The sequence below is a fragment of the Nocardia puris genome (genome assembly GCF_003315035.1).
GTDB lineage: Bacteria > Actinomycetota > Actinomycetes > Mycobacteriales > Mycobacteriaceae > Nocardia > Nocardia puris.
In genome coordinates, this window is record NZ_QNRE01000006.1 from 1 (window position 1) to 57,671 (window position 57,671).

46 protein-coding genes and 1 pseudogene (1 of these 47 running past the window's edge) are annotated in these 57,671 nt (G+C 70.2%); 16 read left to right on the forward strand and 31 right to left on the reverse strand.

Going from position 1 to position 57,671, the window contains the following annotated elements; all coding sequences use genetic code 11:
• From DFR74_RS17310 to DFR74_RS17325, 4 genes are all read left to right on the forward strand, one after another.
• Nucleotides 1–186 (forward strand): AMP-binding enzyme (locus DFR74_RS17310; RefSeq protein ID WP_147265845.1); only part of this gene is annotated, 186 nt, incomplete at its 5' end.
• A gap of 174 nt (nt 187–360) precedes the next feature.
• Complete coding sequence (locus tag DFR74_RS17315) at nt 361–1,017, forward strand: hypothetical protein (protein WP_067510768.1); 657 nt, start codon at nt 361–363, stop codon at nt 1,015–1,017.
• Nucleotides 1,007–1,579 (forward strand): DUF6529 family protein, encoded by a 573-nt coding sequence (locus DFR74_RS17320; RefSeq protein ID WP_067510820.1) that lies wholly within the window; start codon nt 1,007–1,009, stop codon nt 1,577–1,579. The genes DFR74_RS17315 and DFR74_RS17320 overlap by 11 nt, the downstream gene beginning before the upstream one ends.
• A 21-nt stretch (nt 1,580–1,600) precedes the next feature.
• On the forward strand, nt 1,601–2,035 hold the full coding sequence (locus tag DFR74_RS17325) for a QcrA and Rieske domain-containing protein (protein ID WP_084537815.1): 435 nt from the start codon (nt 1,601–1,603) through the stop codon (nt 2,033–2,035).
• A gap of 12 nt (nt 2,036–2,047) precedes the next feature.
• Here the strand turns inward: DFR74_RS17325 and DFR74_RS17330 are convergent, their stop codons facing one another.
• The 3 genes from DFR74_RS17330 to DFR74_RS17340 all read right to left on the reverse strand — a co-directional run bounded on the left by DFR74_RS17330 (nt 2,048) and on the right by DFR74_RS17340 (nt 4,255).
• Nucleotides 2,048–2,515, reverse strand: coding sequence for a VOC family protein (locus DFR74_RS17330; RefSeq protein WP_067510769.1), 468 nt, complete (start codon nt 2,513–2,515; stop codon nt 2,048–2,050).
• A gap of 79 nt (nt 2,516–2,594) precedes the next feature.
• Nucleotides 2,595–3,317 (reverse strand): hypothetical protein, encoded by a 723-nt coding sequence (locus DFR74_RS17335; protein ID WP_067510770.1) that lies wholly within the window; start codon nt 3,315–3,317, stop codon nt 2,595–2,597.
• A complete protein-coding gene (locus tag DFR74_RS17340) occupies nt 3,314–4,255 on the reverse strand; it encodes a hypothetical protein (RefSeq protein ID WP_113975178.1) in 942 nt (313 codons plus the stop codon). The genes DFR74_RS17335 and DFR74_RS17340 overlap by 4 nt, the downstream gene beginning before the upstream one ends.
• 112 nt (nt 4,256–4,367) lie before the next feature.
• Here DFR74_RS17340 and lspA point away from each other — a divergent pair, with 112 nt between their 5' ends.
• The 3 genes from lspA to DFR74_RS17355 are packed head-to-tail and all read left to right on the forward strand — an operon-like array spanning nt 4,368 to nt 6,797.
• Nucleotides 4,368–5,075, forward strand: a complete 708-nt coding sequence (lspA, locus tag DFR74_RS17345; protein ID WP_067510771.1) for a signal peptidase II — start codon at nt 4,368–4,370, stop codon at nt 5,073–5,075.
• Complete coding sequence (locus tag DFR74_RS17350) at nt 5,072–5,998, forward strand: RluA family pseudouridine synthase (protein WP_067510772.1); 927 nt, start codon at nt 5,072–5,074, stop codon at nt 5,996–5,998. Before lspA ends, DFR74_RS17350 begins: the two co-directional genes overlap by 4 nt.
• Nucleotides 5,991–6,797, forward strand: a complete 807-nt coding sequence (locus tag DFR74_RS17355; protein ID WP_324192105.1) for a hypothetical protein — start codon at nt 5,991–5,993, stop codon at nt 6,795–6,797. The genes DFR74_RS17350 and DFR74_RS17355 overlap by 8 nt, the downstream gene beginning before the upstream one ends.
• An 11-nt stretch (nt 6,798–6,808) precedes the next feature.
• Here DFR74_RS17355 and DFR74_RS17360 read toward each other — a convergent pair whose 3' ends face one another.
• A complete protein-coding gene (locus DFR74_RS17360) occupies nt 6,809–7,183 on the reverse strand; it encodes an SHOCT domain-containing protein (protein WP_067510773.1) in 375 nt (124 codons plus the stop codon).
• Nucleotides 7,184–7,422: 239 nt separating this feature from the next.
• Between DFR74_RS17360 and DFR74_RS17365 the strand changes: the two genes are divergently transcribed.
• Nucleotides 7,423–7,779: a hypothetical protein gene (locus tag DFR74_RS17365; protein ID WP_067510774.1), complete on the forward strand. Its 357-nt coding sequence runs from the start codon at nt 7,423–7,425 to the stop codon at nt 7,777–7,779.
• Between the two features lie 6 nt (nt 7,780–7,785).
• On the opposite strand, the gene DFR74_RS17370 is transcribed toward DFR74_RS17365, so the two are convergent.
• The 6 genes from DFR74_RS17370 to DFR74_RS17395 are packed head-to-tail and all read right to left on the reverse strand — an operon-like array spanning nt 7,786 to nt 21,569.
• Entirely contained in the window at nt 7,786–8,238 is a 453-nt protein-coding gene (locus tag DFR74_RS17370) for a nuclear transport factor 2 family protein (RefSeq protein ID WP_067510775.1), read from the reverse strand.
• Nucleotides 8,239–8,248: 10 nt separating this feature from the next.
• The gene (locus tag DFR74_RS17375; RefSeq protein WP_067510776.1) at nt 8,249–9,646 is read right to left on the reverse strand and encodes a flavin-containing monooxygenase; all 1,398 of its coding nucleotides are present in this window, start codon (nt 9,644–9,646) and stop codon (nt 8,249–8,251) included.
• Between the two features lie 2 nt (nt 9,647–9,648).
• The gene (locus DFR74_RS17380; protein ID WP_067510777.1) at nt 9,649–12,105 is read right to left on the reverse strand and encodes an SDR family NAD(P)-dependent oxidoreductase; all 2,457 of its coding nucleotides are present in this window, start codon (nt 12,103–12,105) and stop codon (nt 9,649–9,651) included.
• Nucleotides 12,106–12,136: 31 nt separating this feature from the next.
• Nucleotides 12,137–13,528 (reverse strand): cytochrome P450, encoded by a 1,392-nt coding sequence (locus DFR74_RS17385; protein WP_067510778.1) that lies wholly within the window; start codon nt 13,526–13,528, stop codon nt 12,137–12,139.
• The gene (locus DFR74_RS17390) at nt 13,525–19,950 is read right to left on the reverse strand and encodes an SDR family oxidoreductase (RefSeq protein WP_067510779.1); all 6,426 of its coding nucleotides are present in this window, start codon (nt 19,948–19,950) and stop codon (nt 13,525–13,527) included. The genes DFR74_RS17385 and DFR74_RS17390 overlap by 4 nt, the downstream gene beginning before the upstream one ends.
• A gap of 14 nt (nt 19,951–19,964) precedes the next feature.
• On the reverse strand, nt 19,965–21,569 hold the full coding sequence (locus DFR74_RS17395; protein WP_067510780.1) for an acyltransferase domain-containing protein: 1,605 nt from the start codon (nt 21,567–21,569) through the stop codon (nt 19,965–19,967).
• Nucleotides 21,570–22,003: 434 nt separating this feature from the next.
• On the opposite strand from DFR74_RS17395, the gene DFR74_RS17400 reads away from it, so the two are divergent.
• Nucleotides 22,004–22,357, forward strand: a complete 354-nt coding sequence (locus tag DFR74_RS17400) for a hypothetical protein (RefSeq protein WP_067510781.1) — start codon at nt 22,004–22,006, stop codon at nt 22,355–22,357.
• 61 nt (nt 22,358–22,418) lie between these two features.
• Here DFR74_RS17400 and DFR74_RS17405 read toward each other — a convergent pair whose 3' ends face one another.
• Nucleotides 22,419–23,339 (reverse strand): ADP-ribosylglycohydrolase family protein, encoded by a 921-nt coding sequence (locus DFR74_RS17405; protein WP_067510782.1) that lies wholly within the window; start codon nt 23,337–23,339, stop codon nt 22,419–22,421.
• A gap of 276 nt (nt 23,340–23,615) precedes the next feature.
• Here DFR74_RS17405 and DFR74_RS17410 point away from each other — a divergent pair, with 276 nt between their 5' ends.
• Complete coding sequence (locus DFR74_RS17410) at nt 23,616–24,821, forward strand: MFS transporter (protein ID WP_067510783.1); 1,206 nt, start codon at nt 23,616–23,618, stop codon at nt 24,819–24,821.
• A 13-nt stretch (nt 24,822–24,834) separates the two neighbouring features.
• Here DFR74_RS17410 and rarD read toward each other — a convergent pair whose 3' ends face one another.
• The gene (rarD, locus tag DFR74_RS17415) at nt 24,835–25,752 is read right to left on the reverse strand and encodes an EamA family transporter RarD (RefSeq protein ID WP_067510784.1); all 918 of its coding nucleotides are present in this window, start codon (nt 25,750–25,752) and stop codon (nt 24,835–24,837) included.
• A 125-nt stretch (nt 25,753–25,877) separates the two neighbouring features.
• On the opposite strand from rarD, the gene DFR74_RS17420 reads away from it, so the two are divergent.
• The 4 genes from DFR74_RS17420 to DFR74_RS17435 all read left to right on the forward strand — a co-directional run bounded on the left by DFR74_RS17420 (nt 25,878) and on the right by DFR74_RS17435 (nt 30,575).
• A complete protein-coding gene (locus tag DFR74_RS17420; RefSeq protein WP_067510785.1) occupies nt 25,878–28,301 on the forward strand; it encodes a cation-translocating P-type ATPase in 2,424 nt (807 codons plus the stop codon).
• A gap of 91 nt (nt 28,302–28,392) precedes the next feature.
• The gene (locus DFR74_RS17425; protein WP_067510786.1) at nt 28,393–29,211 is read left to right on the forward strand and encodes a PhzF family phenazine biosynthesis protein; all 819 of its coding nucleotides are present in this window, start codon (nt 28,393–28,395) and stop codon (nt 29,209–29,211) included.
• Between the two features lie 119 nt (nt 29,212–29,330).
• Nucleotides 29,331–30,278, forward strand: a complete 948-nt coding sequence (locus tag DFR74_RS17430; protein WP_067510787.1) for an Rpn family recombination-promoting nuclease/putative transposase — start codon at nt 29,331–29,333, stop codon at nt 30,276–30,278.
• A 51-nt stretch (nt 30,279–30,329) separates the two neighbouring features.
• Nucleotides 30,330–30,575, forward strand: coding sequence for a hypothetical protein (locus DFR74_RS17435; protein WP_067510788.1), 246 nt, complete (start codon nt 30,330–30,332; stop codon nt 30,573–30,575).
• 177 nt (nt 30,576–30,752) lie between these two features.
• On the opposite strand, the gene DFR74_RS17440 is transcribed toward DFR74_RS17435, so the two are convergent.
• The 3 genes from DFR74_RS17440 to DFR74_RS17450 form a co-directional block, all read right to left on the reverse strand.
• Nucleotides 30,753–34,022 (reverse strand): arabinosyltransferase domain-containing protein, encoded by a 3,270-nt coding sequence (locus DFR74_RS17440; protein WP_067510789.1) that lies wholly within the window; start codon nt 34,020–34,022, stop codon nt 30,753–30,755.
• A gap of 121 nt (nt 34,023–34,143) precedes the next feature.
• Entirely contained in the window at nt 34,144–34,662 is a 519-nt protein-coding gene (locus tag DFR74_RS17445) for a hypothetical protein (RefSeq protein WP_067510790.1), read from the reverse strand.
• Nucleotides 34,663–34,754: 92 nt separating this feature from the next.
• A complete protein-coding gene (locus DFR74_RS17450; RefSeq protein ID WP_067510791.1) occupies nt 34,755–36,095 on the reverse strand; it encodes a DNA polymerase IV in 1,341 nt (446 codons plus the stop codon).
• Nucleotides 36,096–36,331: 236 nt separating this feature from the next.
• Between DFR74_RS17450 and DFR74_RS17460 the strand changes: the two genes are divergently transcribed.
• Entirely contained in the window at nt 36,332–37,264 is a 933-nt protein-coding gene (locus DFR74_RS17460; protein ID WP_113975160.1) for a UTP--glucose-1-phosphate uridylyltransferase, read from the forward strand.
• Here the strand turns inward: DFR74_RS17460 and DFR74_RS17465 are convergent.
• The 9 genes from DFR74_RS17465 to DFR74_RS17505 form a co-directional block, all read right to left on the reverse strand.
• Nucleotides 37,236–37,799 carry an NlpC/P60 family protein gene (locus DFR74_RS17465; protein ID WP_407675009.1) on the reverse strand — a complete coding sequence of 188 codons (564 nt, stop codon included), beginning with the start codon at nt 37,797–37,799 and terminating at the stop codon, nt 37,236–37,238. The two genes, DFR74_RS17460 and DFR74_RS17465, sit on opposite strands and share 29 nt — an antisense overlap.
• 344 nt (nt 37,800–38,143) lie before the next feature.
• Nucleotides 38,144–41,269, reverse strand: a complete 3,126-nt coding sequence (gene ileS / locus DFR74_RS17470; protein ID WP_067510792.1) for an isoleucine--tRNA ligase — start codon at nt 41,267–41,269, stop codon at nt 38,144–38,146.
• A 288-nt stretch (nt 41,270–41,557) separates the two neighbouring features.
• Nucleotides 41,558–41,755 carry a hypothetical protein gene (locus DFR74_RS17475; RefSeq protein WP_067510793.1) on the reverse strand — a complete coding sequence of 66 codons (198 nt, stop codon included), beginning with the start codon at nt 41,753–41,755 and terminating at the stop codon, nt 41,558–41,560.
• 159 nt (nt 41,756–41,914) lie between these two features.
• The gene (gene wag31 / locus DFR74_RS17480; protein ID WP_067510794.1) at nt 41,915–42,772 is read right to left on the reverse strand and encodes a DivIVA-like cell division protein Wag31; all 858 of its coding nucleotides are present in this window, start codon (nt 42,770–42,772) and stop codon (nt 41,915–41,917) included.
• A 66-nt stretch (nt 42,773–42,838) separates the two neighbouring features.
• The gene (locus DFR74_RS17485) at nt 42,839–43,141 is read right to left on the reverse strand and encodes a YggT family protein (protein ID WP_067510795.1); all 303 of its coding nucleotides are present in this window, start codon (nt 43,139–43,141) and stop codon (nt 42,839–42,841) included.
• Nucleotides 43,142–43,230: 89 nt separating this feature from the next.
• Nucleotides 43,231–44,013, reverse strand: a complete 783-nt coding sequence (locus DFR74_RS17490; RefSeq protein ID WP_067510796.1) for a cell division protein SepF — start codon at nt 44,011–44,013, stop codon at nt 43,231–43,233.
• A gap of 189 nt (nt 44,014–44,202) precedes the next feature.
• Nucleotides 44,203–44,940: a YggS family pyridoxal phosphate-dependent enzyme gene (locus tag DFR74_RS17495; RefSeq protein WP_067510797.1), complete on the reverse strand. Its 738-nt coding sequence runs from the start codon at nt 44,938–44,940 to the stop codon at nt 44,203–44,205.
• 58 nt (nt 44,941–44,998) lie between these two features.
• The gene (gene pgeF / locus DFR74_RS17500) at nt 44,999–45,736 is read right to left on the reverse strand and encodes a peptidoglycan editing factor PgeF (RefSeq protein ID WP_067510798.1); all 738 of its coding nucleotides are present in this window, start codon (nt 45,734–45,736) and stop codon (nt 44,999–45,001) included.
• A complete protein-coding gene (locus DFR74_RS17505; protein WP_067510799.1) occupies nt 45,733–46,248 on the reverse strand; it encodes a GtrA family protein in 516 nt (171 codons plus the stop codon). Before DFR74_RS17505 ends, pgeF begins: the two co-directional genes overlap by 4 nt.
• A gap of 161 nt (nt 46,249–46,409) precedes the next feature.
• Between DFR74_RS17505 and DFR74_RS17510 the strand changes: the two genes are divergently transcribed.
• Nucleotides 46,410–48,887, forward strand: coding sequence for a beta-ketoacyl synthase N-terminal-like domain-containing protein (locus DFR74_RS17510; protein WP_067510800.1), 2,478 nt, complete (start codon nt 46,410–46,412; stop codon nt 48,885–48,887).
• A 27-nt stretch (nt 48,888–48,914) separates the two neighbouring features.
• On the opposite strand, the gene DFR74_RS17515 is transcribed toward DFR74_RS17510, so the two are convergent.
• The 7 genes and pseudogenes from DFR74_RS17515 to DFR74_RS17545 all read right to left on the reverse strand — a co-directional run.
• Nucleotides 48,915–50,261, reverse strand: coding sequence for a cytochrome P450 (locus tag DFR74_RS17515; RefSeq protein ID WP_067510801.1), 1,347 nt, complete (start codon nt 50,259–50,261; stop codon nt 48,915–48,917).
• Nucleotides 50,258–51,559: a flavin-containing monooxygenase gene (locus DFR74_RS17520; protein ID WP_147265846.1), complete on the reverse strand. Its 1,302-nt coding sequence runs from the start codon at nt 51,557–51,559 to the stop codon at nt 50,258–50,260. Before DFR74_RS17520 ends, DFR74_RS17515 begins: the two co-directional genes overlap by 4 nt.
• Nucleotides 51,556–53,121 (reverse strand): glycosyltransferase family 87 protein, encoded by a 1,566-nt coding sequence (locus DFR74_RS17525; protein ID WP_067510803.1) that lies wholly within the window; start codon nt 53,119–53,121, stop codon nt 51,556–51,558. The genes DFR74_RS17520 and DFR74_RS17525 overlap by 4 nt, the downstream gene beginning before the upstream one ends.
• A gap of 45 nt (nt 53,122–53,166) precedes the next feature.
• Entirely contained in the window at nt 53,167–54,336 is a 1,170-nt protein-coding gene (locus tag DFR74_RS17530) for a glycosyltransferase (protein WP_067510804.1), read from the reverse strand.
• A gap of 9 nt (nt 54,337–54,345) precedes the next feature.
• Nucleotides 54,346–55,464: pseudogene (locus DFR74_RS38000) on the reverse strand (class I SAM-dependent methyltransferase); the annotation flags it as partial.
• 55 nt (nt 55,465–55,519) lie between these two features.
• Nucleotides 55,520–56,509, reverse strand: coding sequence for a GDP-mannose 4,6-dehydratase (locus tag DFR74_RS17540; RefSeq protein ID WP_067510806.1), 990 nt, complete (start codon nt 56,507–56,509; stop codon nt 55,520–55,522).
• On the reverse strand, nt 56,510–57,671 hold the 3' portion of the coding sequence (locus DFR74_RS17545; RefSeq protein WP_067510807.1) for a class I SAM-dependent methyltransferase. Its footprint extends 101 nt past the window's final position; 1,162 of the gene's 1,263 nt are visible here — the last part of the coding sequence; its start codon lies beyond the right edge, outside the window; its stop codon occupies nt 56,510–56,512.

Consider the following 57,671-nt stretch of genomic DNA (forward strand, 5'->3'; position numbering starts at 1 on the left):
CACGTCGCCCACACCATCAGCCCCATCGCCAAACCCAAAACCATCCACATCGTCCCCGAACTCCCCAAAACCCGCTCCGGCAAAATCATGCGCCGGCTCCTGCGCGACACCGCCGAAGGACGCCCCCTCGGCGACACCTCCACCCTCGTCGACCCCACAGTCTTCGAGGCGATAGCGCGCGGCTGACCCACCCCGAGGCGGTGTACTCGATCCATGAGGGGGATCGAGTACACCGCCTTTCCCCTCTCCGCACCGGGCCGATTGAACCGCCGCCCGCGTCCGCTCGTAATACCCACGGAGGCGACCCCCAGCCCGGGTCGCCGGTCGTGGCCGTGCGCGGCCGGATAACGAGGAGATCCCATGAAACGTCTCGGGCCGTGGCTCACCCTGGTGGCGGTGGCCGTGCTCGGTCTCGTGCTGGTGGCGGTCAATATGTCCCAGGAACCCGAGCCGGCGACGGCGAGCACGAATTCCCCTGCCGCGCCGGCGACTTCGGCACCGCCCAGCACCTCGGCGCCGCCGGAAGCGCCCACCGCGCGCTTCCCCGACTCCGCCGACTACGTGGGGCCGGTGCCGTTGGCGTCGGGCGGCACGCTCACGCTGGCCATCACCGTGGCGGGCCCGCGGGCCATCGCCTACGCCTGCGACGGCGCCACCGTCGAGTCCTGGTTGCAGGGTGAGGCCACCGACGGCGCGCTGACCCTCACCGGCCGCAACGGCGCGACCCTCACCGGCCGGCTCGCGGAGGGAGACGTACGCGGTGAGCTGGTCGTGGACGGCAAGCGGTGGGCGTTCACCGTGGCTCCCGTCGCGCCGCCCGCCGGGCTCTACGTCTACTCCGCGAGCGGTTCGCGGCAGAGCTGGATCGTGGACGGCGCGGGCGGCGTCACCGGCGTTCGCCGCGGCCCCGACGGCGGCACGTCCCCCGCGCCCGCGCTGGCCGCCGACGGGTCGGCCGTCATCGACGGCGTCCGGGTGGCGGCCACCAGGGTGAGCGGTGGCGACGATGTCAACTGACGGTCACCCCGCTGCCGCGCGCCCGAACGCGGCGTCCACCCTGGCCGTGGTCGTACCGGTGCTGATCGGCGCGGCCGTCGCCCTGCTGCTCGGTGTGTACGCGAAAGTCCATGAGCCGCGGTTCTTCTCGGTGAACGTGGCCGGGTTCTCCAGTCCGACCGCGGTCAAGGCCTGGCTCGGCACGGTGGCGGCGGCGCTGGCGCTGGGCCAGGTGTTCTCGGCGTTCGCCCTCTACGGGCGCATCCCCGCGCTGCGCGGCGCGGCCTGGCTCGGCACCGCACATGTCTGGTCGGGCCGGCTGGCGGTGCTGGTGAGCGTGCCGGTGGCCGTGCACTGCCTGTACGCCCTGGGCTTCGGGGACTACGACACCCGCGTGCTCGCGCACTCGACACTCGGCTGCTTCTTCTATGGCGCGTTCGTCGCCAAGATGCTGCTGCTGACACGAAAAGGGCTGCCCGGCTGGGTGATTCCCGTCGCCGGCGGCCTGGTGTTCACCGGTCTGATCGGCATCTGGCTCACCTCCTCGCTCTGGTTCTTCCAGAACAACGGCCTCGTCTTCTGAATCCCCCGAACGGAGTTCGTCATGAACCCTCGCAATCCGATACTCGACCGCCGCACCGTCGTGGCGGGGGCGGGCGCGCTCGCGACCGCCGCCGCGCTGGCGGCCTGCACCACCTACGGGGAGGGCGGTTCGGCCGAACCACCCGCTCCCGCACCGGCTCCCGGCCCCGGGGGCGGGCCGCCGGTGCTCGCGAAGACCGCCGACGTGCCGGTGGGCGGCGGGGTCGTCGTGGGCGACACCGTGGTCACCCAGCCGACGGCGGGCACGTTCGTCGGTCTGGACAGCCGCTGCACGCACGCGGGCTGCCGGGTGCGGGAGGTGTCGGGCGGCACCGTCAACTGCGCGTGCCACGGCAGCGCGTTCGCCCTCGACGGGGCGGTCGTCACCGGCCCGGCGACGCAGCCGCTGGCGACGAAAGCGGTACGCGTGGAAGGTGACTCGATCGTCGCCGGGTGATCCGGGGCCGCATCAGGATTCGCCGGAGAACGCGGTCATCCTGCGGTCCATCTCTTCCGGGTCGACGTCCTCGATGTGGGTGGCCACCGTCCACCGGTGGCCCCACGGATCGAGGAAGGTGCCGCTGCGGTCGCCGTAGAACTGCGTGGTGACGGGCTCGACCTCGGTCGCACCGTCGGCCAGGGCCGCGGCGAAGGCGGCGTCCGCGTCGGGCACGTACACGTTCAGCTTGACCGGCGTGCCGCCTACGGTCTTCGGGTCGAAGAACGTCGCACCCTCGTAGGGGTCGCCGAGCATGACGACCGAATTGCCGAACAGCAGTTCCGCGTGCGCGATCTTGCCGTCGGGCCCCGGCATGCGCATGCGCTCGGTGGCGCCGAACACTTTCTTGTAGAACTCGATGGCCTCGGCCGCGCCGTCGATCGCCAAGCCGGGCGACACGACCGGATAGCCTTCCGGAACCGGTGACACATCGGACATCGGAGACCTCCCATCGGTGGTGGGTCGGATACCCCGAGCCTAGGCCCGCCGCGTCCCCGGCACCGGCGGTTCGGCGCGATCAGGGGCCGAGGATGCCCTGGAGGCGCCGCACCTGCGCGTCGGTGAGATCGCTCAGCAATCCGGGGTCGACGGTCTCGGGCGCGGACACCGCGATCTGCGCCAGCGTGGGCCCCACCTGCACCACCGTCACCAGCGAAACCAGGGTCAGGCCCTCGCTGGTGGTGCGGACCTGATAGGAGGCCGACGCGTCCCCGGACTTCGGCTGGTCGAGGGCGCCCACCCGGTACTCGATGGCGATCTCGTCGGCATCGGTGCCCCGGTAGGAAGTGCACCGGCGCAGTTGCTCCTGCACAGCGGTGAACGCGGGGGCGACGCGGTCGGGGGCGAAGGTCGCGGCGTCGATGTCGATGCTGGAGAAGTCCGGGCCGCTGTAGGCGATCCCGGTCGCCGTGACGGGATCGGGCGTCTGCGCCGCGATCGAGGACATCACCCGCCCGCATTCGGCGGGTTCGGTGTCCGCGACCGTGGTCAAGGCGGCTTGCCCGGGATTCACCCGCCGGTCGTGGACGGCGGTCATACCGTCGGGGAAATCGCTGATCGAGAGCAGGTGGGAGATCAGCACGTTCTCGTCGGTGATCGGCCGCGTGTGCGCCGGCGCGGCCGCGACGACCGGCCCGAACTCCGGCAGGCCGGGCGCGGCCGCGCTCTGATCCTCGTCCGGGGAGCCGCATCCGGCCAGCAGCACCGCGCCCGCCGCCGCAAGCAGAGCCCCGCGCCTCACTCCGCCCACGACACCTGCGTGGTGATGGACTGGCGCAGCTTGCTGACGGCGCTGCGGTCGCTGTAGGACTGGTGGCCGCCGACCGTGATCGACCCGGCCACCGGCAGCGGCAGGCCCAGGTCGACGGTGATGGTGCCGGTGCCCTCCATCACGTAGTCCTCGATGTGCAGGGTGCCGGTGTCGTTGGGCAGCGTCCACACCGACGAGCGCGGCGTCTGCGTGACGTGCAGTTCGATGGTGAGGCGGTCGCCCTCGCGCCGGGTGAGCGTCGCGGTGGTGATCTGGTCGAGCATGACGCCGCCGGTCACCTGCTGGTGCACCGTCCACACCGCGCCCTCGCCGACCGGCTCCACCGGGAACATGATCGACCGGTAGACCGCCTGGTAGAACGCCTGCTCGAGGGCGGCGCGGGCGGAGTTGGAGGTGTCGGGCGAAGGCGCCAGGCGCAGCGCGGTGATCGCGCCGTCGTCGCTGAGATCGAAACCGGCGTGCGAACCGTCGGCGGCGGTGAGCGCCTTGTTCAGCAGCGGGTCGGGGGTCGTGACGGCACCCAGTACCAAGTCCACGCCCTCGGCGCTGGCCCGCGCCGTCATCGGGATGGTGAGCGCGGGCGTGGAGAAATCGCGCGCGGGCTCGTCGTTGATCCGCTGTTCGATGCGGTGTTCGGTGCGCAGCGTCACCTGCTGGGTCACGCCCGCCGTGAACGTGGGGCGCAGCACGGCCAGCGGCTCGTCGCCCGGCGTCACCAAGGTGGCGGCGGCAGCCGAGATCGGCACGGTCACTTCCTTGCCGAGGCCCAGCGGCTCGGTGCTGTCGGTCGTGGCAGGGGCCTCCGCGTCTTCCGAGCAGCCGACGCCGAAGGCCGAGAGCCCGAGTGCGAGCACCACGAGCAGCGCACCCGGGCGGACGAACCGGGGCAGGTGGGTAGAAGACAACACCGTCACGAGCAACAGAGTACGACCGCTTCCTGAGCGGAGGCTGGGACCTTCCTTACGCGCGCCGCGGGACACGCACCAGGAGGCGCGGCGCGGCGCGGCGGGCCCTCGAGAGATGATGATCGGCGTGAGTGACGACCGGCCGCCCGAGGAAACCACCCCCGCCCCCGCGCAGGCGCAGCCCCCGCTGCGGCTGCGCACCCTGCTGATCATCGCCGCGGTGGTGCTCGCCTTCGACCTGCTCACCAAGATCGCCGCGGTGGCCTGGCTCACCCCTGGCGACCCGGTGTACCTGATCGGCGACTGGGCACGGCTGAGCCTGGTGCGCAATCCGGGCGCGGCGTTCTCCATGGCCACGGGCATGACGTGGCTGCTCACGCTGATCGCGGCCGCCGTGGTGATCGGCGTGATCCGCATCGGCCGCACGCTGCGTTCGCTGTGGTGGGCGATCGGCCTCGGCCTGATCCTGGGCGGCGCGTTCGGCAACCTCATCGACCGGCTGTTCCGCGCCCCCGGCCCGTTCCAGGGTCACGTGGTGGACTTCGTCGCGATCGGCTGGTACCCGGTGTTCAACGTCGCCGACTCCGGCGTGGTGTGCGGCGCGATCCTGTTGGTCGTGCTCACGCTCTTCGGTTTCGAGCCGAACGGCACGCGCACCGGTCGCGACACCGAGCCCGAAGACCAGGTCCGTACCCAGGACCGAGGTCCCGAACCGGAGCGGGAGAACCCCGACACCGATGGCGGCGATCCCCCGCCCGGCCTGACGAAGAACTCCGACGACTCCACCGCGCGGTCGCGCACCGGGGAGGGGAACGCGGCGTGAGGGAGACCAGGACCATGCCCGTCCCCGACGGGCTCGACGGCATGCGGGTGGACGCGGGACTCTCCCGGCTGCTCGGACTCTCCCGCACTGCCGTCGCGGCGCTGACCGCCGAGGGTTCGGTGCAGTTGGACGGCGTGCCCGCGGGCAAATCGGACCGGCTCACGGCGGGCGCGTGGCTGGAGGTGGAGTTCCCGGAGCCCGAGCGGGAGCTGACCATCGAGGCCGCGCCGGTCGAGGGCATGAAGATCCTCTACGCCGACGACGACATCGTCGCCGTCGACAAGCCGGTCGGCGTCGCCGCCCACACCGGCGTGGGCTGGACCGGGCCGACCGTCGTGGGCGGGCTGGCCGCCGCCGGCTATCGCATCTCCACGTCGGGGGCGCACGAGCGGCAGGGCATCGTGCACCGGCTCGACGTCGGCACCTCGGGGGTGATGGTGGTGGCGCAGTCCGAGCACGCCTACACGGTGCTCAAGCGCGCCTTCAAGCAGCGCACCGTCGACAAGCGGTATCACGCGCTGGTGCAAGGACATCCGGACCCGAGCAGCGGCACCATCGACGCGCCGATCGGCCGCGCGCGCGGCAACGACTGGAAGTTCGCCGTCACCGCCGACGGGCGGCCCAGCATCACGCACTACGACACGGTGGAGGCGTTCCAGTCGGCGAGCCTGCTCGACATCCACCTGGAAACCGGCCGCACCCACCAGATCCGGGTGCACTTCTCCGCCATCCGCCACCCGTGCTGCGGCGACCTCACCTACGGCGCCGATCCCAAGCTGGCGCAGCGGCTGGGGCTGGAAAGGCAATGGCTGCACGCCCGTGCGCTCGGATTCCATCATCCGGCCGACGGACGGTGGCTCGAGATCACCAGCGAGTACCCCGACGATCTGAAGCACGCGCTGGACGTCCTGCGGGATGCGTGAGGACGCGTCCGGCGGTCCCGAGGCGAGCGGTGCCGGGCATGGACCGAGCAATTCGGTGCGGGCGGAGGACGTAACACCGATCGGCGACGGTGAATCCGGACCCATCGACGCGGAGTCGTGGGGTCCTTCCGCGCGCGCTCGGGTGCTGCGTGGTGCGCCGGCGGGTGTCGCGGTGGTGGCGCTGATCGGACTTCTCGTCGCGCTGGGCGTCGCGATTCCGCCGCGCGAACTCGGCGTCGGCACCGACCGCCTCGGCCCGGACCATGGCGAACGAGTCGGCGACTATCTCGACCGAGCCCGCGCCTCCCTGTCCGGCGACCACACCGAAACCCGGTGGGCCCTGATCACTTTCGGCGAACCCCTCGCCTCGCACCAGATCCCCGACCACACCGCGGGTCTCCGCGTCGCCCAGGTTCTCTATCGAGTTCCGTTGCCCCGCGTGCAGACTCCGCTCGTCACCGTCGCGGTCCCCTCCACCGACGTGGCCGCGACGAACTCGTCCCGCTGGGCGGCGGGCGCCCTCCAGGCCGAACTGGATCTCGGCACAGACCCCGAATCCCGCTACACCGCAACTCTTTCGGCATCCGCAGCCCGCCTGCGCGCCGACTGCGCCTGCGTCGTCGGGGTGATCGTCCGAGGCCCCCTCCCGCCCTTGCGCACCCTGCTGGACGACCCGACCGTCCGCGCGGTCGAAGCTCTCCCCGCCGACGCCACCACCTTCGCCGTGACGCCGCTACTGCCCGACCACACGGACGTGGTCGGCCCCGGCCCCGACGACGGGCCGGTTCCGGTGCCCTGAGCGCTCGCGGGTCAGCCGAGCGCCTTGGCCTTCAGCCTGTCGAACTCATCCGCCGAGATCGTCCCCTCGTCGAGGAGCTTCTTGGCGGCGGCGATCTGCGAGGCGGGGTTGGTACCCGCCGTGGTGCGGATGTAGTCCTCCTCGGCGGCCTGGACCTGCTTCGCGGCCGCCATCGACCGCTCGGCCATGCCTTTACCGCGCGTGATCAAGTAGACCAGCGAGGTGATCAGCGGGAAGAGGAACAGGCACACGACCCAGAGCGCCTTCACCCACCCCGAGGTCTCGTGATCGCGAAAAAGGTCGCTGAGGATATAGAACAACAGTAACAAGTAGGCGACGAACGCGAACGACACCACGATCAGCCACAGCACTTCCCATACCGACATCGATCCACCTCGATCATCTCGGTTCGAAATCACCGCCCGGGCGCGGGCGACCCGCCGAACGTAACCCGGTCCGCGCCCGGCGGGAATCATCCGATTCGGGTGATTGACGCACCGGAATCGCGCTCCCCCGGGCAGGCGCCTCGGGCGGATTCCCCCGAACGGGTGACGGTGGAAAGCCCCGGCCGCCCTCGAGTAGTTCTGCGCAGCCGCCGGGCCGCCCGCTCGGCCAAGCTGGACCCATGACGAACACACCGGCCACCAAGCCTCCGATCCGCACCTGGGATGTCGTGTCCGCCATCGTGCTGTACTCCGTCGCCGCCACGCTCGGCCTGTTCGCCGCCTACATCACCGCGTTCTTCGCCATGGCCACGGATTCGTGCTTCGCCGAGAGCGGCTGCCGCGAGGACCTGGTCCTGCCCGCGATGTTCGTCTCCTGGGGCGGCATCGCCCTGGCCGTCTTCGGCATCCCGATCGTGATGCTCGTCGCGGCCACCAAACGGTGGCCGCTGTGGGGTTGGGGCGTGCTGGCGATCGCCCTGGTCCTGGCCTCGTTCTTCAGCGGCCTCGCCATCGTCGAACGGGCCACCCCGGCCTAGCCGGCGTCAGGTCGTGATGGGCGGGGCGGTGGCGTCCTCCACGCCCTGTTTCGCGAGGGTTTCCAGGATCGCGGAGAGTTTCACCGTGTCGCAGTAGATCCACAGGCCGTGGACCTTTCCCCAGCGCAGCTCGATGATGTGGACACCTTCGTTGGTGTAGCGGGTGCCCTCGCGGTCGGTGAGGGAGTCGGTCCAGCGGACGGTGGCGAAGGTCTTCCACGGGCCGCCGGCGACGGCGAGGTCGGTGATGGTGAACGCCAGGTCGGGGAGGAGGGTGGCGAGGCGGTCGTACCAGCGGGTGATGTCGGCGGTGCCGCGGCGGCCACCGCCGAGCGCGTGGTCGCCGGAGAACCAGTGCTCGGCGGTGGGGGCGAACTGCGCCACGACGGCCGGATAGTTCCCCCGATTCACCTGTTCGAACGTGTCGCGCAGGCGCTGTTTCACAATGTAGTGATACATGATCCGAATTCTAGTGGGAGTGCACCTCTTCCGCGCGGCGAGCCGACGCCGGCGCGGGCACGAACAGGCGTTTGGCCAATTTCCGCATACGACGGCGGAAGCTCACGTGTTCGACCTGGATCCAGTGCCGTTCGGAGTCGTAGAAATCGATGCCGCCATTGAGTTTCGCGCCGAGCATCGGATCGGCCTTCTCGCGCCGGAACTTCGCGATGCGCTGGGGTGCGGTGCGCGACAGGTAGAGGTAGCGCGCCATGACCTGTGCCTGGTTCTCCATGATCGGCCAGGTGCCGGTGGAGGTCTGGAAGTACCCGATGACGTAGAGGTTGTCGTAGTCGGGGTGGTAGGCGTGCAGGTGCAGACGCGGGATGTTGTCGCCCCAGTTGAGGTGCTTGCGGTCGATGAACGGGAACTCCGCCTGCCGGAATCCGGTGGCATACACGATCACATCGATCCGCTCCGTGGTGCCGTCGCTGAATCGCACGGAATCACCGCACAATTCGGCAATCTCCGGCTTGACACCGATATCGCCGTGGTCGAGGTGATACAGCAGCGTCGAGTTCAACACGAAATGCTCTTCGAGCAGTTTGTGTTCCGGCTTCGGCAGCCCGTAGCGGGTCAGCGGCCCGACACTGTTGACGCGCAGCAGCGGTTTGCCGAAGAAGCGCGTGATCGGCCGCGGCATCCGGAATTTCAGCAGGAACTCGTAGAACACGTCGGTCGGGAATCCGAAGAGGTACTTGGGCCAGATATAGAGCCCGCGCCGCACGCTCAGGAAGGTCGCTTCGGCGTTCTGCCCGGATTCCACCGCGATGTCGCAGCCGGAGGTTCCGCACCCCACCACCAGAACCCGCTTGCCGCGCAACACGTCCGGATCCTTGTAGTCCGACGAATGCAGGATGAGCCCGTCGAACTGTCCGGGGTGCTCGGGGAAGCGAGGTGACCAGTTGTGCCCGTTGGCGATCACGAGCCCGGCGTAGCGCCGCACCTGCGTGCCGTCGGGCCCGTCGAGGGTGACGATCCAGTCGGGGCTGCCGTCCTCGCGGTCCACCCACGTCACGGTGGTCTCGAACTCGATGCGATCGAGCACGCCGAAATGTTCGGCGTAGGACCGCAGGTAGGCCAGCGCGTGCCGCTGCCCGAGGTAGGTCGGGTAGTCGCGCGGGATCGGGAAGTCGGAGAACTCGATGAACGGTTTCGAGGTGATGAGGTGGATGGAGCGGTAGGCCGCGCTGCTGGGACCGCGGTAGTTCCAGGTGCCGCCCACCTCGTCGGCGCGCTCGAGCACGTCGACGTCGACGCCGTATTCCAGGAGGTTCTTGGCGGCGGTGAGGCCGGCCGCGCCCGCCCCGATCACGCAGTACCGGTCGCCGCGGTCGAGCACGGCGGGTCGTTCGACGGTGGTGGTCATGTCTATGCGTCCTCGGTGAAGTAGGGGCGGCGCAGGATGATTCGAGGTTCGCCGCCGGAGGTGCGGGCGATCCAGTCGTCACCGTCGGCGAGGACGACGCCCGCCGATCCCGAGTTCGGGGCGGGCACATCGATCGACGGGACGCACAGGCGGCGCGCGCGAGCCGGAGCCTGGCGCATCCACACGCCGCGCACCAACGTCTCCAGCTGGTTGAGGGGCAGTTCGGGACGCGGCGTCGGGGTGATCGCGACCAGGTCGGCCATGCGATCGGCGGTCACGTCGGCGAACCAGCGGCCGCTGCCCGCTTCGACCGTCCAGCGCCCGAGCCGGAAGGCCTGCCCCGCCCACTGGGGCGTGCCCGCGGCTACCGATGTGTCTGGTTCAGGAACCGAAACCTGCTGTTGGGCACCGGGTTCCGCGCCGTACCACAGCGTGGCCGCCGCGACGAACACCCCGTCCGCGCGGGTGAGGGTGGTGCGCACCGCCCACCGCTTGTCCTCGGTCCACCCGCCCGTGGCGTGGGCGTGCCAGCGGACCGGGATCCGATCCAGGCGCAGTGCCGCGAGGTCCACCACCACGTCCCGCAGGGCGGTGATCGGCTTCTCCTGCCCCTCGGGCTGCACCCAATCACCCAGGGAGCGCAAGTATTCCAGCACCATGCTCACCGGCACGGCGGGCGCGCCCCCGACGCGGAAGTCCGTGCAGCACGGCACCATTCCGGGGTCGATCTCCAGGGCGGACTCGATCAGCTTGCCGCTCGCGAACTTCAGCGGCAGGCCGAGGAAGAGCACCCGGTTCACCAGTCCGTCCACGGCCGAGAGCTGCGCGCTGGGCGGATAGCCGCGCAGCAGGGTGGGCAGCAGCGCCTTGCCGAACTCACCGACGAACGTCCGCTCCCCCGACTCCCCCGCCAGGATCTCGCGGTGCCAGTGGTATAGCCCTTCTTCGACATTGATGGCCGACATATATGCCAGCGTCGCTTCGAAGTTCGTGATGATGCCCAGCCGCTCCCAGGTGGGCCAGCACATCGTGGTCACCGGAACCCGCAGGGAGCGGCCGGGTTGCGGCCCGTCGGCCGCCGCCCACAATCCGATGCGCGCGAGCGCGTCGTTGGCCGCGCCGTATTCGAGCTGGCCGACCATCCCGCCCCAGCGCCCGGCCAGCGAGCCCGCGATATTGAAGAACCGCAGCGGTTTCGTCTCGTCCAGCGCCGCGAGCAGGTTCATCAATCCGACGACCTTCACCGACACGGTGCGCCGGATGTTCTCCGTCTTCTTGGCGGGCAACCGCACGGGCGTGTCGACACCGGCGTTGTGCACCACGCCGACCAGGCGCGGTCCGGCCGAATCCAGCAGCGCGCGTACCTGTTCCGGATCGGCCACATCGCACTGCCGGTAGACGATGTCGAGCCCTTCGGCTTTCGCCGCTTCCAGTCGCTGCCAGAGCTCCCGGTCCCAGCGCGCCCTGGACAGCTTCGCCCGCACCTCGGGCAGCGTGCCGGTGCCCGCCGCGTCGATGAGCCTGCGGTCGCGATAGGCGCGAAAGTCTTCGTCGGACAGCTTGTTCAGTGCGTTCGACGGGTCGGGCGCCGCGGCGCGCCCGCTGATGACGACCGTGCAGCCGTGCGCCCGGCACAGCGCCTGCGCGAGCGCGAATCCGATACCGCGCCCGCCGCCCGACATGACGATGACGTCGCCCGCGTCGATCTCGATCCGCGGCATCGGCACATCGACGCGGTCCGCGACCAGGGTGTGGCGTTTGCCGTCGGCGTGGCCGATCTCGAAGTAGCCCCAGCGGTAGAGCTCGCGGCAGATCAGGCCGGCCGCGGCGGCGTCCAGCGGCGCGACATCCGGCCCGCCCGAGGGCAGGTCGACCACACGCACGTTCACGTTGTCGAATTCGCGCGGCAGGCTCTTCGCCAGCCCCGCCCAGAGCCCGCCCAGCGGCTGCCCGATGGTGCCGCCGCCGAAGCCGTGCCTGCCGTCCATGCGGGTGACGGCGAGGTAGAACAGGCGCTCGCCGTCGGTCTCGGCGTTCCAGTCGGGGAAGATCTCCTTGAGTACGCCCACCGTCTGGAGGAAGGCGGGCTCCCAGGCGTAGCGCCGCGAGATATCCATGGACGCTTCGAGATTCAGATCGATGATGCCGTCGAGCCGTCCGGCCGCACGCACAAACGCCGCCGCGTCGGTCTCCGCGCCGTCCGCCGGCGGGGCGAGCCGGAACACCTGCGCCCCGGCGGCGCTCAGCGCGCCCTCGACCACCTCGGCCGAGGCCGCGCTGCCGCCCAGCAGGGCGACGCGGCGGCCCGCCAGGCGCGGGCTCGGCTCGGCCGGGGTGCTCTCGATCTGGGTGGGGCGCCAGAGGAATCGGCCGGTCGGCAGCACCGAGCGATCGGCGGGATAGTCGACGGCCGGTAAGTGGGGGACGACGCGGGGCGGGGCCTGTTCGATGGTGGTCATCGCTACCTCGGGATTCTGGTGGGCCTGCGGATCAACGGGTGCGCGGGGTGAGGCGCAACCGGATGCCGTCGGCGGGGCGCAGCGACACCAGCGTCGCCAGGTCGGTGGTGGTGCCGGGCACGGTCTCGATCCGGAATCGGGACACGATCATGGCCAGCGTGAGGTGGGTTTGCAGCAGCGCCATGCTGTTGCCGATGCACTGGCGCTGGCCGCCGCCGAACGGGAAGAAGGCGAACTTGGGCCGTTTGGTCTGCTGGGCCGGGTCGAACCGGTCGGGGTCGAAGCGGGTGGGTTCGGTCCAGAAGTCCGGATGCCGGTGCGTCACGTAGGGACTCAGGAACAGGCACTCCCCCGCCGGAATGTGCCAGCCGTCCACCAGATCGTCGGCGACGGCCTCGCGCGGATACACCCAGATCGGCGGGTGCAGGCGCAGCGTCTCGTCGGTGACCATCTTGGTGTACTCGAGCTTGGCCACATCGGCGAGTTCCGGTGCGCGACCGCCGAAGACGGCGTCCACCTCCTCGAACATGCGCTCCTGCGCGTCGGGGTTGGCCGCGAGTTCATAGAGGGCCCAAGCCAATCCGGTGCCGGTGGTCTCGTGGCCCGCCATGAACACCGTCATGAGTTCGTCGCGGACGTTCTCGTCGGTGAGCGGCCGCCCGGTCTCCTCGTCCTCGGATTCCAGCAGCAGGTTCACCAGATCGGGGCGGCCGGCGTGGTCACCCTCGCGGTGCGCGGTGATGATGCGCGTCACCACGTCGTACATGGTGTCGCGCGCCGCCGCGACCCGCCGGTTGTACGGGAACGGCAGCCAGCTCGGCAGCAGTTGAACGACGGTGCCGCGGAACACCATCGCCTCGATGGCGGTCTGCATCGCGACACCCACCGGCTCCTGGTGGGGCTCCAGGTCTGTGTCGAACATGATGCGGCCCAGGGCGCCCAAAGTGATTCGCATCATGTCGGGCACCACGTCGCCGCCGCTGTCGTCGCGGCCCGGACCGTGCCCGGCCGACTCCCAGCGCTCCAGCACCTCGGCGGTGGCCGCGACCATGGTGTCGGCCATGGCGTCGATCGCGGACCGGTGGAACAGCGGGTTGACGATCCGCCTGCGGGTGCGCCATTCGGCGCCGTCGGTGGTGAGCAGCCCCAGACCCATGAAGATCTTGAACCGCTCGTAGCCGATGCCGCGAATGTAGTTGGCGTTATTGTCCTGGAGGACGTGCTTGACCGCTGTCGGGTGGTAGGCGAGGTTCGCGGTGAGCAGCCCCAGAGGCAGGCGCACCATATCGCCGTACTCGCGGCGCAGATCGTCGAACAGTCGAGGGGCGTTCTGCTGCAACGCTTTCACGTTGCCCGGGATCCGGTGGGCGCCGAGCGGGCCCGGGGGCACCTTGCCGAGGGCGGTGGGGGTGATCGTCGTCATGCCAGTTGCTTCCTGCCGTTGCGGAGGTCGTCGAGTCCGGGCGCCGGGACGCCGAGGTCGAGGTGGCCGATCAAGGCCCAGTCGAGTTCCTTGAGGGTCAGCATGATCCGGCCGTCGGGATGCACCGCCGTGAAGCGGTTGCCCGAGCCCGCGCCCTCCCCTTCGTCCGGGAGGACGGCGTAGAGCTGGACCGGTCCGGCGCGGCCCGCCAGCGCGTCGTTGGTGTGTTCGTAGAGGTCGAGCCTGCCGATCCGCAGCGGCGCGGCCACCGGGATCGTGCCGTCGGCGCCGTCGGCGAGCACGCCGGTGCGCAGCAGCCCGTCCAGCAGGACGGTCGGCACGCGGAAGCGGGAGAACACGGCATCGCCGGGCTCGAGCCGCAGCGTGTAGGCGCTGCGTTTCCCGGTGGGGTGCAGCCTGGTGTCGGCGGTGGAGACGAACGGGCCGGTGAGCGAAACCGGCGAGGCCGGATGGTGGTACGGGTCGACCGCCGGTGTCTCCTCGGCCGCGAACCAGTCCGTCCAGCGGGGCGCGGCGGGCAGCACGGTGGCCATCAGCACGTCGCTGGTGAAGTGCAGTTTGTCGCGCACCAGCACCATGCCGTTCGGGGCGATGACGTCACCGGTGACGGTGACCGCGACCCGCGCCTGCCCGAGATCGGGCCGCCACTCGGTGACTTCGGCGCGAATCCGTTTCACCAGTGGCCCACCGGTTTCCGGCACCTTCAGGAAGTGGTGGAAGGTGAGATCCTCGAGGGCGTAGACGCGCAGGCCGGGGACCAGCGCGGCGGCCGCCTCGAACGCGATCTCCGCGACGAACGCCCCCGGCAGCGTCGGGGCGCCGTTCACCCGGTGGTCGCGCAGGTATCCGTCGCGCTCCAGATCGAAGGTGCGCTCGAACACCGCCCACGGGCGGTCCTCCACCACCCCCGCGTCCACGCGCCGGTCCAGGTAGAACGGGCGCGGGCTGGCGGGCAGGAAGCCGGGCAGCAACGCGTCGACCGCGCCGTACTCCGCCGTGCCGAGATGCGCCACGTAGGGCCGGGATTCGCACGACTGCAACTGGCGCAGGAAGTGGTGCGCGCCTTCGTCGTTGGACATGTTGGAGTACTGGCCGCTCTTGTCGAAGTAGGCCTTGGTGAGCTCGTTCGCGCCGAGACCCACCTCGCCCCACAGCGTCCAGCCGACGGTGAACTCCGACCGACCGCCCACCTGGGCGCGGAACAGCGCCGCCGTGCCGAGGAAGTCGTTCGCCGAGGCGTAGTCCACCTCGCCCACCTGGCCGGTGACGCCGAGCAGCGAGCCGAAATTGCACCACAGGCGCGGCGGGTGCGCGGCGAGCGCGGTCGCGAGATGGGTGTAGCCGAGCAGTTTGATGTCGCGGATGCGGCGGAACTCGGCGAACTCCTTCGCGCCGATCGGGGCGGAGCGGTTCAGCCCTGCCGCGTTGACGAGGAGGTCGATCTTGTTCTCCGCGGCCAGGATTCGCGCCATGGTGTCGCGCACCGCCGTGGGATCGGTGATATCGCACGGCAGATACGTCACGGCCGCCGCGCCCGCCGCCTCGATGCGGCGCACGTTGGCGCGCACCGTGCGGATGTTGCCGATGCGCTGGAACTCGGCGTTGATCCGCGCCGGGGTCAGTTCGGGCGCCTTGGCCTTGCGTTCGCGCATGTATTCGCGTTTGGCGGAGGCGAATTCGGCATCGCTCATCGCCAGGTAGGCGGCGGGCGCCTCGTCGATCGCGCTGCTGCCGAGCAGGTAGAAGCGGCCGCCGTAGCTGCGGGCGGTGGCGATCATGAGTTCGGTGGTGATGCCGCGCGCGCCGCCGACCGCCACGATCACCGAGTCACGCTCCAGCACCGGGGTGTTCTCGGTTTCGTCGGCGACCACGGTGAGGCGGCTCGCCATGCGGGTGCCCGCCGCGTAGTAGGCGATCGGAAGTCCGCGCTCCAGCATGGATTCCGCCTCCGCCTCGGCGATCGCGCCTGGCAGATCGCGGTCGGTGGCCAGCGCGAAGGTGAGCCCGCGCGGGTGCTCGAGGTGGGCGACCTTCGTGAACCCCGTGAAGAGGCCGACATACGGGTGCGGGGTCGCGCCGGTCATGGCGCGGGTCAGCACGGTGATGCTGCTCGCGCCCGGCTGGGCCAGCGCCTCGGTGCGGAACTTGGCTACCAGGAACAGCAGGTCGTGCAGCACCGCGATCCCGGCCGTGCGCTGGTCGGAGACGCCGTCGGCGGCGGGCTCGGCGGGCAGGGCCGTGACAACGCGCAGGTGCCGCAGGTGCGCGCGCGGATCGTGCGTGTCCAGCAGGGACGCCACGGTTTCCGGCGTGACCTCCGAGACGTGCACGACGCCCGGCCTGGCGGTCCACGCCTGGGTCGGCAACGCGGCGACGGAGAACACCGTGACGCTGTCGGGGACGCCGGCCGCGGCGAGTTCGCCGGGGCAGTCGGTGAGGACGAGGGTCGGCGCGTCCGGCCAGAACGAGACCGGCGGGCGGACGACGACACCGGGCTCGGCGAGCAGGTGCCAGGCGTGCACGTCGACGCGGGTGGGTTCGGGGGCGGTCGCGGACGTGACAGTGCTTGCGCTGGAGGCGGACTCGCGGCTCGAACCGGGCACGGTCTCGGCATCGTGCGCGGAAACGGCCGCCGCGGCGGGAGCACCCGCGCGATGCTCCGATGTGGCCGACTCGGCCGCGGGCACCGGGGCAGCCGCCGCCGTACGCCGTGACCCGGGCTCGATCGCCTCCGATCCGGCGGCGACCGCGACGTCACCGGGCACGGCGCTGGGCTCGGTGACGACGGCCGCCGGGCCACTCACCCGGACGAACTGGTCGGAGGCCGCGACGCCGCCGCGGCACGCCACCACGGCGACGCCCGACTCCCCCACCGACGTCAGCGCGGACAGCAGCCCCACCGCGCCTTCGCCGCCGAGGAAACTCGCCGGCCGCCCCGCGGCGCGGGCGCCGCATTCAACACCGGCACCCGCTCCCCCGACGCCGGTTTCGACGTAGCCGAGCACCGGCAGGCCCGCCGCGGTCGCGGTCTGCTCGGTGGTGACGGCCAGCAGGAACGCGCCCTCGGCCAGGACCGCGTCGGCGGGCAGTTCGGCGGCCAGCAGTTCCCGCTGCTCCGGCGTGGCGTTGCCGTTGATGCCGCCGATCAGCGCGACGGTGAGCTCCCCGGCGCGCAGGTAGCGGCCCGCCACGTCGAGCGCGGTGATCGCGGAGGTGAATCCGGTGTCCACGGTCATGTTCAAACCGTTGAGGCCGAAGTAGTTCGCCACGCGCGCCGGGATGACGTTGGGCATCATGCCGGGAAACGTGTCCTCGCTGGACGGCGGAACGAGACCGGTGATGTCGGCGGCGATGTCGCCGAGCACGTCATCGAGCCAACCCGCCGCCGCGAGTTCGGGATCGGCGCGCAACGCCAGGGCGACGTCGTCGAGGTAGCAGCGGGTCGCGTAGAGCGTCGCGTTGCGCGTGCCGCCGTAATGCCCGAGCAGCACACCGGTGTCACGCGCGTTGGCCGTCCAGAAGTCGCCGAGCTGCTCCCGAATCCGCTGGGCCGAGCGCAGAATCATCAACTGACACCGGTCGATCGCCCGCATGGTGCGCGGCGGAATCTTCACCTCTTTGATGGTGGGCAGCGGGTAGGCGTCGCCGAACCCGGTGGGCGCGGCCGGATCGGCCAACCACGCGTCGATATCGGGCGCACCGGGCACGTGCGAGGACACCGCGATCACGGCGAGTCGCGTGGAAACCCCTGCGGGCTCGGTCTTTCCGTTCGCCATGACGTTGTTCCTCGGGACAGGGGTGGTCGGCGGCATGGGAAGCGCCGACGAGCCGTTCGGCATGTCAGCGTGTTCGGCGGTTCTCGGCTCGGGTGTCGCGAACTCCGCACTCGCGGAACCGGATTCACTGCCGTGGGGCGCAGCAGCTGGACCACCGACGGTCGAACCGTTCGTCGCGGGCCGTGTGGAGACGGCCGTGGAGTGGCCCGTAACCGCGTGCGCACCAGCGCTGTTCGACACGGGATGGGGCGCGGCGGCTCGAACCGCACCGGCTGGCGCGAGGTCTTCGGCGGTGGGTTCCTGGATGACCAGGTGGGCGTTCGTGCCGCCGAAGCCGAAACCGGAAATGGCGGCGATGCGGGGAGTGTCGCGCTTCGGCCAGGCGACGGTGTCGGTGGGAATGCTCAGCGAGCAGGTGTCGAGCTGAAACTCGGCGGGCGCCTCGCTGAAGCGATGCTGGCGCGGGATGGCGTCGTGCTCCAGGCCGAGTAGCACCTGGATGAGCGAGGAGGTGCCCGCCGCCCAGCCGGTGTGGCCGATGACCGATTTGTTCGAGGTCACCTGCACCGGCGGGCCGTCGAGAGTGGTGCGCAGCGTGGTGAATTCGGCGATGTCGCCCGCCTTGGTGCCCGTGGCATGGGCGACCACCCAGTCGGGGATCACGCCGTCCATGCGGGTGTCGGCCTGGGCGCGGCGAATGGCGAGTTCCTGACCCGCGGCGCTGGGCGCGTAGATCGCCTTGCCCTTGCCATCGGAGGAGCTGCCGAAGGCCTTGACGGTCGCCAGGATTCGGTCACCGTCGGCCTTGGCCCGGCTCAGCCGCTTGAGCACGACGGTGGCGGCGCCGTCGGAGAACAGCACGCCGTCGCTGGTCTTGTCCAGCGACCGGACCTCGCCGCGCGCCGACAACCCGTTCAGCTTGCCGAACAGCACCGAGCCGCGCGGGCCCACCGCGAACGCCCCACCGCAGACGGCGATGTCGTGCCGCCCCTCCAGCAGGCCCTTGATGCCGATGTCCACCGAATACAGCGAGGACGAGCACGCGGTGTCGACCATCATGAGATCGGTGTCGGCGGGCAAGATCCCGTCGATCGCGCCGTATCCCACGCGGTGCGGGAAGAACCTCTCGGCCTCCCCCACGCTGCGCGGATACCGTTCGCGCAGCACCGATTCCGCGTGTGCGAGCAGGTGTTCGGCATCGGCGACCCCGCGCTTGGTCAGCGCGGCGCGCATCCGCTGGAGCACACCCGAGACGACCGTCGCCTCCTCCAGGTACTGACTGCCGTCGGCCGTGTAACCGGCCTGGAAGCTGCACCGGTCCTCCGGACGTCGCCGCACACCGTCGAGCGCCTGCAACACCGAGTGCCGCAACCACAGCGTGGTGGACTCGAGCGCGTCCGGCGCGCGACCGGAGGCGCGCAGTTCCTCGGCCAGTTGCGGATGCGGCACGAAGTCGGTGATGAAGGCCGAGTGCCGCGAGTACGACTTGTCCTCCGCGGCCTTGTCGGGCGAGTAGAAGCTGTCGTTGTCCCACCGACCCTCCGGAACCGGCATGAAACGTTCGGCGCCCTCGACCAATTCGGCCCAGTACTCCTCCGGGGTGTTGGCCCCGGAGACCGTGAGGCCCATGCCGACGATGGCGATCACGTCGTCGTCGGGGTCGACTGTCTCCGGCACCGGTGCGGCCGTATCCGCCACCAGCGCGGCCGACTCCGGCACGCCCGCCTCCGCCACAGGTACACCACCGGAAGCCGGATCGGCTGCCGGAACCTCGCTCGTGACAGCGGAGTTCGTCCCGGAGGCCTCGACCTCGTCCGGAATCCGCTCCACGGCAACGGCATCCGCCGGTGGCGACAGCAATGCGTAGCCCGTCGACAGCCCGCCGTCGGCCAGGACGGTCTGCCCGGTGATCCAGGACGCGCGCGGGCTCACCAGGAACGCGACGACCTCCGCGAACTCCTCCGGTGTGCCGAGGCGGCGCAGCGGGGTGGCCGCGATGGTCGCCCGCTGCATGGCCTCGGCGTTCGGGAACTTGTCCGCCACCGGGCTTTTCAGCATTCCGGCGGCGGCGGTGTTCACCCGGATGCCGAGCGGCGCGTAGTCCACCGCGAGATACCGCGTCATCGCCTCCACGGCGGCCTTCGCAGGCCCGCACGCGAGGTAGTTCGCCATGACGAATTGACCGCCGCCGAGGGTCGAGACATTGACGATGGCCGCGCCCGACCTGCCCGCCATGAGTCCCGCCGCCAGGCGCGCGCAACCGAGCCCGCCCTTGAGGTTGGTGTCGAGGGCGCGGTCGATCATGGCGTCCTCGACGTCCTCACTCGCGGCGAGCCTACCGTCGGCGGCGTTGTTCACCAGGATGTCGAGTCCGCCGAACTCCCTGGCGATCTCCTCGAACATCGCCTCCCGCTGGCGCGGCTGCGCCACCGACGCCCGGATCACGTGGGCGCGCCCACCGCGCCGCGCGATCTCGGCCGCGGTCTCGCGCGCCTCGGCGGGCGAACGGAAGTGATTGATCACCACCGTCGCCCCCTCGGCCGCGAGCCGCAGCGCGATCACGCGGCCGACGTTGCGCGCGCCCCCGGTCACGAGCGCGATCTTGCCGGTCAATTCTCCGGTCACGGCGCACCGTCCTCTCAGGCCGCGATGATCAGGTCGGCGATGCGACCCAGCGTGTTGTGGTCGCCGACCTTGAAATCCGCCGGGCGCGGCGGCAATCCGTACTGCGCGCCGACGCGCCCCAGCAGCTCGGTCTGCTTCACCGAGTCGACGCCGAGTTCGGCCTCGAGGTCGGTGTCCTCGTCGAAGACCTCGGAGGGGTACTCGAGGGCGTCGGCGTAGAAGGAGGTCAGTTCCCGCAGCAGCTGGGAACGGGAAGGAGTCGATCCCGCTGCGGCGGGGGCTGTTTCAGCGGCCGGTGCCGCCGAGACGGCACTCGCCGACCCGTCGGCCGCCGCACCCGAGACAGCGGTCGGCCGACCATTCGCATCGCCGGCCGTAACCCCACCACCGGTCACCGGGGCGACAGCCGCGAGAGCCGACACGGGGGGCGCGGGAACGATCGCCGGACTCGCGAAACTCGGCGACGCGGCCGCGCCCACCAGCGGCACGGCCCCCGCCGCGGTCGTCCCCGCCACGTCCACCAGCTCGCGCCGGATCAGGTCGATGATCCGCGCCCCGTTGGCGCGCCAGGCGCGCTGGAACGTCACCACGTCCAGGTCGGGGGCGAACACGCGGTGCAGCACATCGTCGACCTCGGCCGGTGCGAGCACGCCCGCCTCGGCCAATCCGGTGATCGCCGCCCCGATTCCCGACATCGGCGACAGCGACGGCACGGCCGTGAGGCCGGTGTCGCCGACCACGCGCCGCGCGATGGTGGTGAGCGCGTCGAGCGCACCGGATTCCACGAACACCGTGACGCCCTCGGCGTGGACGGCGCGGACGGCGTCGGCGAAGCGGACCGGTTGGACGAGGTGCCCGGCCAGCGCGGCCGTCAGATCGTCCGCGTCGGTGTAGCGGCGCGACAGGATCGGCGAGAACACCGGGAGTTCCAGCGGCTTGCCGGTGAGATGCCTTATGCGCGCGCCGAATTCGGACACGGCGTCGGCCAGCAGCGGACTGTGGAACGGATACGGCGACTTGACCGGCCGCGCGGCGAGGCCCAGCGCGGCCGCGACCGCACCTGCCTTCGCCACGGCGGCCGCGCCACCCGACACCACCGTCTGCCCGGCGTGATTCTCCACCGCGATCACGGTGTCGGCGTCGCCGACCAGATCGAGGATGCGCCGCGCGGTGGCCGCGTCGGCGCTCAGCGCCGCCATGCCGCCGTCGGGCACACCCGCCGCACGCAGCGCGGCCGTGCGATGGCAAACGATCTCGGCGCCCTCGCCCGCGGTGAACGCCCCCGCCGAGACCAGCGCGGCGATCTCTCCGAAACTGTGCCCGATCAGCACTTCGGGACGCAGGCCCTGGCCGCGCAGCGCGCCGAACGCGGCTACCGAAATTCCGTAGATCGCGAGCTGCAGCAAATCCGGGGCATCGGCGAGTAGTTCGTCGAGCGGACGCGCCTTGCCATTCGTCAGATTATCCGACACACGCTCGTTCAACATTTTTTCGGAAACCGCGTCGATTTCCTCCAGAACCGCTCTGACCTCCGGAAAGGATTCGAGCACATTGGTCAGCGCGCCCTGATAGTAGGCGCCCTGACCAGGGAAAAGGACCGCAACTTTACCAGCCGTCATCGAACGAACCCTTCGACGAGTAGTGCAGTGAGTGGCACAACGATGTGCAGCGCGAGCCAGATTGTCGCGCATCGAAATTCACCTGAATTAGAACAGACCACAACGGACCGGGGCAATGGTTCGTGACGGATCAACCCATCCGAAATTTATTATGACCCGATTTTCGGATTGATCCGGTGGCCAATTCTCCCGGACTTTAACGCTCCGTAACCGGTCCGTTACCCGGCCATGATCGGAATAAATAATAGGAATTCGACATTCCTGTGGCTACCACCACAGTATTGCCGATATCGGGATGACACCACCACCGAGTGCGACCGAGCGCACATCCCGCATCCGGCGGGCGACCGCCCGGGCAACCCGCCGAAAAACCCCGCCCTCGCTCGAGTAGTTCTGCGCAGTCGCCCTGCTTGCGCCGCCACCACACTGAACGCATGACGTATCCGCCGACCGCCCAGCGCCCCGTTCGCACCTGGGACGCGGTGCTCTCCGTGGTCCTGTACTCGGTCGCCGCCCTGCTCGGCGCCTTGGCCGCCTACATCACGGTCTTCTTCGTCATGGCGGCCGGCGCGTGCAGCACCGAATCCACCTGCGACGAGGGGCTGATCGTCATCGCGATGATCCTCTCCTGGGGCGGCACCGCACTCGCGATCCTCGGCATCCCCCTCGCCCTCCTGATCGCCGCACTGAAGCGCTGGACCATGTGGTGGTGGGGAGCGCTCGCGAACGTCCTGGTCATCGCCACATTCTTCGGCGGCGTCGCGCTGGTGTACCACGCGGCGGGGTAAGGGTGCGGCCGCGAAATCACCACGCCGACTTGCTAATTCAGCAGACCCGGTAACGCCCCGTTCAGGAAGCGCTGGCCTCGACGATTCGCACACCGAGGGCGGCGAGATCGTCACCGGTGAGCCCCGGATACCCGTGCAGCATCTCCCGCCACCGATCCGGCACGGCCGACGCACCCCAGCGCGCCCCGAGCAGCCCACCCGAGATGGCGGCGGTGGTGTCGGTATCGCCGCCCGCTCGCACGCACAGCTCCAGCGCGGCGGGCAGATGGTCCGGTCCGGAGGCGTCGGCGGTGGTGATCGCCCACCACGCGGTCTGGAAGGCGTGCACCACCCAGCCGTTGTTCGAGAAGTCCGACGGTGCACCGGTTTCGGCCTGATCCAGCAGTGCGTGCCATTCGGCCGCATGCGCCGTGGCCGCCGCGCGCACCCCATCGAAGTCGGCCGCCAGCACCGCGTGCCGGATGGCGTGACTCCAGATCCGGCACGCCTCGACGGCCTGCGGATCGCGGTGGGTCAGCCGTCCGATCTCGTCGGCCGCGCGCACGCACCCCTCGGCGTCACCGAGGTAGGCCAGCGCCACCGGCGCCGTGCGCATCAGCGAACCGTTGCCGCCGGTGCGTCCCGGCAATCCGTCCGCGCACCGGCGCATCGCGGCCGCCGACTCCGGGCGCGCACCCAGCACCCGGGCGGTCTGCACCCCGATATCCGCGGGCCCCGAGTCGTACCAGCGCACGAATCCGGCGGCGACCTCGTCCAAGTCGATACCCGGCCCCTTCTCGGCGGCCAGCGCGATCGCCAGCGCCATCGAGGTGTCGTCGGTCCACTCCCCCGGCGCGAAATTCCCCAGCCCGCCGCCGATCATGTCGATCACACGATCCGGCCCCGGGTGGGTGAACTCGTACCCGGCTCCGAGCGCATCTCCGGCCGCGGTCCCGAGCAACACGCCCGCCGCCCGATCCCGAATCCCCTCGTCGACGACCATCCCGAACCCACCCTGTTCCGATGTGCCCCGTGTGCCCGCCCACTCTACGCGCGGCCTCCGACAACTCCGGAGCGTTCCCGATCCCATGGTCCGGCAGGCGATCCGAAGGGCCGTGGCGCACAATGCACGGATGAACCAGCGGCGGCCTGTCTTGCCTGCCGGCTTCGGCCGGCACGATCAGCCACCTCCGGTCGTATGCGTCACGGGATCCGGCATCCTTCGCCCACAACGATTCCGGGGCACGCGGTCCGGCGACGCACGAGTCCGCACTCGCTCATGACCGCCGTCGGCGAACGCTCACCGCTGCGGACGTACCTGGCGTCGCGGGCGCTGGCGCTGACCGGTGGTTCGGTCGCCGAAGCCGTGCTGCCGCTCATCGTGGTGCTCACCCTCGACGGCGGCGCCGCAGCGGTCGGCGCCGTCACCGCCGTCACGCTGGTGGTCAGTCTCACGACCCGCGTGCCGATCTCGGCGTGGGTCGACGCCCGGCCACACCAGATCCGCCTGCAAGCGTTCAGCCAGATAGCCGCGGCCGCCACGGCGGTGCTGATCCCGCTGCTGTGGTGGTGGGATCTGCTGTCCCTGCCCACGTTGCTCGCCGCCGTCGTGGTGATCGTGCTGGCCAGGACCGTGGTGTCGAGCCTGGGGCACACCACCGTCAACCAGCTCGTTCCCGCCGACGACCGCGTGCGGGCGGTGGGAGCGCTCAACAGTCTGTCCAGCGCCGCCGACATCGCCGGGCAATCCGGTGGTCCGGCCTTGCTGAAACTGCTGCCCGCCCCGGTGATCCCGTTGGTCGACACCGCCATGAATCTGGTCTCGGCCGCGCTCGTGTGGCGGTTGCGCGGGTACGAGTCTCGTGATCAGCCCGGGGACGCGGCCGAGACCGTGACGGTGCGGGTGTCCGAGGTCGCGCGGTCGGTCATGGCGCAGGGCCCGGTCCAGGTGTTGTGGCTCTCGGGCATCGTCGGCAGCCTGCTCGCGCCGGTGACGGTGGTCTTCCTGATCCGGGAACTCGACATCGATCCGGCCCTGGTCGGTGTGCTCATGGCCTGCGGCGCGCTCGGCGGTATCACCGGCGGCCTGCTCGCCCACCGCGTCCTGTCCCGTCTGGCCATGTGGCCGCTGATCGCGGTCTCCAGCGCGCTCTCCGGGGCGGCGGCCGCGCTCCTGCTCTCGGCACCGCGTCTGCCGGGCGCTGTCTATCCGCTGGTCATCGGCTTCGAATTCCTGTCCGCGTGCGCCGGAACCCTGCTCGTGGCCGCCGTCTACGGCACCCTGCAAACCCGCACCGAGCACGCGCGGATCGCGCGGGTGATGTCGGTCGCGAGCACCGGGATGGAGGGTCTGGCGTTGGTGGGCATCGGCGCCGGAGTCCTCGTCGCCGCGCGCTGGTCGGAACTCGCGACGATCACCACCGCCGCGATCGGATATCTCGCGCTCGCCCTGATCGCGGTGATCGCGGCCCTGCGCCGCCGGTAGGTGTTCGCCCGGATCAGTCGGTGCGAGTGGGGGTTTCGACCGGAGCCGGCACCGCTTTCCGCCGCCGCGACCGCACCACCGCATCGGTGGTGAACACCACCAGTGCGGCCCAGATCAGCGCGAAACCGGCCCAGCGGGAGGCGGGCATCGGTTCGTGCAACACCGCCACGCCCCAGAGCATCTGGAGGGCCGGGGTGAGGTATTGCAGGATGCCCATGGTCGAGAGCGGAACCCGTTGCGCGGCAACGGCGAACAACAACAGCGGCACCAGCGTGACCGGTCCGGTGGACATGAGCAGCGCCGCGTGGTCGACGCCGGAGGTGAACTCGCTGCGCCCGGTCACCAGCAGGAACACCACGAACGCCAGCGCGAACGGCGCGGCCACCATCCCCTCGGCCGCGATGCCGCGCAACGCGTCCAGCTGGATCACCTTCTTGACCAGCCCGTACAGTGCGAACGAACAGGCCAGGCCCAGCGCGATCACCGGCGGTCGCCCGTAGTCCACCGTCAGCACACCCACGGCGACGACGCCGAGCCCCAGCGCCCCCCACTGCGCGGGCGTGAGCTTCTCCCGGAAGATCAGCACCCCGAACGCCACGGTGACCAGCGGATTCACGAAGTAACCGAGCGCGCACTCCACCACGTGCCCCGACACCACCCCGTACACGTAGATGCCCCAGTTGCACGAGATCGCCAGCGACGCCAGACCGGCCAGCCGCCACGTGCGCGCGTCGATCCCGCGCATCTCCCGCAACCGCCCGGTCACCGCCAGCACGATCAGCACCACGACCAGCGTCCACAGGATGCGCTGGGCCAGCACCTCCACCGCGCTCGCGAACGCCAGCACACCGAAGAACGCGGCGAACGACCCCCAGATCAGATACGCCCCGACACCGAACCCCACACCCGGAACCGACCCGACACGCCGCACCCCTGCCAGGCTACTGCTCGGCGATCGTTCATGGGATGAATACCCCGCCCGGTCGCGACCCCATTTCCACCGCCGGTGCGGCTCGGCGGGGACCGCGCCCGCAGCGCCCCGTTAGGCTTGCGTGCATGTCGATAACCGTGCAGGACCCGGCCGCGACCGGACTCACCGCGGCGGAGGTGGAACAGCGGCGCCGCGACGGTCTCACCAACGACGTGCCGGATCGCGCGAGCCGGTCGGTGCGCGACATCGTCCGCGCCAACGTGTTCACCAGGATCAACGCCATCCTCGGTGTGCTGTTCATCCTGATCATGGCCACCGGCTCGCCCATCGACGGCATGTTCGGCCTGCTCATCGTGGCCAACAGCGCGGTCGGCATCATCCAGGAAGTCCGCGCCAAGCGCACCCTGGACCAGCTGGCCATCGTCGGCCAGGCCCGCCCCACGGTGCGCCGCGACGGCAAGGCCGTGGAGGTCGCGCCGAAAGAGGTGGTGCTCGACGATCTGATCGAGCTCGGTCCCGGCGACCAGATCGTGGTCGACGGCGTGGTCGAGGAGTCCGCGCTGCTCGAGGTGGACGAGTCGCTGCTCACCGGCGAGGCCGACCCCATCGACAAGGCCGTCGGCGCGCCCGTCATGTCGGGCAGCTACGTGGTGTCGGGCTCGGGCAGCTACCGCGCCACGAAGGTGGGCCGCGACGCCTACGCGGCCAAGCTCGCCGACGAGGCCAGCAAGTTCACGTTGGTCAATTCCGAACTGCGCAACGGCATCAACACGATTCTGAAGGTCATCACCTACCTGCTGATCCCGGCGGGCGCGCTGATCATCTACAACCAGCTGTTCTCCAGCGGCGAGTCGTGGCGACCCGCGGTGAGCGGCATGGTGGCGGCGCTGGTGCCGATGGTGCCCGAGGGCCTGGTGCTGATGACGTCGATCGCGTTCGCGGTGGGCGTGGTGCGGCTGGGCCGCCGCCAGTGCCTGGTGCAGGAGCTGCCCGCCATCGAGGGCCTGGCCCGCGTCGACGTGGTGTGCGCCGACAAGACCGGCACGCTGACCGAGAACGGCATGCGCCTGTCGGAGGTGCGCCCGCTCGACGGCATGGACGAGGCGCAGGCGCGCCAGGTGCTGGCCGCCATGGCGGGCGACGATCCGCGCCCCAACGCGAGCGTGCAGGCGATCGAGGAGGCCTTGCCGGACACCCCCGGGTGGCGGCACACGGCGGTGGCGCCGTTCTCCTCGGCCAAGAAGTGGAGCGGCTTCTCCTACGGCGAGCACGGCGACTGGCTGCTCGGCGCGCCCGACGTGCTGCTCGACCCCGACTCCGAGGACGCCCGCACCGCGGAGGAACTCGGCTCCTCCGGGCTGCGCATCCTGTTGCTCGCGCGCAGCGACCGCCCCGTCGACGCGCCCGACGCGCCCGGTGTGGTGACGCCCGCCGCGCTCGTGGTGCTCGAGCAGAAAGTGCGTCCCGACGCCCGCGACACACTGGATTACTTCGCCAGCCAGAACGTTTCGATCAAGGTGATCTCCGGCGACAACGCCGTCTCGGTCGGCGCGGTCGCCGCCTCGCTGGACCTGCCCGGCGGCGACCATCCGGTCGACGCGCGCGAATTGCCCTCCGACCGTGAACAACTCGCCGACGAGCTGGAGCGCGAGACCACGTTCGGCCGCGTGCGCCCGGACCAGAAGCGGGCCATGGTCGGCGCGCTGCAATCGCGCGGCCACACCGTCGCCATGACGGGTGACGGCGTGAACGACGTGCTCGCCCTGAAGGACGCCGACATCGGCGTCGCCATGGGCTCGGGCAGCCCCGCGACGCGCGCGGTGGCGCAGATCGTGTTGCTGGACAACAAGTTCGCCACGCTGCCCTACGTCGTCGGCGAGGGCAGGCGGGTGATCGGCAATATCGAGCGCGTGTCGAATCTGTTCCTCACCAAGACCGTGTACTCGGTGCTGCTGGCGTTCCTGGTGGGCGTCGCGGGTGTGGGTTCGCAGATCTTCGACTACGAACCGATCGGCTATCCGTTCCTGCCGCGCCACGTCACGATCGCGGCCTGGTTCACCATCGGCATCCCGGCGTTCATCCTGTCGCTCGCGCCGAACAACGAACGCGCCCGCACCGGATTCGTGCCGCGCGTCATGCGTTTGGCGATCCCGTCGGGTGTGGTGATCGGCGTCGCCACATTCGTGGCGTACCTCATCGCCTACGAGGGACCGAACGCCACCGACACGCAGAAGGAACAGGCCGGCACCACCGCGCTCATCACGCTGATCATGATCGCGGTGTGGGTGCTCGCCATCGTGGCCCGCCCGTACGTGTGGTGGAAGGTGGTGCTGATCGCGACATCGGTGGGCGCGTATGTCTTCCTGTTCACCGTGCCGTTCACCCGCGAGTTCTTCGCGCTCGATCCCTCCAACTGGGCGCTCACCTCCGCCGCGTTCGTCTGCGGCGCGGTCGGGATCGTGCTGGTGGAGGCGGCCTGGTGGATCAGCGCGGCCCTGCACGGGGAGAAGCGCAGGCTCATTCCGGCCTCGCCGGGCGGCAGCGCCTAGGTGCTCCCGCGGCGGCGCGTCACCCGGCGCGCCGCCGCATGAGAAGCCTTGTGCGAAGCGATCATTCGCTTTAGGAGTACCTTCTCCGGATATGGAGGTACTGCTGCACCAGATCGACGCGTTCGCCGACGCACCGTTCTCGGGCAATCCGGCGGCCGTGATGCCGCTGACGTCGTGGTTGCCGGACGGGCTGCTGCAAAGTCTGGCCGAGGAGAACAACCTCGCCGAAACCGCCTTCTACACCTCGCAATTACCTCCCGAGGCGGTCGGGCCGCCCGACGACACGCCCGCGTTCCACCTGCGCTGGTTCACCCCCGCCACCGAGGTGGATCTGTGCGGCCACGCCACCCTGGCCACCGCCGCCCACATCCTCGAGGACCTGTACCCGGGCCACGACCGCGTCGCCTTCCACACCCGCAGCGGGTGGCTGATCGTGGACCGCACCGACGACGACGAGTACGTGCTCGACCTGCCCACCTCGGAATCCGTTGCGGTGGAACCCGATCCCGCGTTGGTCGCCGCGCTCGGCGTCACGCCCGTGCGCGCGTTCTCCGGGCCCGACGAAGTGATCGTCGTCGCCACCGAAGCCGAGGTCCGCTCCGCCCGGCCGCTGCTGTCGAACTTCCCACCCCTGCGCCGCGGCGCCATCCTCACCGCTCCCGGCGATGAAGCCGACTTCGTGTCCCGCTTCTTCGGCCCGGGCGTGGGCGTGCCCGAAGATCCGGTCACCGGTTCCGCGCACGCCCAGCTCACCCCCTTGTGGGCGGCGGAACTCGGCCGCACCGAACTCACCGCCCGCCAACTCTCGCGGCGCGGCGGAAGCCTGCGCTGCGCACTCGCGGGCGACCGCGTCCTGCTCTTCGGCCGCTGCCGCCGCTACCTGGACGGGGTCGTGACCCTGCCCGACTGAGCACTCGGCTGGTTTTGGCGACCGGTACCAAGCGGTGTCAAATGTGTTCGCCCACAGCGTATTCGGCGCGCCGTGTCCTATTCGTTACCTGTCGGGGGTTCGGCGTAGGTTCTCGCCCCATGGCCAAGCCCCCGCCCAACCCCCACGACGCGTACTTCCGGCGCGTCATGTCGCGCCCCGACAACGCTGCCAGCCAGTTGCGTGCGGTACTACCCTCCGGGCTGGTCGCCCGCATCGACTGGTCGGAGTTGAAGCTGTGTTCGACCAGCCTCGTCTCAAAAGAATTGCGCTCGCGCTACACCGACTTGGTGTTCAGCACCCGGGTCGACGGACACCCCGCCTACCTGTACGTGCTGATGGAGCATCAATCCACCAGCGACCGGTTCATGCCGGTGCGCATGCTCGAATACGTCGTCGGCATCTGGAACCAGCACCGGGCCGAGACGGGCTCGGACACCCTGCCCATCGTCGTTCCCGTAGTGGTGCACAGCAACGGGGCCAGCTGGAACGCGCCGACACAGCTGAGCGAGATGTTCGACCTCGACCCCGATCTGCACGCGGAACTCGCCCCGTACATCCCCACCTTCCAGTTCCTCTTGGACGACGTCGCCGAACTGGATCTCACCGTGGTCGGCCGCCGCGGCCTCACCGCCGACGCCACGATCATGCTCGTCCTGCACAAGATCGCCAAGGGCCATCCCCACCTCGGCGAAGCTATACTCGAATGGCTCGACCAGCTGCGGTCGGTGATCGACCTGGACGCGGTTTTCACGTATATGTTGCAGGTCAGCGAAACCCCGGAGACCGATTTCGACCCCGTGATCGACCGACTCGGTCCTGAGGCCAAGGAGGCATTGATGACCACCGCAGAACAGCTCCGCGCCGAAGGTGAAGCACGCGGCGCAGCACGCGCACGTGCCGAGATGCTGATCGTGCTGCTGGCGGAGAAGTTCGGCACCCTGCCGAACAGCGCCATCGAGCGAGTGCGTACCGCGGACGCCGACCGCCTGCACACATGGGCACGGAGGATACTGACCGCCAACACCCTCCACGACGCTCTCGCCTGACCGAGCACGGCACTACAAACCAGTCGGCCACGAGGCCAGGGGGAGGCATTGATGACCACCGCAGAACAGCTCCGCGCCGAAGGTGAAGCACGCGGCGAAGCGCGCGGGCGCGCCGAAGGTGAAGCGCGCGGCGCAGCACGCGCACGTGCCGAGATGCTGATCGTGCTGCTGGCGGAGAAGTTCGGCACCCTGCCGAACAGCGCCATCGAGCGTGTACACGCCGCAGACGCCGACCGCCTGCGCACATGGACGCTGAAGATTCTGACCGCCAGCACCCTCGATGAGGCACTTGCCTGATCGAGGGTGCTCGGCGGTCGATGCGGCGAGTGACGGTCGACGTAGTCGGCTTTCGCTAAGTGTGAGACCCATGCTCGCGGAGGGATCCGTGGTGTAGCTGGATCTTGTTCCGCCACTCGAGCATCACCGGCGAGCCCGCGCAGGGCGCGAACAGCTTCGCGCCCGCGCGGGTCCCGCTCAGTACGACGTGATGATCGGCCCCGGGGTCCACGTCCCCCAGCGCTGAGTCGGATCGATCCGGACTTCGGCCGTGCCCGCCGACGGGTCGAGGGGGATGTACTGCTCCAGGGACCCCCAGTCGCGGTCCCAATCGTGGTTCAGGTAGGCGGGGAGGGTGCGGGCGGTGAAGAGCAACTGGGTCCAGCCGAGCGGGCCGCCGCCGTCGTGGCCCTGCCACATGTTGGTAATGGTGGCGCCGTTGCGGTCGGGCAGGATGCGGTAGGCGGGCAGGTCGGAGATGCCGTTGCGGGTGGGCAGGTGGTTCTGGCAGGGGAAGTTCATGCCGACCGCCCAGTCCATCAGCACCGGCGTCTCGGAGCCCACCAGATCGGTGAGCGTGGTGGTCCGCGGCACGCGCGGCGGCGTGACCGCCAGCCACTGATCCCCGCCGAGGTCCAGATCCTGGGCGACCAACCGCACCACATCGGCCCGCTCGGGCAGCACGTCCAGCGGCACACGCAGATTGCGCCACATGGGCGACGGGCCGATGTCGAGCGGCACCGTGCTGCCGAGCACGTCCACCCCGCCGGCCAGGTTCACCGCACCGTACTCGAGGACCAGATCCTGGCCGGGACGCACGATCCCGTCGGCGTCCACGGACTTGATGCGCCCCGCGGCCGCGATCGCGATGATGTCGCCGCGACTGCCGTCCACGGCGGCCGGCAGCCCGTACCAGCCGGTGGTGAGCGCGGCGGGCGTCTGCGCACCGTCGCGGTAGCTGCCGAGCACGGGCGTGGTGGCGGGGTCGAGACCGAACGGCAGCGCGACGGTGCTGCCGTTGATGCCCACACCCTGGGAGGTGTCGGATTCCGAGCCCGCGTCGCGCGCCGCGTCGCGCAGGTCGTCCTTGTCGCTGGAGACGGAATTGGCACGGCCCGTGGTGGATTCGACCTCGTCGGATTCCAGCACCGGCGCGACACCGTTGGGATCGAAACCGGTCGACTCCGTTCCGGCCAGCGCGACCGCCACGTCCTGATCGAGCGGACGGAGCATGGACGCGTTCGGATCGGTCTCGACCAGCACGTCGTCGGCCAGCCCGCAACCACCCGAGAAGGCCGCCGCCACATTGGATTTCGCGAGCGAGTACGCGGGATACTGGGCCACCGCGCCCTTCACGAACGACCCCACCTCGAACAGCACCATCGCCGCCGCCACGACGGCGAGAATCGGAATGCGCGAGACGAATCCGGACACCGCGCCGGAGGTCGGGCGCCACGGGCTGATGTGGAACACGGCGGCGGCCGCGAGCGCGAGGACGGCGGCGCCGAACGCGAACGTCGACAGCCCGAACCCGGCGAACGTCGGCGGTTTGTCCCACCACGGGATGCCCCACGCCGAGACGTACCAGTAGCCGTTGGACCCGACGAACGTCATGGCCATGACGAAGAAGACGGCGGCGGCGAGCAGCGCGCGATTGCGCACGGACCGCAGCACCCCCGGCCCGACCGCTACCGCGGCGACCGCCGCCACGCACGCCGCGAGCCCCGCGAAGACGCCGAACTGATGATTCCACTTGGTCGGCGCGAACATCAGCACCGCCATCGCGCCGAAGGTGATCCCGAGCATCCGCACCGTGGGCCCGGACGCCACACCCGGGATGCGACCGCCCTTGCGCAGCAATACCACCACGCACACCACCAGGCACAGCAGCATGAGGAACACACCGAACCGGCGGGTGAGCCAGCCGTCACCGCTGGGCTGCAACAGGAACTGGTAGCGCAGGAACTCGAGGAACCACGACTCCCCCGGTTTGATCTGCGCGTGCACGGCGAACATCTCCCGCACACCGGCCAGGGTGCGGTCGGCGAACACCACGGTGAGCACCACGAGCCCGGCCGCGCCGAGCGGCAGGAGCTGCGCCGCGTAGCCGACGGTCTTGGCCCGCGCCACGATCACCGCCGCGAGCGTGCGCGCGCCCGCGACCAGCGCCAGCGCCGCGATCAACCCCGACGGCGCGGCGGTCAGGGTGAACGCCGCGATGATGATCGCCACGGCGAAGGGCAGCAGCCGCCGGGTGGCGATCGCGCGCTCTACGGTGACCCAGGTGAAGATCACGCCCGCCGCGACGAACGGTTCCGCGCGCAGACCGTTGTTGTAGGGCAGCCAGAACGCGAGGAACACCAGCGCCGCCGTCCACTGCGCGAGCCCGCCGCGCACCGCCGCGCCCAGGCGCGGCAGCACTTCCCGGCTGATCACCCACCAAGTCAGCAGCGCGAGCACGGTGGTGGGCAGCCGCACCCACGGACTCACCGCCGACACGTGCGCCAGCCAGGCGATGACGTCGGTGTAGGGCGTGTAGAACGGACCCTCGTCGACGCTGAACCAGCGGTAGTAGTTGGACATGGTGCCCGAGCTGTGGGTGCCGCGCGCCATGCCGAGGATGTAGCCGTCGTCGGAGGTGTTGGCGCCGATGAAATGCCACACGGCCAGCGTCGCGAACACCACCCAGTCCACCGGCCCGAGCCGCCACCAGCGGGCGGGCAGGAAGCGGCGGTTCACGCGGCCGTCCACCCGGTCGAGCCGGTGCAGCGCCACCAGCGAGACCAGCGTCGCGAGCAGGCACAGCGCGAGGACGACGAGCTTGAGCGGCGTCGGCGAGCTGCTGTAGCGGGAGTCGGCCTCGATGTCGACGCGCAGGCCCTCGGGCGCGCCGCCGGTCAGCTCGCTGAAGACGCCCACCACCTGTGGGCGCAGATCATCGGTGCGGGTGGCGCCCTCGTTCCCGAGGCCGCTCACCTCGACGGTGGAGCCGGTGGGCGTGAGCGCGATGGCCAGGTCACACTGCTGTCCGCGCACCGCGTCCAGCGGGGCCGACCAGAGCAGGGTGCCGCGCGAGACCACGTCGACCCGGCCGGGGCCGTCCCCCGAATCGGCGACGACCTTCACCACGAATCCGTAGCGCTCCCTATCCGGCGCCTGCCGGGGAATCGTCGAGACCGCCACCCCGCCGGTGGCGGCGAGTTCGGTGAGCGCGATGCACGGCACCTGCGCCGACAGCGACACCGGCGCGTACGCGACCAGCGGCGCCTGCACGCCCGTGACGGCGCCGTGCTGCGGCCAGCTGATCGTCGCGGCATCCACTCGCACCGGCAGGAACGGCATCGCGACCGCGCACAACGCGCCGATCAGGGCCGCGAGGAGGGCGACGGGGCGCGCCCACGCACCCGAATCGCGTTGCGCCGTCCCGGCTCCGGAATCCGCCGTGGACGGCTGCTCCGCCCGCACCATCGTCGTGTCAGCCACGACGCCCGATAGTAACGATGTCTACGGAACAGTCGAATCCGGCCGCGTACGCGGCGGCCGCCCACACGACACGCGTGTGGGCGGCCGCAGCGGTCCTCGATGCGCGTCAGGCGGCGCAGGCCACCGACTGCTGGCCCAGCGCGGTCAGCATCTGGCAGGCCCATTCCTTCTGGACCTTCCACTTGCCGTCCTCGGCGACGAACGGCACGTCGGCGATGTTCTCCTGGCCGTTCAGCACGATCTTCGCCTTCGCGTTCACGACAGAACCGTAGGCGGCCACGTCGGTGACCTCGACGGTCGCGCCGGTCTGCGCGTACGCCTGGGACAGGCGGCCCGGCAGCTCCGGATCGGCCTCGGCGCCCTGCACCATGTCGAGCTTCTCCTCGTTGGGCACGTTCGGATCCAGCGCGCGCTGCAGCTGCGCGTTCAGATCTTCGACCGTGGGCACGGGCGGCAGGTTCTCGTCCTGCGCCGCCGCGGTGGTGGTGGCTGCCGCCGCCGCACTGGTCGTCGTAGTCGCCTTGGCGGTGTCGTCCGAGTCGTCACCACCGCAGGCGGTCAAGCCGAGGGTGGCGGCGACGGCGAGGCCGGCGATCGCGATGCGTCCAGTCGTACGAAGCTTCAACTGCTCGTCCTTTGCGTTCGAGGGGGAGGGTCCGTGTGTCGGCGACGGCGCCACCGTAACCGGTGGAGCCGCACGGGGTGTCAGGCTACCGGTCACCGAAGGCTGTCGAGCGGATCAGCACGGGACAGACCTATGTCGTCGGCGCTGAACGTACGCGCCGGACCGGGCCCTGTCGAGCTCGTCTCGAACCGTACCGTCACCACGCCGTGCCCCGCACCCTGCACCCACCCGTGCCCGAACTCCGGGTGCGCGACGTCCATCCCGGGCGACCAGAACAGCGGGCGGCCTTCGGGTTCCGGCGTCTCGGTGACCGGCTCCGCGGCAGCCGCCTCCTCGGTGACCTCGCCCCGGTCCAGTTCCGGGAACAGCGATTCCTGCCGCACCGTGGACAGTCCGCCGTAGCCCACGCCCACCAAGCGGATCGGGCCCAGCTCGACGGGGTCGATGGCCGAGCGCTGCGCGGCGGCGGTGAGCGTGGCCAGGTCGGTGGTCGCGTACGGGAGCGTGAACGACCTGGTCACGATGCTCATGTCCGATTTCTTCAGCTTCAGCACCACGGTGCGCGCCGCGCGGCCGTCGCGGCCGAGCCTGGCGTGCGCGGCGGCGGCCATGGTCTCGATGGCGGGACGCAGCTGCGCCAGGGTGACGATGTCGGTCTCGTAGGTGTTCTCGGCGCTGATCTGTTTGGCCTCGGCGCGTTCGGCGACCGGGCGGTCGTCGATGCCGCGCGCCAGCCGGTGCAGCGCCGTGCCGACGCTGCCGCCCAGCAGCGACGCCGCCTCCGCCTCGGGCAGCGCCGCGAACGCGCCGACCGTCTCGATACCCAGCGAACGGAGCCGTCCTTCGGCGACCGGGCCGATCCCCCACAGTTTGCGCACCGGGAGCGCGGCCAGCATGGTCTGCTGCTCGTCGGGGGAAACCACCCGGATGCCATCGGGTTTGGCCAGGCCCGACGCGATCTTGGCGAGCTGTTTGCCGGTGCCCGCGCCCACCGACGCCGAGAGCCCCGTGCGTTCGCGCACCACCGCGCGCAACTCCTCGCAGAACTCGTGGACCCGCGAGACGGTGGCGCCCGCCAGTTCGGCCGGTTCGCCGAACGCCTCGTCGAACGACAGCGTCTCCAGCACCGGGATGCGGGTGCGCAGCGCGTCGAACACCCGTCCGCTCACCACGCCGTAGACCGCGCCGCGCGGCGGCACGACCACCGCCGTCACCCCGACCAGGCGTTTGGCCTGGTGCATCGGCATGGCCGAGCGCGCGCCGTAGACGCGGGCCTCGTAGCTGGCGCCCGCCACCACGCCGCGCGCGCCGGTGCCGCCGACCAGGACCGGGCGGCCGCGCAGGGTGGGGCGGGTGAGCTGTTCGACGGAGGCGAAGAAGGCGTCCATATCGATGTGCAGGACCCAGCGCCGGGCGGACGGGTCAGCGGCCATGACCGTGCCGCGCCGGGGACCACGGGGCCGCGATGTCGGCATCGCTCGCCGAAACGCAGGCACGGGCGAACTCGCCGACGCGCCGCACGCGCGCGCCCCTCGCCCGGTCGGTCCGCATGCCGGAAATGTACGCCGCCGCCCCGACAGGTTCGACGAACGCACGCCGACCGGTGGCTGCCGGTTTGCCCGGCGAGGACCGCGCGGTCGGTACCCCGCGGTGTGTGATGATCGGACCCATGAAGATCCGTAAGGCCGTCATCCCGGCCGCCGGTATCGGCTCCAGGCTGCTCCCGCTGACCAAGGCGATCCCCAAGGAGATGCTGCCGGTCGGCGACAAGCCGGTCATCGAGCACACCGTGCGGGAGCTGGTCGCGTCCGGGATCACCGATATCACCATCGTGGTCAGCGGCGGGAAATCGCTGATCCAGGACCACTTCCGGCCCAATCCCGCGCTGGTCGCGCAGCTGCGCGCCGACGGCAAGACCGCCTACGCCGACGCCGTCGAGGAGGTCGGCGAGCTGTCGCGCCTCGGGCACATCACCTACCTGGACCAGCACGGTCCCTACGGCAACGGCACCCCGGTGCTGAACGCGGCGCGCAACGCCGGCGACGAGCCGATGCTGGTGCTGTGGCCCGACGACGTGTTCGTCGCCGAGGTGCCGCGCGCGCAGCAGTTGGTGGAGGCCTACGAGGCGACGGGCGCGCCGGTGCTCGCGCTGATGCCGATGGACCCGGCCGAATCGCAGCGCTACGGCGTGCCGGTGGTGGCCGACGACCAGGGCAACGGTCTGCTGCGCATCACCGGGTTGCGGGAGAAGCCCAAGCCCGAGGACGCGCCGTCGGACTTCGCCGCGATCGGCGGGTACGTGGTGACGCCGGGCATCATCGACGAGCTGCGCCGCCAGACCGCCGCCTGGTACGAGCACCGCTCCGGCGAGGTCTACCTCACCGACGCCATCAACGTGCACGCCGCGGACAATCCGGTGTTCGGCCAGGTCATCCGCGGTCGCTGGTACGACACGGGCAACCCGGCCGACTACCTGGTCGCCCAGTTCGCCTCGGCGCTGGCGCATCCCGAGTACGGGCCGCTGCTGCGCGATCTGGCGGCGGACCTGCACCGAGCCGGTCGGCCCGGCCCGCTCAGAACCGCCGGATCGAGTAGATCGTGAACTGCGACAGCGGCGCCAACCCGACGGGCACCCCGAGCCCGTAGGCGTTGAGGATCTGGCCGAAGCCCGCGTAGATGCCGACGTGGGAGCCGTCGGCGTTGAGCACCACGACGTCGCCGGGCGCGAGCGCGCCGAACGGGACCGGCGTGCCGACGGTGGCCTGCTGCCAGGTGGTGCGCGGCATGTCGACACCGACCTGGCGGAACGCCCACTGCACCAGGCCCGAGCAGTCCCAGCCGTGCGGGCCGGTGCCGCCCCACACGTAGGGTTTGCCGGTCTGGGTGGCGGCCAGGGCGAGGGCGGCGACGCCGCGCGGGCTGGGCAGCGGCAGCGCGGCCGAGCCGCTGGAGGAGCCGGAGCCCGACCCCGAGCCGCTGCCGGACGCACTGCCCGACGCGCTACCGGTGTCGGCCCAGGCGGGGCCGGCCAGGATGAGTGTTGCCACGGTGCTGAGCACGAAGCCGATCAGCATGCGACGCAACGGTTTTCCGGGTTTCCGGGACGAGAGTTCGGTGGGCGAGGGTTTTCCGGTCATGAACGCACCCCTGCTGTCGGTCCGGCAAACGGGCCGACCACGGCGGCCCTGCTGACACGCGGCGCCGCTGCGTCCTCGATGCGGTACCGCCGACCTCTGCGCGCCGACCGGCCGTCACGACCACCGGCGCGGCGCAGATCAGGTAGAACACGCCTCACGTTCTGTCACTATGACCCCAGAGCCACCCCTGGCACCATCAGCAACAGCCCCGATTCTGCCCCCGATCCCCAACCCCCGGTCAGGTTTCCAGCAAATTCACAGCATGTGATCTACACCACACAAGCGAGTCCAGGCGCGAGGGCGCCCCGGGGTCGCGGTGACCCCGGGGCGCACGGCCCTCCCGCTCAGGCCTTCGTCACCGTGGCGCGGACGCCGCCGACGAGTTCCGGGGCGTCCGGGGCCGCACCGAAGGTGAGGCTGGTGGCGAGGATTTCGCCGGCGATGAGGTCGCGGTGGGTCTCGGCCCAGGCCAGCCGGTCGGCGGGGACGTCGAGGACCACGGTGATGCGGTCGGAGACGTCCAGGCCGAGGGACTTGCGGGTCTCCTGGAGATCGCGGATGAGGTCGCGGGCCCAGCCCTCGGCCTCCAGCTCCTCGGTCACCGCGGAGTCCAGCACCACCAGGCCCGCGTTGCCGGGCAGGGCGGCGGTGGACTCGGGCTCGGCCGCCACCAGGCGCTGGGTGTACTCCTCGGGCAGCAGGGTGATGCCCGAGGCGCTCACCACGCCGTCGGGGCCCTCCGACCACTCACCCGCCTTGACCGCCTTGATCACCGTCTGCACGTCCTTGCCCAGGCGCGGACCGGCGGCGCGGGCGTTCACGGCCAGCTCGAACCGGCCGTGCACGTCCACGTCGGTAGTCAGGTCCACCTTCTTGACGTTGACCTCGTCGGCGATGATGTCGGCGTACGGGCGCAGCCGTTCGGCGTCGGCGGCGGCGATGGTCACCTCCGACAGCGGCAGCCGCACCCGCAGGTTCTTCGCCTTGCGCAGGCTCAGCACCGTCGAGCACACCGTGCGCGCCTCGTCCATGGCCGCGACCAGCTCGTCGTCGTGCGGGAGCTCGCCCTCCTTCGGCCAGTCCGCCAGGTGCACCGAACGCTCGCCGGTCAGCCCGCGCCAGATCACCTCGGTGATCAGCGGCAGCAGCGGCGCCGCCAGCCGCGACACCACCTCGAGCACCGTGTGCAGCGTGTCCACCGCGTCGCGGTCCTCGGACCAGAAGCGCGAACGCGACCGGCGCACATACCAATTGGTGAGCGCGTCGGCGAACGACCGCAGTTCCTCGCAGGCGCCCGCGATGTCGTAGACCTCGAGCGCCTCGGTCATCACATCGCGGGTTTGCGCCAGCTTCGCCAGGATGTAGCGGTCCAGCACATTGGTGGAGTCGGTGCGCCACTGCCCCGGCGTCGAGGCGTACAGCTGCAGGAAGCTCCACGCGTTCCACAGGGGTCGCAGCGCGTGACTCACACCTTCGCGGATGCCGCGCTCGGTGACGATGAGATTGCCGCCGCGCAGGATCGGCGAGCTCATCAGGAACCAGCGCATCGCGTCGGAGCCGTCCCGGTCGAACACCTCGTTCACGTCCGGGTAGTTGCCCTTGGACTTGCTCATCTTCAGCCCGTCGTCGCCCAGCACGATGCCGTGCGCGGCGACGGTCTTGAACGCCGGGCTGTCGAAGAGCGCGGTCGAGAGCACGTGCAGCGTGTAGAACCAGCCGCGCGTCTGCCCGTTGTACTCGACGATGAAGTCGCCGGGGAAGTGCGAGTCGAACCACTCCTTGTTCTCGAACGGGTAGTGCACCTGGGCGTAGGGCATCGACCCGGACTCGAACCAGCAGTCCAGCACCTCCGGCACCCGGCGCATGGTCGACTTCCCGGTCGGGTCGTCGGGGTTGGGCCGGGTCAGCTCATCGATCATGGGCCGGTGCAGATCCGACGGGCGCACGCCGAAGTCGCGCTCGAGTTCGTCGAGCGAACCGTAGACGTCCACGCGCGGGTGGGCCGGATCGTCGGACACCCACACCGGGATCGGGCTGCCCCAGTAGCGGTTGCGGCTGATGTTCCAGTCGCGCGCGCCCTCGAGCCACTTGCCGAACTGACCGTCGCGGATGTGCTCGGGCACCCAGGTGATCTGCTTGTTCAGCTCCACCATGCGGTCGCGGAACTTGGTGACCGCCACGAACCACGAGGGCACCGCCATGTAGATCAACGGCTGGCCGGAGCGCCAGCTGTGCGGGTAGGAGTGCTCGATCGTCTCGTGCCGCAACAGCTTTCCGGCGGCCTTGAGGTCCTTGATGATCACCGGGTTGGCGTCGAACACCATCAGGCCCTCGTACGGCGGCACCATCGAGGTGAACTTGCCGCCCGCGTCCAGCGGCTGCACGATCTCGATGCCGTTGGCCGCGGCGACGTCCATGTCCTCCTCACCGAAGGCGGGCGCCAGGTGCACGATGCCGGTGCCGGAATCGGTGGTGACGTAGTCGGCGGTGAGCACGCGGTGCGCGTTCGGGTGGCCGAGGAAGAAGTCGAACGGCGGCGCGTAGGACAGCCCGGCCAGCGCCAGCCCGTCGTACTCGGCCAGCACCTCCGGCTCCTCGCCGAACTCGCGCGCGTAGTGCGAAACCCGTTCGGCCGCCAGCACGTAGCGCTTGCCGTCGGCGCCGCGCAGGTGCACGTAGCGCACGTCGGGGTGCACCGCGACGGCCAGGTTGGAGGGCAGCGTCCACGGCGTGGTGGTCCAGATCAGCGCGTTCGCGCCGTCGAGGGCGCGCAACGGGTGGTCCTCGGGCACCGAGAGCACCATGTCGACGGTCACCGCCGGGTCCTGGCGCATCTTGTACGCGTCGTCGAGGCGGGTCTCCTGGTTCGACAGCGGGGTCTGCTCGTACCAGCTGTAGGGCAGCACCCGGAAGCCCTGGTAGATCAGCCCCTTGTCGTACAGCGACTTGAACGCCCACATCACCGACTCCATGAAGTCGAGATCGAGGGTCTTGTAGTCGTTGTCGAAGTCGACCCAGCGGGCTTGACGGGTCACGTAGTCGCGCCACTCACCGGTATAGCGAAGTACCGATGTTTTACAGGCGGCGTTGAATTCCGCCAGGCCCATGGCATCGATCTGTGATTTGTCCGTGATACCGAGTTGCTTTTCCGCCTCGATTTCCGCGGGCAGGCCGTGACAGTCCCAGCCGAATCGCCGATCGACCCGCTTGCCGAGCATGGTCTGGTACCGCGGGATCAAATCCTTGACGTACCCGGTGAGCAAATGACCGTAATGCGGCAGACCGTTGGCAAAGGGCGGACCGTCGTAGAAGACGAATTCGCCGCCGCCCGAACGGTTCTCGATGCTCGCGCGGAAGGTGTCGTCGGCCGCCCACGCCTCGAGCACGCGCTGCTCGAGCTCGGGGAACGTGCCGCCGGTGCCCGCGCCGAGGTCGACCAGCGGGTATGCGCTCTTGCTCTCGTCCGCCATCGCGGATGCGTCTCCTCGTGCCACCGCGCCGCAGGCGCGTATCGGTTCGGCACGGGGACGATGCCGGCGCTCGGTGCGCCGAAACCGCGGTACCACCCCGTTTGCCCGGCTCCCACCCGGCGGGGCGGTGGCACGGACCTCTCGTTGCGAGCTGTGACGGGCTCACCCGTTCGGTTCTACTGGGCGCCGTGGCGCGGTTCTTCCGAAAGCTCCCCGGTGATGGCCGGATCGACGCCTGTGTGTCTCGATTCTAACCGGCTCTGTCCAGCGAGAATTCCCCGCCCGCGCTCAGCGCTTGGCGTGCTTGCCCTGGGGCGGTGCGTCACCGTCGGGCCTGCGCATGGACAGCGCGCTCACCAGCAACAGCACGGCACCGATCACGCACACGACGATGCAGGCCCAGGCCCAGATCACCGATCCCGTGGTCAGGGCGGTGATGAGCAGGGCGAAACCGATCGCGGCGAGAACGAGCGTCAGGACGAGCATGGTGACCCCCTAGGCAACCTTCGGGCAATCGCTCCGCCCGAAGACACTGAGGCACCGGCGGAGTCCTCCGCCAGCAACTCCCCAGCATCCCCGGCGGTACGACTGTACCCCGGTGCCTCCGGCAGGTGGCCTGTGGGCGAGGAGTGTCGGGCCGGTGGGCTACTTGCCGCCCTTGGCGAACGACGCGGGGGCCAGGTTGTTCGCGGTGTTGGCGTCGGCGAAGGCCTCGCCACCGTCCACCGGAACGGCCGAGCCGCGGTTCTCCAGCTCCTCCAGCTGCGACTCCAGGTACGACTTCAGCCGCACGCGGTACTCCCGCTCGAAGGTCTTGAGCTGCTCGATCCGGCTCTCCAGCACGCTGCGCTGCTGGGTGATGGTGGCCATGATCTCGGTGTGCTTGCGCTCGGCGTCGGCCTGCAGGGCCTCGGCCTTCTCCTTGGCCTGGCGCAACTGGTTGTCCGAGCGGGTCTGCGCGTCGGAGAGCATCGCGTCGGACTTCTGCCGCGCGTCGGCGATCATCGCCTCGGACCGGGTCCTGGCGTCGCCGACGAGTCGCTCGGAGTTCGCTCGCGCGTTGGAGAGCAGGCTCTCCGCTTCGGTCTTGGCGTCGCTGGTGAGCCGGTCGGCCATCTCCTGCGCGAGGCTCAGCACCTTGGCAGCCTGCAGGTTCGCGTCGGCGCCGGGGGCCTCCTTGCCCGCGGGGGCGGGCGCCGCGACCGGGGCCGGCGGCGCCGCGGGCACCGGGGGTTTGATCGGCTCCGGTTGTGGGGGCGGTGCTTGCTGCACCGGCGCTTTCACCGTCGACGGGGCGGCCGACCGGTTCTTCTTCGCGTCGGCCAGCTCGGCGTCGAGCTCCGCGACCCGCTGGCGCAGATCGGCGTTCTCCTCGATCAGGCGCGAAAGCTCCTGCTCCACGAGATCCAGGAAGGCGTCGACCTCGTCCTCGTTGTAGCCGCGCTTCCCGATCGGCGGTTTGCTGAACGCGACGTTGTGCACATCGGCTGGGGTCAGCGGCATGGAAGGATCCCTTCACGCGTCTTGTGGAGATCTAGCAGATCTAGCAAGGTATCTTGGCCCATTCTGTCACACCGGAGCTACCGGTTGGCCGAGCCTGCTCACGATGGACATCAGGATGAACACGATGAAAAGCAGGACCATAATCGACAGATCCAGGCGAATTCCCCCCAGGGACACCGGCGGTATCACCCGCCTCAGCAGTTTCACCGGAGGGTCGGTGATCGTGAAGATCACCTCCAGGATGACGACGACCACCCCCGTCGGTCGCCAGTCACGGGCGAAGCTACGGACGAACTCGATGATCACCCGGCTGATCAGCAACAGCCAGAAGATGAACAGTACGAAGTACAGCACCGCGAACAAGGCCACGACTTCACTCTGCCCGAAAATCGGCGTCGCGCAAAATGACCACACCGACCCGCGCGTGACGAGATCGGCCAACCCCCCTGATCACGACCCTATTTCTGGTTGTAGAAGCCGGTTTCGGCGATCCTGCGGCGTTCCTCGGCCGATACGTCGACGTCGGCCGGTGAGAGCAGGAACACTTTCGTGGCCACCTTGTCGAACGAACCACGCAGCGCGAACGCCAGGCCGGCCGCGAAGTCGACGAGACGCTTGGCGTCGGCGTTGCTGAGGTCGACCAGGTCCATGATCACCGGGTTGCCCTCGCGGAAGCGCTCACCGATGATGCGGGCCTCGCTGTAGTCGCGCGGGCGCAGCGTCGTGATCTTGGACAAGGGACCTCCGTCCTCGAAGATCCCGGGCCTGCGGGCGGGCGCGGGCTCGGGGCGCACGCGCTCCTCCAGCCGCCGCTCCTCGGCGTCGGGATCGACGGCGAGCGCACCCCGGGTGGCTCCCCGCAACATCGGCGCACCGCCGCCCGCCCGGAACCGGGCCGAGGAGGGCGCGGCATCGATGCGGGTGGGGCGTCGCGGCGACTCGTAGCGGTCGTCGCCGTACGGCTCCTCGGCGTAGTCGTCGCGGCGCGACGGCGCGTAGGCGCCACCGTAGGGCGACTTGTAGGCCGGCTCGGGGTAGTCGGGCTCGTCGTCGAAACGCTCGGCGCCGTAACGATCTTCGGCGTAGCGATCGGCGCCGTAGCCGGGGCGGTCGGCGTACGCGCGCGCCCGCTGGCCACCGCGCTCACCCGCCCGGGGACCACGGTCGTCGACATAGTCGTCCTCGTAGTCCTCGAGCGGAACCATGCCGAAGTAGGCCTTGAACTTGTGCAGCGTACTCATCACCCCACCACCTCGCTGTCGCTGAACCCGGCCTTGACCACGAAGGTCGCTGCGTCTGTAACTCGCTCGCTGCGCTCGCTCATTCGGTCGACCTTCCTTCGGCCCCGGTGGCGGCCGGGTGTTGAAGTCTTGCTCAGCCCCCGTCGGTCCCAATCTTATGTGTCGAATGTGACTGATGAGGTTTCTTTGCTACGCCGAGGTTATCGGTCGAGCGCCCATCAAGCCGGTACCGACACGCACAAGCGTCGCGCCGTGTCGCACCGCGGATTCCAGATCACCCGACATTCCTGCGGAAAGTTCGGTCGCGGCGGGGTGCGAAGCCAGCAAACGCGTGTGCAAGGTCGCAAGACGCGCGAATGCGCTATCAGGGTCGTCACCCAGCGGCGGGATGGCCATCAGGCCCCCGAGGCGCAATCCTTCGGCGTCACCGACGCGTTCGGCGAGCATGTCGAGTTCGCGTTCGGCGGCGCCGCCGCGCGCGGGGTCCTCGTCCAGGCTCACCTGGATCAGCACGCGCAGCGGTTCGGCGCGCAGGCCGGCCTCCAGTGCGGCCAGCGAACCCCTGTCAAGGGCCGTTGCCAACCGTTCGCTGTCCAGCGAGTGCACGGTGTGGGCGTAGCGGGCCACCGCATTGGCCTTGTTGCGCTGCAACCGGCCGATGATGTGCCACTCGATCCCCGCCAACCCCGACAGGTCGGCGGCCTTGCCCGCCGCCTCCTGCTCGCGCGACTCACCGAACTCCCTGCGCCCCAACCGATACAGGATCTCGATGTCGGAGGCGGGGAAGAACTTCGTGACGGGCAGCAGGCGCACCGAGCCCGGTTCCCGGCCCGCGTCCGCGCGCGCGGCCTCGATGCGCGCCAGCACCCGGTCCAGGTTCTCCGACAGTTCCGCGGTCCGTTCGGTCACCGCCGCGCCCGCGCTCATGCCCGCACCTGCCCGCCACCGGTCTCCGGCACGCACCCCGACCCCATGACCCGCGCACTCATGCCTGCACCTCGCCCGTCGACATCCAGATCACCCCGGCGATACGCCCGGTGGGCGCGCCGCGGCGGTGCGAGAAGAGTGTCTGGTCCTCGATGGTGCAGCGCGGGTCCTCGGCCACGGCCCCGACCCCGGCCTCGGTGAGCTGGCGCCGGATGCCGGCGCGCAGGTCGAGTCCCGGCGTGCCGCGCACGGTGGTGGTCGCGCTACCGGGCAGGTGCGCCTCCACGTCGGCGCGCATCTCGGCGGGCACCTCGTACTGGCGGCCCGACGCGGCGGGGCCGAGGAACGCGCCGATCCGCTCGGGCCGCGCGCCGACCGACAACATCGCCTCGAGCACGCGCGGCACGATGCCGATCCGCGCGCCGATGCGCCCGGCGTGCACGGCGGCGATCACGCCCGCCTCGTCGTCGGAGAGCAGGATCGGCACGCAGTCGGCGGTCAGCACCACCAGCGCCAGGTCGGGCACGGTGGTGACCAACGCGTCGGTGGCCGGGACCGGCTCGGCGCGCGGGCCGTCGACGATCTCGACGTTGCGGCCGTGGATCTGCTCCATCCACACCAGGCGGTCGGGCGTGAGACCGATGCCGGCGGCGAGGCGGTCGCGATTGCGGCGCACGGCCTTGGGATCGTCGCCCACGTGGTCACCGAGATTGAACGAGTCGTAGGGCGGCGCGGAGAAGCCGCCCGCGCGTGTGGTGGTGACCCGTCGGACGGTGCGTGCGGGAGCGGAAGTCATGGCTTCGAGGGTAGTGGCGCCCGCTGGTCGCGCCGCTGCGGGAAGACCACCGTGACGAACGCCCAGAACCGGAACACCATCCCCAGGGCGGTGCCGATCAGCTGCGCCGAGACGAAGTCCGCGATCTCCTGGGTGGTGCGCGACACATGCGGCAGCTCGAGGTGCAGGACGTAGCGCGACACCCACAGCGGCGCGGTGTTGACGGCGATGCCCAGGAAGCTCACCAGGAAGAAGAGGGCCGCTTCGTGGTGGGTGCGGCGGCCGCCCCTGGCACGGAACGACCACTGCTTGTTCAACAGATAGGAGAGCGTGATCGCGCACAGCACCGCGATCGCCTTCGCGGTGACGGGCCGCGCTTCGAGCACCGTGGTCTTGAGGGCCACGAAGATGACGGTGTCCACGGTGAACGCCGCCGCGCCCACGAACGCGAACCGCACCAGCTCCCGGCGCCGCGCCTCGTCACCGAAGACGGCCGTGACCCGGGCGAAGACCGGGCGCCGAGAGCTGAGCACAGGTAGAGTCTGCTCGATATCTTGTTACCTCACAACAAGATCGAGGAATATCCGGGTCCGCGACGGCGGATGAGGCAGGTGGCGGTGTGCGAGGGATTCGACGAGCCCGGCGCGGTGACGACGAAACACGTTCCGCGACAACCGGACCCGAGCCGATCGCGGTGATCGGACTCGGGTGCCGGTTCGCCGGTGCCGAATCGCCCGCCGCGCTCTGGCGGGCCCTGCTCGACGAGGTCGACACGGTATCGGACACACCACCCCCCGGCCGGTTCCCGGAGCACGCGCGCGCGGAAGGGCCGCGGTTCGCGGGCGCGTACCTGGCCGATGTGGCGGGCTTCGACGCGGAGTTCTTCGGTATCTCCCCGCGCGAGGCCGCCGAGATCGACCCGCAGCAGCGGCTGGCCTTGGAGCTGGCGTGGGAGGTGTTCGAGGACGCCGGAGTGCGTCCGGCCGCCGCGCCGCGCACCGGCGTCTACTTCGCCGCCAAGTTCAACGACTATCGCGCGCTCAAGCTGGCCAGGGGCGCGGCGGGCGTGACGCCGTTCACCAGCACCGGCGACGTGGAGGGCGTGATCGCCAACCGCGTCTCGCACGCGCTGGGCTTCGACGGGCCGAGCCTCGCGGTCAACGCCTCCTGCGCCGGGTCGCTGGTGGCCGTGCACCTCGCCTGCCAGGCGTTGCGCGCCGGCGAGTGCGAGACGGCAGTGGCGGGCGGGGTGCACTTGAACCTGCTCGCCGACACCACGGCCGGGCTGGCGGCCCTCGGCGTGCTCTCCCCCACCGGCCGCTCCCGCGCGTTCGACGCCACCGCCGACGGTTACGCCCGCGGTGAGGGCGGCGCCGCCGTGCTGCTGAAACCCTTGGCCGCCGCCCGCCGCGACGGCGACCGCGTGTACTGCGTCGTCCTGGGCAGCGCGACCAATAACAACGGCCACAACCCGACGATGCCCGCCAGCAGCGCCGACGGCCAGCGCCACCTGCTGCACCGCGCCCTGGCGCACGCCGGAATCGCCCCGGAGACGGTCGATTACGTCGAGGCCCACGGCACCGGCACGGTGGTGGGTGACCGCACGGAGCTGACCGCGCTCGGCGAGGTGTACGGCGCGGCGCGCGCCCCGGAGCGGCCGCTGCTCGTCGGCTCGGTGAAGACGAACATCGGGCACACCGAGGCCGCCTCCGGACTCGCCGGACTGATCAAGACCGCGCTCGCCCTGCACCACCGCCGCATCCCCCGCACCCTCCACTTCTCCTCCCCCGCCCCGGATGTCGACCCGGACGCCCTCGGCCTGCGCGTGTGCGCGGAGGCGGTGGACTGGCCGGAGTCCCCCGACCGCCCGGCCCGAGCGGCGGTGAGCGCCTTCGGTTTCGGCGGGTCGAACGCGCATGTTGTGGTGGAGGCGGGGACGTTGGCGAGTGTCGAGGGCGTGGCGGGGCCGGTGGTCGGGACGACGGCGGGCGGAACAAGGTGGTGGCGCCGCGCGAAGGTGGGCGGATCAGGTTCGAATGCTGCGCTTCGCTGGGGGACAACGAGTTCGGTTGGCGGGCGGGCGACAGCGGAACTGGCCGGCGCGGGCAAGCCCGGGGCGGGCACGACAAGCGCAGCGGGCGAGCCTGGCGCGAGCGAGGCAGGTTCTCTGAGCGCCCCGGATGGTGATCGGTTGGTGGTGTTGTCGGCCCGCACCGAGGCGGCGTTGCGCGAGCACGCGGCACGGGTGCGGGACTTCCTGCGCGAGAACGCCGATGCCGGGTTGGACGACCTCGCACATACGTTGTGCCGCAAGCGAACCCACTTCGCCCGGCGTCTGGCGGTGGTGGCGGGCACGGTGGACGAGGTGGTGGAGGCACTACACCGGTATGCCGAGGGGGCCGGGGGTGAGCCCGAACCCGACCGGCGCACCGTGGATCGGCTGTTGAGGGCCGCGCTGCACCCGGGCGAGCTCGGGTGGCGCGAGCTGCTGGAAGCGGTCGGTGGGGCGTATGAGCAGGGTGGCGACCCCGATTGGGACGCGGTGAACCCCGTCGCCGGGCGAATCTCCTTGCCCACCTATCCCTTCCAGCGGAAGCCGTATTGGGTGAGCACGCCGGAGCCTGCTCCCGCAAACGCAGGTGCCGAAACGTCTTCCGGACCAACGTCGTTCGAACCGGGCGGGCGGGCCGAGCCTATAGCCGCAGCGACCCGGGATCCCCTCGCGGTCGTCACCGGCGAACAAGCCGACCCCGCAGCCACCCCGACCCCGGATCGGATCGCTGTCATCACGGGCGAACAGGCCGAACCCGTAACCACCGAGTCCCAGGACCTCCTCACCGTCGTCACCGGCGAGCTCGCGGCGGTGACCGGCCACCCGGCGACCGCGATCGCCACGGACGGCAACTTCGCCGACTTCGGGTTCACCTCGCCGCACGCCATCGAGCTGAGCAACCGCCTCGCCGCCCGCCTGCCGATCCCGGTCCCCGTCGCCCTCGTGTGGGGCCATCCCACGTGCGCCACGCTGGCCTCGGAGCTGGGCCGCCGGATGGCGCAGCCCGAGGCACCGGCCCCCGCGACGAAATCCACCGCGACTGCCGAACCCGAGGACACGGAGAACCAGGAGGCGCTGTCGGCAGCCGACCTCCTCGCGATGGCCGACCGGCTGTTGTGACACCGAACGGCCTGCACTACCGGCCACTTACTCCACAACCGCCGCCGCCCTGCGCACCGGCCGGATCCGAATCCCGGTCCCCGGACGCAGATTCACCGATGCGGCGGGGACGACCTCGTGGTCGGGATCGAGCTCGAGGCGGAACCGCTGCACCGTCATGGCGAGCATCAGGATCATCTCGGTCATGGACAGGTCCTTGCCGAGGCAGATGCGGGGGCCGCCGGAGAACGGGAAGAACGCGAATTTGTGCCGCTCGGCGACGGATTCGTCGCTGAACCGTTCGGGACGGAACTCCTCAGGATCGTCCCACAACCGCTTGTCGCGGTGGATGTAGTACATGCACAGGGTGACTCGCGCGCCCGCGGGCACGTGGTAGCCGCCGATCTCGTCGTCCTCGATCGGTGTGCGCTCCACGATCCAGGCCGGCGGGTAGAGGCGCATGGTCTCCTCGATCACCATGCGGCAGTAGCGAAGGCCGGCGAGGTCGCTGAAATCCGGTGTGCGATCGCCGAGCCGGTCGCGCACCTCGTCGGCCAGCCATTCCTGGATATCGGGGTGGGTGGCGAGCAGGTAGCACGCCCACGACAGCGCGTTCGCCGGGGACTCGTGCCCGGCCACGAGCAGTGTCTTGATCTCGTTGAGCAGGTCCTCTTCCCGCATTCCCTGCCCGCCTTCGTCGCGGGCCCGGACCAGCGCGGTCAGCACGTCGGCGGTGTCGCCGCCACGGCGGCGTTCCTCGATGAGGCCGCGCACCACGTCGTCGAGTTCGCCGACCTTGCGGGCGACGCGCCGCGCGGCCGGGGTCGGGAAGTGCTGCGGCAGTTTCACCGGCGCGTTCACCCGCTTCATGATGAAGTCGAACGCCGCGCTCATCGCGTCGGTGACCTGCCGGGTCCCGGTGGTCAGGTCCAGACCGAACAGGACCCGACCGGTGGTGGCGAGCAGCAGTTGCACGTAGTCGTCGTAGATGTCGCGGTACTGCCCGGCCGCGCCGTCCCAGCGGTCCAGCATGGTGGCGGTGCTGTCGGTGATGTCGGCGGCGAACTGCTTGACGTGCGAGTGCGAGAACGCCGGATGGATCAATGTGCGCTGCTTGCGCCAGTATTCGAGGTTATTGGTGGTGAGCTGGCCGTCGCCGAGCAGGATGGCGAACTCGTCGTAGATGGGGCTCTTGCGGTAGTTGGTGTAGTTGTCCTGCAGGACGTACTTCGTCATCGAGGGATCGGTCACCAGGTACACCAGCATCGGCCCGGCGTCGACGCGGACCACATCCCCGTACCGGTCGATGAGGGTGCCGACGGTGCCCAGCGCGTCGCGGCTGAGCCGAGGCAGCAGACGTGCGGTTTCGACCAGACCAGGTCCCGGTGCTTTCATGACCGGTCCTTTCCTCTCAGTAGCTTCGCATGGGCGCGAAGCTGATTCAGGTATTCCTGTTTCTCCACCACCAGCGGGTACCGGTCGCCGTGGTACAGCCGGATGCCCGCGCGCAGCTCCGGTTGCGGCCGGGTGAGCGCCCCCTCGAACGCGCTCACCCGCGCCGGCTCCCGGCGGGCCACCAGGTAGTCGGCGACCAGCCGCGCCTGGGCCGCGTACACGTCCCAGTGCGAGCCGATGGGCCGAGCCATCCCCACCACGAACAGGTTCGGCGTGTTCGGCGGGAAGAGGTGCAGGTACAGCCCCGGGCCCGGGGCATCGTCGGGCCAATTCAGGTGCGCGCGAGCGACGATCGGATAGTCCGGCACGAATCCCGTGGCCAGCACGACCAGATCCACCTTCTCCTCGCTGCCGTCGGTGAAGGTCACCAGATCGTCGTGGATCGACACCACACCGGGTTTCGCGACGATGTCGCCGTGGCTGTAGTGGTGGTGCAGTTGATCGCCCAGCATCGGAATCACCACGCCGCCACTGAAATCGGGCACCGGCAGCCCGTAGGTCCGCGACCGATTGCGCAGGTAGGAGAACAGCGAGAGCGACGCGCGCCTGCGCAGCGGCCGCCACATCCTCCCCTGGAGCATGGTGTCGGTCGGGCGGCCCAGCAGGTACTTCGGCATGCAGTAGAAGCCGCGGCGGCTGGAGTGCACGGTGAGCGCCGCGTTGACGGCGCAGTCGGCCAGAATGTCGGCCGCGGACTGACCGGCCCCGACCACCAGCACCCGCTTGCCCAGGACCTGTTCCGGATGCCCGTAGTCGATCGAGTGCAGCACGGGAATGGTGGCCTCGCCGGGGAATTCGACGCGTCGCGGGCTGCGGTCGTGTCCGGTGGCCAGGACCACGCCCGCGAACTCGCGAGTGGTGCCGTCGGCGAGGGTGACCACCCAGCCCGCGTCCGGGCCGTCCGGGGCCGGTTCGATACGGGCGACCGCCGTGTCGAACCGGATCCGCGAGACGAGATCGAACTCCTCGGCGTAGGCGTGCAGGTAGCGCAGCACCAGTTCGTGGCCGGGGTAGTCCGGATAGTCCTGCGGCATGGGAAATTCGGGGAACGCTTGCACACCCTTGGACGCGATGACGTGCGTATTGCGCGCGACGGGCGAATCCGCCCGCCGCGCGTCCCAGATGCCACCGAGACCCGAGGCCGCCTCGAACACTTCGACGTCCAGTCCGCGCGCCAGGAACGCCCGCGCCGCCGCCAGACCCGCCACGCCCGCGCCGATCACCGCGTACGTGGTCATGACGTGGTCACCGCCCGCGCGGGATCCGCCGGGGACGTGGCGGATTCGTCCGGCTCGGTGCCCGCCGACGCCCGCCACGCGATGGCGAAACAGCCCACGTAGACGATGGTTTGGGCGACGAGGGTGAAGTAGACGTTCTCCGCGTAGACGGCGACGATCAACCACGCCGCCACCAGCACGGCGATGCGCGCCGCGGTGGCCCGCATGAGTCCGGCGTACACCGCGAACAGCCAGATCGCGCCGACCGCGATGTACACCCAGGGCCCGAACGGCGCCCGGAAGGAGGCCAGGGTGAGCACCGCGAGCCAGATGGCGAGGTTCTCGGCCCGGAACCGGCTGCCGTCGGCACCCGCGGCCACCCGCCTGCGGACCCGCAGCGCCGTCACCGCGACCAAGGCGACCAAGGCGAGGGTGTATACGTCGGTGATCAGGCGCGCGGGCCCGGTCGGATCACCGAAATCCCAGCCCATGATCTGGATCTTGTACGGCAGGCCGAACGGCGAGTAGTTCACCAGCTGGTTCGCCCGGTCCACCAGCACCCATTCGTGGTACTCACCGCTGGCCAACTGCTGCCAGGTCCCGTTGGACAGGAACTGCTTCCACGGACCCCAGCCGAACACCGCGTAGGTCGCCACCGCGTAGATCGCGCCGAATCCGGCCGTCCACCCCAGCGGCTTCCACTTGCGTTGCGCCAGTAGGTAAACCAGCAGAATCGCCGGGGACACCTTGGCCACGATCGCGAAAGCCAGTGCGGCCCCGCCCAATGCGTGCTTGCCCTTCGCGAAGAGCACCATCGCCCCGACACCGCCCACGTACAGGATCAGCACGTGGATATTGCCCAGCTGCAAGGTGGCCAGCGTCGGCAGGCTCGCCCACACGACGGGCGTGCAGGCCGCCAGGATCGCGCCCTGCCTGCCGCCGATCCAGCGGGCGATCGCCAGCATGGCCAGCAGCACCACCGCGACATACAGTGCGTACCACAGTGATCGGAGCGCGTGGAACTCGCCGGAGAACAGCAGCAGCACGCGCGGCAGCAGCAGGAACGGCGGTGGGTACAGGTAGACGTCGCGCTCCTGGGGCAGCACGCTCGGCAGCACGTCGTCGGCCTCGGCCGAGTCGTAGCGGTGCCGGTTGTAGAGATTGTCCGGATCGTGTTCGGCGACGAGGGCGCCGCTGATGTAGCCGGACAGGTGGGTGTGCTGCAACAGGAAATCGTCGTCGGGCGAGAGCGAGCTCTGCGATTGGTGCGGGTCGATCATGAACTGCGCCAACCGCGCCAGCACGGCGACGACGGCCAGCACGGCCACGCTCCACAGCACCTTCACCACAAGGGGTTTGGTGCGCAGCACGGCGCGCCATTCGGCGGGCACCAGTGGCACGCCGACGACGAAGAGGACGGCCCCGACGGCAAGGCCGAGCACGGCGGTGGCGGCGGTCGGCAGACCGGCCACCGACAGCACGATCATCACGACGGGCGTCAGCAGCCCGACGACGAACACCGCGAACATGGCCGAGTAGTAGTCGATGTCGTGGCGGAATCTGTTCCAGGCGGTGGACAGCATGGGCACCTGCGGCTTTCGGGCTTCGAGACGAACGGGTGACGACGATCAGGCGGCCAGGCCGACCCGGTCGCCGAGCAATTCCACGACGGCGTCCGCCACCGTGGCGGGTGCGGGCGTGTCGCGGAGGGCGGCGGCGACGGCACCGGCCGCCGCCCGGTAGCCGGGGGTGTCCAGCAGGGTGCGCACCGAGTCGGCCAACCCATCGATATCCGCTTGGGCGACAGCGTCTTCGGCCGCGATCCCGGCGCCCACGCGGACGATCCCGCGGGCGTAGTCGAACTGGTCGAACATCTGGGGTAGGACGAGCTGGGACACCCCGTACCGGCAGGCGGTGAGCCCCGTGGTGGAGCCGCCGTGGTGGATCAGCAGATCGGAGCCGGGCAGGAACAGTTGCAGCGGCACCTGTTCCAGCACGCGGACATGGTCGGGTGTGGCGCCCAGCAGCGCGCGGTCCGCGGCCGACGCGGCCACCACCACGTCGATTTCGGGCACGCGGGCCAAGGCGTCGACCACCGCCCGCAGCGGACGGGATCCCGTCAGGGCGAGCACGCTGCCACCGAAGCACACCACCACCCGGGGGCGCCGGGAGTCCGGAACAGGTTGTGGCGGCAGCATTCCGGTGCCGTTGAAGGGAACGAAGCGCATCGGAGTGCCGGGCACGGCGTCGGGAGCCTGCACACCCGGCGGGCAGATGTCGAGCACCGCCACCGGTTCGGCGCCCGGTGTGCGCGCCAGCAGGTCGGTCGTGCTCTCGGTGAACGGGCCGCCGGTGGGGTCGATCCCCCACCGGTGCGACACCACCGGGACGCCGAGCTCGGCGGCCAGTACGCGTCCGAGGGTGGCGAGCGGATCGGTGACGATTACCTGCGCACCCCACTCCCGCGCGACCCGGGCGAACGGCGCGAGGAACTGCTCGGCGTGCTGATGCCACCTCCGCGCCGCCACCTCCCACAGCCCGCGACCGGTCGCGGCCTCGCGGTCGGCGAAGGCGGGCACCGGGAACATCGACGGATTCACCTGGTTGCGCAACGTATCCATCGGCACCGCGAGTTCGGGCAGGTCCGCCGCGTCGAGTCCGGCGCGCTGCGCCGTGGCGACGACCTCGGCGCGGGAGGCCACCAGGATCTCGTGCCCGGCCAGGCGCAGCGCCCAGCAGAACGGCACCATGGCCAGCAGATGCCCGGCGGAGGGCACCGGGACGATCAGGAATTTCACGGCGGCACCTCAGCTTTCGGCGTTCTTCAGCCAGGCCATGGGATTCGTGTTGCGCGGCACCCACGGGGCCGCGGATTGTTCGGCGTTGCGACGCTTCTCGATGACCACGAGGTTGTGATAGAAGTGCAGCCCGCCGACCCATTCGTCGAAACGGCCCGGCGCGCGCCCCGCATCGGCTTCCACATCGCGGTGGTGCAGGGCGTCGACCAAGGTCTTCAGGTAGCCGATCGAGGTTGCGGGACTGTCGAGTTCGGTGCTGGAACCGCCCCAGCCCGACCAGTACGAGGTCTGGGTGTCCTCCACCACGTACAGGCCGCCGGGCCGCAGGTGCGCGAACAGCCCCTCGAACGAGGCGATCACGTCGCCGCTGAGGTGGCTGCCGTCGTCGATGATGATGTCGAACGGTCCGAGGTCCGCGCCGAGCCGCGCCAGGAACTCCGGGTCACCCTGATCGCCGCGCACGGGTTGGATGCGGGGTTCGGCGATACCGGACTTGTCGAAGTAGTCGAGTCCGACGATCAGGCCGCGCCGGAAGTACTGCTTCCACATGCGCAGCGAGGCGCCGCCGGCGTCGGGTACCTGGTAGCCGCCGATACCGAGTTCGAGCACCCGGACGCGACGGTCGCGCAGCGGGGCGAAGTGCCGGTCGTAGTGCGGGGTGTACCAGTGGCCGCCCCACTTGTCCGAGCCGTAGTGCAGCGACAGCGCGTTCAGGTCGTATCGGTGTGCGGCGCAGGCGGTCACGAGGCGATGGGCGGCCAGTTCGGCCGCGCCGCGCGCGACGCGCCATGGGTCGTCGGGCGCGAAACTCCCCGGGCCCGGTTCGTCTTTCACCGCGATGCCGCGGGTCGCGCACTCGGCGTCGGCGCCGCCGTAGACGGCGCGCACCAGCTCGACGAGATCTTGGCGCACGGACAGCCACGGGTCCTCGAGGGTGCCAGCGGTGATCGCCGGATCGTCCGCGCCGAGGGTCATCAGGTAGTCGAGTTGTTTCGCCTCGTGTTCGAGGGCGAAGGCGACCTGGACCGATTGGCTCGGCTGGTCGCCGTACCGTGCCCGCCAGGCGATTTCGCGCAGCACCGCCTCGGCGGCCACGTCGGCGCCCACTTCGCCGAGGCGCCGTCGTAGGTGCCGTCGGCGAGGGCGATCAGCTGCGCCGCGACGAGGTTCTCATCACTGAATCTCACGCGAATCCTTCCGTTCCACCGGTCCGTACCGGTCTCGCCCGGGCGGTCGGCGCGCCCGGGTGGTCGATCAGTTCCGCTCCTTCGGCGCGCAGCAGGGCGCGCACCATGCCCGGGAAGTCCACCGACGGCGTCCAGCCGGTGCGTTCGCGCAGGCGCCGCGCGTCGCCCACCACCGGTCCCCGGCGCCGGGTGAGCAGCGACGGCTCCTCCCGCACGTGGCGGCGCCAGTCCAGCCCCGCCGCCGCGAAGGCGTACGCGCACAGCTGAGCCACGGTGTGGTGCGTGCCGGTCGCGACCACGAATTCGTCGGGCGCGTCGAGGTCGAGGACCAGTGTCATCGCCCGCACGTAGTCGGGGGCGTATCCCCAGTCGGCGCCCGCTTCCAGGTCCCCGACCACCAGTTCGTCCGCGTCGCCGCGCTGGATCGCGGCGACCGCGCGCACCACCTTGCGCGTGACGAATTCGACAGGCCGCAGATGCGATTCGTGGTTGAACAAGATCCCGGCCGAGGCGAACAGCCCGCGCGCCCGATACGCTCGGCACGCCAGCAGCCCCGCGGCTTTGGTCACGCCGTAGATCGACTGGGGCCGCAGCGCTGCGTCCTCGTCGTAGGTGGTGATCGCCTCCGGCACGGCGGTATTCGCACCGAAGACGTGCGAGGAGCAGGCGTAGAACAGGCGTGTCTCACCGCCGCCCGCGAGGATCGCGTCGGCGAAGTGGTGCACCTGCATGGTGTTCACCAGATGCGACTCGTGGGCCAGGCGCACCGGGTCCGCCGGTGCGCCTTGCGACGAATGCTGCACGGCGGCCAGCAGATACACCCGTGACGGCCGGACTTCGGCCACCAGCGCGGCGACCTGCCCGGCCGAGGTGACGTCGATCGGCCCCCGCCGACCGATGCCCACCACGGTTTCCCCCCGCGCGGCGAGCAATTCGGTGAGCAGCGTGCCGTCCTGTCCGCCGGCGCCGGTGACGATCGCGGTCATCTACACCACATCCAGCTCCGGGAGCGGGAACACCATGCGGCCGCCGCCCGCGCGGAACTCGCGTTCCCGCTCGAGCATCATGTCCCGGAAGTGCCAGGGCAGCACGAAGAACTGGTCGGGCCGCAGCGCCCGCGCCTCCCGCTCGGGCACGATGGGGATGCCGGATCCGGGTGTGCGGGTGCCGAATTTGTCCTCGTTGACCTCCGCGATGCACGCCAAGTCGTCCGGCCCGATACCGCAATGCTGGAGCACCACATTGCCTTTGGTGGAGGCGCCGTAGCCGAGGGTGCGCAGCCCGGCCCGGCGCGACCGGTCGAAGAAGTCGCGCACCACCTCGCGGTGCTCGGCCACCCGCTTGGCGAAATCGTCGTAGGGCGCGCCGGTGTGCAGTCCGAGCGCGGCTTCCTCGCGGCGCAGGGCGGCCAACGCGGCCGCCGCCTCGGGCCCGGGTTCGCCCCGCTTGCCCAGGGTGAGCGCGAAACTGCCGCCGTTCACGCCGTTGCGCTCCACGTCGAGCACGGTGAAACCGCTGCGGGCGGCCATCCATTCGATCTGGTCGAGGGTGTAGTACTCGAGGTGTTCGTGGCAGATGGTGTCGTAGGAGGTGGTCGCCAGCATGGCGGGCAGGTAGCTCTGCTCGAGCACCCAGATCCCGTCGTCGGTGAGGGAGTCGCGCACGGCTCGCATGAACTCGAGCGGCCTCGGCACGTCGTAGAACATGGCGATCGAGGTGATCACCTTCGCCTTGCGGTCGCCGAATTCGGCTGCGGCCGAATCGGTGTCGAAGTAGCCCGGAACCAGCCGCACGTGCGGCGGATAGAACCGCCGGAACTTCTCGGCCAGCGGGTCGACACCCACCAGCGTCGCCGAGCCGGCCGGGTACTGCCGCAGCAGGGTCGCGTCGTTGCTGCCGATATCGAGGACCAGATCGTCGGGGGTGAGTTCGACGCGGTCCAGGATGCGGCGCACCCGGTGCGCGAGGTGGGCGATCATGGACCGGTTCAGTCCGGACCGGTACCCGTAGCCGGGCGCGTACATGTCGTCGAAGGGCGCGGTGTCGCGCAGCTGCACCAATCCGCAACGGTCCGTGTCGTTCTCGTCGCGACGGGCGCAGCGCACCAGTTCCAGCGGATAGCGGGGCACGGCGGTGGGCTCGTCCTTG

Excerpts from the sequence above, each read along its gene's own strand:
- DFR74_RS17315 (WP_067510768.1), top strand. The coding sequence starts at position 361 with ATGAAACGTCTCGGGCCGTGGCTCACCCTGGTGGCGGTGGCCGTGCTC.
- DFR74_RS17320 (WP_067510820.1), top strand. The coding sequence starts at position 1,007 with ATGTCAACTGACGGTCACCCCGCTGCCGCGCGCCCGAACGCGGCGTCC.
- DFR74_RS17325 (WP_084537815.1), top strand. The coding sequence starts at position 1,601 with ATGAACCCTCGCAATCCGATACTCGACCGCCGCACCGTCGTGGCGGGG.
- DFR74_RS17330 (WP_067510769.1), bottom strand. The coding sequence starts at position 2,515 with ATGTCCGATGTGTCACCGGTTCCGGAAGGCTATCCGGTCGTGTCGCCC.
- lspA (WP_067510771.1), top strand. The coding sequence starts at position 4,368 with ATGATGATCGGCGTGAGTGACGACCGGCCGCCCGAGGAAACCACCCCC.
- DFR74_RS17355 (WP_324192105.1), top strand. The coding sequence starts at position 5,991 with ATGCGTGAGGACGCGTCCGGCGGTCCCGAGGCGAGCGGTGCCGGGCAT.
- DFR74_RS17360 (WP_067510773.1), bottom strand. The coding sequence starts at position 7,183 with ATGTCGGTATGGGAAGTGCTGTGGCTGATCGTGGTGTCGTTCGCGTTC.
- DFR74_RS17365 (WP_067510774.1), top strand. The coding sequence starts at position 7,423 with ATGACGAACACACCGGCCACCAAGCCTCCGATCCGCACCTGGGATGTC.
- DFR74_RS17370 (WP_067510775.1), bottom strand. The coding sequence starts at position 8,238 with ATGTATCACTACATTGTGAAACAGCGCCTGCGCGACACGTTCGAACAG.
- DFR74_RS17375 (WP_067510776.1), bottom strand. The coding sequence starts at position 9,646 with ATGACCACCACCGTCGAACGACCCGCCGTGCTCGACCGCGGCGACCGG.
- DFR74_RS17380 (WP_067510777.1), bottom strand. The coding sequence starts at position 12,105 with ATGACCACCATCGAACAGGCCCCGCCCCGCGTCGTCCCCCACTTACCG.
- DFR74_RS17385 (WP_067510778.1), bottom strand. The coding sequence starts at position 13,528 with ATGACGACGATCACCCCCACCGCCCTCGGCAAGGTGCCCCCGGGCCCG.
- DFR74_RS17395 (WP_067510780.1), bottom strand. The coding sequence starts at position 21,569 with ATGACGGCTGGTAAAGTTGCGGTCCTTTTCCCTGGTCAGGGCGCCTAC.
- DFR74_RS17400 (WP_067510781.1), top strand. The coding sequence starts at position 22,004 with ATGACGTATCCGCCGACCGCCCAGCGCCCCGTTCGCACCTGGGACGCG.
- DFR74_RS17405 (WP_067510782.1), bottom strand. The coding sequence starts at position 23,339 with ATGGTCGTCGACGAGGGGATTCGGGATCGGGCGGCGGGCGTGTTGCTC.
- DFR74_RS17410 (WP_067510783.1), top strand. The coding sequence starts at position 23,616 with ATGACCGCCGTCGGCGAACGCTCACCGCTGCGGACGTACCTGGCGTCG.
- DFR74_RS17420 (WP_067510785.1), top strand. The coding sequence starts at position 25,878 with ATGTCGATAACCGTGCAGGACCCGGCCGCGACCGGACTCACCGCGGCG.
- DFR74_RS17425 (WP_067510786.1), top strand. The coding sequence starts at position 28,393 with ATGGAGGTACTGCTGCACCAGATCGACGCGTTCGCCGACGCACCGTTC.
- DFR74_RS17430 (WP_067510787.1), top strand. The coding sequence starts at position 29,331 with ATGGCCAAGCCCCCGCCCAACCCCCACGACGCGTACTTCCGGCGCGTC.
- DFR74_RS17435 (WP_067510788.1), top strand. The coding sequence starts at position 30,330 with ATGACCACCGCAGAACAGCTCCGCGCCGAAGGTGAAGCACGCGGCGAA.
- DFR74_RS17440 (WP_067510789.1), bottom strand. The coding sequence starts at position 34,022 with ATGGTGCGGGCGGAGCAGCCGTCCACGGCGGATTCCGGAGCCGGGACG.
- DFR74_RS17450 (WP_067510791.1), bottom strand. The coding sequence starts at position 36,095 with ATGGCCGCTGACCCGTCCGCCCGGCGCTGGGTCCTGCACATCGATATG.
- DFR74_RS17460 (WP_113975160.1), top strand. The coding sequence starts at position 36,332 with ATGAAGATCCGTAAGGCCGTCATCCCGGCCGCCGGTATCGGCTCCAGG.
- DFR74_RS17465 (WP_407675009.1), bottom strand. The coding sequence starts at position 37,799 with ATGACCGGAAAACCCTCGCCCACCGAACTCTCGTCCCGGAAACCCGGA.
- ileS (WP_067510792.1), bottom strand. The coding sequence starts at position 41,269 with ATGGCGGACGAGAGCAAGAGCGCATACCCGCTGGTCGACCTCGGCGCG.
- DFR74_RS17475 (WP_067510793.1), bottom strand. The coding sequence starts at position 41,755 with ATGCTCGTCCTGACGCTCGTTCTCGCCGCGATCGGTTTCGCCCTGCTC.
- wag31 (WP_067510794.1), bottom strand. The coding sequence starts at position 42,772 with ATGCCGCTGACCCCAGCCGATGTGCACAACGTCGCGTTCAGCAAACCG.
- DFR74_RS17490 (WP_067510796.1), bottom strand. The coding sequence starts at position 44,013 with ATGAGTACGCTGCACAAGTTCAAGGCCTACTTCGGCATGGTTCCGCTC.
- DFR74_RS17495 (WP_067510797.1), bottom strand. The coding sequence starts at position 44,940 with ATGAGCGCGGGCGCGGCGGTGACCGAACGGACCGCGGAACTGTCGGAG.
- pgeF (WP_067510798.1), bottom strand. The coding sequence starts at position 45,736 with ATGACTTCCGCTCCCGCACGCACCGTCCGACGGGTCACCACCACACGC.
- DFR74_RS17515 (WP_067510801.1), bottom strand. The coding sequence starts at position 50,261 with ATGAAAGCACCGGGACCTGGTCTGGTCGAAACCGCACGTCTGCTGCCT.
- DFR74_RS17520 (WP_147265846.1), bottom strand. The coding sequence starts at position 51,559 with ATGACCACGTACGCGGTGATCGGCGCGGGCGTGGCGGGTCTGGCGGCG.
- DFR74_RS17525 (WP_067510803.1), bottom strand. The coding sequence starts at position 53,121 with ATGCTGTCCACCGCCTGGAACAGATTCCGCCACGACATCGACTACTAC.
- DFR74_RS17540 (WP_067510806.1), bottom strand. The coding sequence starts at position 56,509 with ATGACCGCGATCGTCACCGGCGCCGGCGGACAGGACGGCACGCTGCTC.